The following is a 55,704-nucleotide window of genomic DNA, read 5'->3' as shown; positions in this document are numbered from 1 at the left end:
GTCCACCGGCCCGCGGACATGGTCGCGTTCGGTCACCGGGATCCGCAGCCGTGCGGTGGTGACCTGAAGGGGCGTGGTCATCCGGCACTCACCCGCCGATCCGAGTCCAGGCTCTCGAGCGCGTCGAGGATCCCGTCCACGCCCGGGTTCACCTCGGGCGGGGACAGGTGGCTCCAGGCCACCCGGCCGTCCGGGGCGACCACCACGAGTGCCCGCTCCGACTGCCCGTTCGGCGCGTACGCGCCGTACCGGCGCGACACCTCACCCTTGGGCTCGAAGTCGGCGAGCAGCGGGAACCGGATGCCCCGGCTCTCGGCGAAGGCCCGGTGCGAGTCGACGCTGTCCACCGAGATGCCCAGCAGCACCGCGTCGTACCGCTCCAGCTCGGGCAGGGCGGCCTGGTACAGGGTCATCTGCTCGCCGCAGACCGGTGACCAGTCCGCCGGGTAGAAGGCGAGCACCACGGGACGGCCCCGGAACTGCCCGGGGCCCACCTCGCGCCCGTCCGGCGCCGCCGGCAGCGTGAACCCGGGCGCGGTCTGCCCGGGTGTGATCAGCCCGTTCGGATCACTCATGCCTCCCACCATGGCCGCGACCCGGGTGAGGCGGGCTCACCCGGGCGGGGTGGTTCCGGTCAGCGCACGACGAGGTGGTTGTGCACCTCCCGGATGCCGGGGGCGTTCCACACCACCCGCTCGATCTCCTCGCGCTCGCCGGCCGAGTGGACCTGCCCGTCCAGCAGCACCGTGTCGCCGTGCACCCGCACGTCGACCTCCTCGGCCTCGGTGGCGCGGTTGCGGGCCAGCGCGTCCACGATCCGCTCGGCCAGGTCGCGGCCGTCGGCGTGCACCGCCGGGCGCACGGCGATGCCGTTGCTCACCCCGCGTACGCCGGTGAGCCGGGCGACCGAGCGTTCGGCGGCCCGCCGCTGGTACTCCCACTCGACCTCGCCGTGCAGCGTGACCCAGCCGTCGGCCACGGTCACCTGCAACGCCTCGATCGGCACGAACGCGTCCCACTCCAGCGCCCGTACGGCCGCGACGGCGATCTCCGGGTCCTCCCGCCCGGCCGCGGTGTCGATCCGGACGGCGAGGTCGTTGGCGACCGCACGGACCCGGGTGACCCGGTGCGCGGCCCGCTCGGCGGCCCACTTCTTGGCGTAGCTGTCCACCCGGCCGGTGAGCGTCACCACGCCCTCGGTGACGGTCACCCCGATCTCGTCCGGGCCGACCCGCGGCTCCCAGGTCAGCTCGTCGAGCACGGCGGTCTGGATGTCCCGGTCGGTACGCGTGACCGTGTCGGTGGCCATCCGGCTCTCCCTCCCGTCGATCGCGGCGCGGGCACGTGGTCCCGCACCCGCGATCCTGCGCGTGTCCCGGGTGAGCCGCCCTCGCCCGGTCCGGGTGAGGCAGCACGACGGCCGCTCCCGGGAGCCCCGGGAGCGGCCGTCGTCGCGTCGTACTGTGCGGGTCAGCCGTCCAGGCCGGCCGGGGAGTTCGGCCGGTCCACGTCCACGAACTCGATCTCGTCCGCGGCGCGGTCCCGGCTGCCGGCGGCGCGCGCCGCGGTCCCGGCGGCCCAGCCGATCGCCGCGCCGGCGAGCGCCGCCGCGATCAGCAGCGTCCAGGGCAGCGCGGGCCGGCGGCCGGCGAGCGCGTCGAACGCGAGACCGGCCCGGCGGCGTGCCTCCTCGGCGGCGCTGCCGACCAGGTCGGTGGCGTCGTCGGCCAGGCCGGAGGAGCTGCGGCGGGCGGTACGGGTGGCGTCGCGCACGCTGTCACCGGCGGAACCGGCGGCGGAGAGCAGGTGCTGCCACGCCTGGTCGGCGACCCGCTCGGCCTTGCCCCGGCGGTCCAGCAGGTTGGATCCGAACATCGTTCTACCTCCTCGGGTGCCGAAGGCCGGCGGCCACTTCGGACTCCGGTGTCCATCCGGCGGGTTCACTGTCTCGGGCAGTGCCCCACCGGCACGCCTGGCAAACCATGTCCGGGTCACGGGCGGCCCGGGCAGCGAACGGGACGAACCACCCGAACGCGCCGGACCGGTGCCCACGGGACGTGCGTGCGCCCGCTACCCTGGTCGGCGGATCGGCCGGGCCCGCCCGGCCGCAGGGTTGGCCGCGGCCCGCCCTGAAGGGGAAACTGGAACCCGGAGGTCCGGATTGGGTACGCCCAGGTGTGCCCAGTTCGCGAATTGCTCATCCCGGGGGGTGGCGACCGGGCCGTCGGAGGAATACGCTCGGTCGCGGCCCGCGTACTGATGAGGCGCCCGTCATGGGCGAGTGGAGGTGCTCGCGTGAGCCTGTCGATCGTGAAGTCGGTGCGGCCGGGTGGTGTCGTCCAGATCGCGCCCCGTGGGGAGATCGACGTCGACACCGCGTACGAGGTGCGGGAAGCGATCGCCGAAGTGCTCGCGAAGGGCCGCCCCTCGCGGATCGAGCTGAACATGCGGCTCGTCACGTTCATCGACTCGGTCGGCATCAGCGCCATGGTCGCGGGCTTCCAGACCTGCGAGGTCAGCGGCGTCAAGCTGGTGGTCACCGAGCCGAGCCGGTTCGTGCACCGGCAGCTCTGGGTGACCGGCCTGCTCGGCCTGTTCGGCGCGCCCGAGCCGTGGTTCGCCGACGACACCCCCGAGGTGCTGCCCGGCGCCTGAGCGCCGTTCACACCCCCTGCTGCCAGGGGACCTTCTACCCGTTGCCAGTCCGGCGTCGGTACGGGACGATCGTCGCGACGCACGACGGCGAGGGGGCCCGCTTGCAGAGCAGCGACAGCTTCAGCTACACCGTGCAGGCCCGGTGCACCCGGGCCGAGGCGGTGGCGCTACTGGGTGACCTGAGTCGCCAGGGCGAGCTGCATCCGCTGATCGTCCGGGTCCGGAAGCTGCCGGCCCGGCCGGGCGCGCTGGCCAGCTACGCGATCACCGACCGGCTGCAACTCGGCCCGCTGCACTTCCCGGTCACGTACCAGGCGGACGTGTTGATCGCCGGCGAGGACGAGGTGGTCACCGTGGCGCGGCAGCAGCCCGCGACGACGGTACGCAACCACACCCGCCTGCGCGACGAGCCCGACGGCACGGTACGCATCGACGTGGAGATCACGCTCACCGCACCGGCACCGCTGTTCGGGTACGCGTTCCGCCAGGCCCGGGCGGCTCACCTGGGCCTGGCGGCGCGTCTCGGAGCGACCCTGGAGGGCCGGCCGGCCTGATCCGGCCGCCCTCCAGGGCGCGCTCAGTACACCGACAGGTGCACGTGGTTGGTGTGGTCGCTGGACGGGTCGCCGTTGCCGCCGCTGTACGACTTCCACCCGCTGCTGGGCAGCCAGATCTGCTTGAACCAGATCACGTAGAGCACGGCGAGCGGGTCGGCGTTGCGCACGAAGTACGCGGCCAGGTTGTTGCCGTACGTCCGGTCGCCGCCGGTGGCCACGCCGCCGAAGCCGCTCTTCTGCGCGGCGAAGTCGCAGGCGCGCCCCTTCGGGTGCTCACCCGAGCCGCTGGGCCGGTGGCAGGAGACGTACCGGGTGAAGCCCGCCGCCTTGGCCTGTTGCAGCGCGTGCAGCGTGCGTGGGGTGATGCAGCCGTTCGCCGGGGTCGGGTCGTTGACGCTGCACGACTCCGACGGCCAGGAGCCGTCCGAGTTGCGCGGCGCGGGCTTCGCGTTCTTGCTGGAGGTGCCCTGGACGCTGCCACCGCCGCTGCTGCTGCGCGAGGCCCGGTCGTTCGCCACCTCGAGGGCACGCTCGGCCTGCTCCTTGCGCTTGCCCATCACCGCCACCTGCTTGCGCTGCTCGCGGATCTCGCCGTCGAGCTCGGTGCGGGTGCGGGTGGCCTCGTCACGGGTCGCGATCAGGTCGCGCAGCGTGCGGTCCTCGTGCGCGGCGACCTGCTCCAGCGCGGCGGCCCGGTCCATGAAGCCCTCCGGGCTGCTGCTGCCGAGCAGCGCCCCGGCGGTGCCGAGGCGGCCGTTGCGGTACGCCACGGCGGCGATCTCGCCGACCTTGGCGTCCCGAACGGCCAGTTCGGCGCCGACCGTCTTGAGTTGTTCGTTGAGTTGCTTCTGCCGGTTCACCGACCGGTTGAGCGCGGCCTTCGCCTCCAGCCAGCCCTTGCTGGCCGCGTCGAGCTGGGCGCGCAGTTCGGGCGTGCCGCCCTCGTCGTCGCCGGGCGCGGCGGCGAGCAGGCCGGTCGCGGGTGCCGCCGAGGCGGGGGAGGCCGGAACGGTCGCGACGCCGAGGGTCAGCGTCGCGACGAGCAGGGCCGCCAACCGGGCGGCCGTCCGTCGTACAGGTGCCACTGGGGGCATTCACACGTCCTTCCGTCAGCGCCGACCGGGTTAGCTGACGGGTTCGGGACGGAAGATCCCTACCGCTGACGCGGATGCACCCCACGTACGTGGTTCCCCGGCTCGTCCCTGCGGACGATTAGGCGACGGCCGCCCCACCGGGGCCGGTGGCGCCCGCGGGTGCGGCCGCGACCGAGACTACCGGCGCTGCCCGGGCACGGCTCCGTGGAGCAGTGCCACTAGGCGGGGCAAAACCGGCATAAGACTACATTAGCCACAGTGATTTAAGTGTGTCCTAATCACCACTCGGTCTGTCCGCACACTCCGGCCGACGCTCCGGGTTCGACCTGCAACGTGGCGTGATCGATGGAGAAGTCCTCGTGCAGGGCGGCCCGCGCGGCGGCCAGCACGCCGGCCGGGTCCACGCCCGGGTCGGTGGTCAGGTGCGCCGAGGCCACCTCCATGCCCGAGGTGAGCGTCCAGACGTGCAGGTCGTGCACCTCGGCCACGCCGGGTACGGCGGCCAGCCGGTCGTGCACGGCGGTCACCTGGAGGTGTTCCGGCGCGGCCTGCACCAGGATGCGCAGCGCGGCCCGGCCGAGCCGCCAGGTGCGCGGCAGGATGAACAGGCCGATCCCGACGGCGACCAGCGGGTCCGCCCACCACCAGTCGGTCACCGCGATGACCAGGGCGGCGGCGATCACGCCGAGCGAGCCGAGCAGGTCGCCGAGCACCTCCAGGTACGCCCCGCGCAGGTTGATGCTCTCCTTCGACCCGGCGCGCAGCAGCGCGAACGCGACGATGTTGGCGAGCAGGCCGAGCACCGCCACCACCAGCATCGGGCCGGCCAGCACCTCCGGCGGCTCGCCGAAGCGGCGTACCGCCTCGACCAGGACGTAGATGGCGACGGCGCCGAGCAGCACGGCGTTGGCGAGGGCGGCGAGCACCTCCAGCCGGTAGAGCCCGAACGTGCGCTGCGGGTCGGTGCCGGCCCGGCGGGTGGCGGTGATCGCCGCGAGGGCCATGCCGATGCCGAGGACGTCGGTGAACATGTGCCCGGCGTCGGAGAGCAGCGCCAGCGAGCCGGTGGTGAAGGCGGCCACCGCCTCGACCACCATCAGGGCGGCGAGCAGCGCGAACGCGGCCCAGAGGCGGCCCCGGTGGCGGTGTGCCGCGTTGGCCACCGCACCGCTGTGGTCATGACCTGCGCCCACGCCAACACCCTCCCTGCCGCGTACCGGCCCGGCCCAATGTATGTTCACATCGCTATGTATGCAAGTGAACTGTGGGTGGCGGCGGGGCCGGTCACCCCACCGGGTCGAGCGTGGTGAGGCGCTGGGTCGCCCGGGACAGCGCCACGTAGAGCGTGCGGACGCCCGAGCCGGGATCGGCCCGGATCTCACCCGGCGCCACCAGCACCACGCCGTCGTACTCCATGCCCTTGGCCTGAAGGCTGGTGACGACCTGGAGGCGGCCCGCGCCGAGCCCGCCCAGCCAGCCCGCCACCTCGTCCCGGCGCGGCACCGGCGTGATCACGCCGACGGTGCCCTCCACCTGCGCGAGCAGCGCCTCGGCCGCCTCGACGGTGGCCGCCGGCAGGTCGGCGGCGGGCACCGTGCGCTCGACCGGCGGCACACCCGTGGACCGGACCGCGGCGGGCAGCGGCAGGTCCGGGTAGAGGCGGCGGATCTCCGCCGCCGCCACCGCGAAGATCTCCGCCGAGTTGCGGTAGTTGGTGGTCAGCTCGTAGCGGTGCCGCTTGCGCCGGCCCAGCGCCTGGTCACGGGCCCGGTCCAGCTCCTGCGGGTCGCCGGTCCAGGCGGTCTGCGCCGGGTCGCCGACCACGGTCCAGGACGCCAGCCGCCCGCGCCGGCCGACCATCCGCCACTGCATCGGCGAGACGTCCTGCGACTCGTCCACCACCACGTGCGCGTAGTCGCGGTAGTCGTCCGGACGCTCCCGCGCCGCCGCGCGGGCGGCACGCTGCCGGTCGGCGTACGTGCTCAGCTCGCGCACGCCACCGGCGAGCTGGTACGGGTCGCGCTTGGGCCGGGCCCGCTGCACCGGCTTGCCGAGCAGCGCGTCCAACTCGTCCAGCAGCGCGATGTCGGCCACCGTCAGCCCCTCGGTCGCGAGGCTCCGGTACGCGTCGCCGAGCAACCGGATCTCCGCCGAGGACAGGATCCCCCCGGCGTAGCGGCGCAGCCGGTCCGGGCGGGCCAGCCAGTCCAGCACGTGCCGCGGGTGCAGCCGGGGCCACCACGCCTTGAGGAACTCGCGGAACTCCGGCCGCTCGATGATCTCGTCCTCGAACGCGGGCTGCTCCGGCAACCGGCCCACACGCAGCGTGCGGGCCTGCGCGTAGAGCGCGGCGAGCACCGCGTCGAACGCCGCCCGGCGCACCTCGTTGCGGCGCGCGCCCCGGGCCAGCGTCCGGTCCCGGATCGCGTCCAGCGCGGGGCGCTCCAGGCGCAGCAGCTCGCCCCGGTAGAGCAGGCGCAGCTCGGCGGGGGAGTCCGGCACCGCGTCGCGTACCGCGCGTTCCAGCACCCGGCGCATCCGCAGCGATCCCTTCACCGCCGCCACGTCCGGCGGGTCGGTCCGGGACGCGGACAGGCCGGGGAACAGCGAGCCGAGCGAGTGCAGCGTGGCGGTCTCCTCGCCCAGCGAGGGCAGCACCGAGGCGATGTACTCGACGAACACGCCGGACGGGCCGACCACCAGGATGCCGCCGCCGGCGTACCGCGCCCGGTCGGAGTAGAGCAGGTATGCGGCCCGGTGTAGTGCCACCGCCGTCTTGCCGGTGCCCGGGCCGCCGGAGACGATCGTGACGCCGTTGCCGGGGGAGCGGATCGCCTCGTCCTGCTCGCGCTGGATGGTGGCGACGATGTCCCGCATGCCCCGGCCGGTGGCCCGGGACAGCGTGGCCAGCAGCGCCCCGTCACCGACCACCGCCATGTCCGGCGGCGCGGCCTCCGGGTCCAGCAGGTCGTCCTCGATCCGGGTGACCTTCTCCGAGGCGGACTGGATCGTGCGCCGGCGCACCACGCCGCGCGGCTCGGCGGGCGTGGCCTGGTAGAACGCGGCGGCGGCGGGTGCCCGCCAGTCCACCACCAGCGTCTCCGCGTCCACGCCCCGCACACCGAGGCGGCCGACGTGCAGCACCTGCCCGGTCCGCAGGTCCAGCCGGCCGAACACCAGTCCCTCGTGCTCGGCGTCCAGCACGTGCCGGCGCTGGGCGGCGTGGAAGACCATCGCGTCCCGCTCGACCAGCGCGCCGAAGTTGCCGACCCGGGCCAGCCGGTAGCCCTCCCGCTCGGCCTCCGCCGCGGACCGGCGCAGTTCGGCCAGCCGGGCGTACACCCGGTCGAGGTGGCGCTGCTCGGCGGCGATCTCCCGGTCCAGCGTGGTCTGGTCGGTCAACGCGGATGCTCCTGTGTTCGGAGGGCACGACGGGCTGAATGAGGGTACGGGCCGCCGGCAACCGGCACGCCGGGGCATGCCGCGCACGTGGCGTACGTCGGTGCCGCCCGGAGGTGGGGAACGCTCAGAGGCGGGTCGCGGGACGGGCCGCCAGCACCCGGTCCAGCACGCCGGAGAGGGCGGCGTTCACCGCGTCGGGGCGCTCCATCATGAGCATGTGCCCGGCGCCCGGGCAGACGGTCAGCTCCGTGGTGGGCAGCGCCGCCGCGATCGACTCGGCGCAGGGCGGCGGGGTGAGCCGGTCCCGGTCCCCGACCAGCGCGGCGGCCGGCAGCCCGCCGAGCGCGGCGAGTGTCTCCAGCCGGTGCTGGGCGCCGATCGAGGCGCGGAAACCGCCGATCGAGCGCAGCGTGGCCCGGGCCACCGCCGAGGTGACCAGCCGGATGTCCGCCGGGTCGCAGCGGTCGCCGAACAGCATCCAGCGAATGCTCGGGCGCAGCGCGCGCAGCAGGGCGTGCGGGGGCCGCCAGCCGCCGCAGCGGGCCAGCACCCCGGCGCCGGTGGTCTCGGCCAGGCGGATCAGCCGGGTGATCCGGGGGGAGAGACCGTACGCGGTGTGCGTGTGCCCCTCGGCGGTGGTGGAGACGAAGACCAGTCCGGCGGTACGCGCGGCGAACCGGTCGGGGTGGCGGTGGGCGTACTCCATCACGGTCATGCCGCCCATCGAGTGCCCGACCAGGACGACCGGACCGGCCGGGACGATCTCGTCGACCACCGCCGCCAGGTCGTCGCCGAGCTGTGCGAGGGTGGCGTCGCGCAGCGCCAGGCAGCTCGACCGGCCGTGCCCGCGCGCGTCGTAGGTGACCACCCGGACCCGGCCGCCGAAGCGCTCCCGCAGCTCCGCGACCTGGCGGTGCCAGCTGCGCCCGTCCAGCGTCCAGCCGTGCAGCAGGACGGCGGTGACCTCGGCGTCGACCGGCCCGGTGACGCTGACGTGCAGGCGTACGTCGTCGGGGAGCCGCAGTTCCAGGTCCGGCATCGTCCACCTCCCGGGCCCACCGGTGTGTGTCCACCGGATGACCCGGCGGTGACACCGGCGTTACCCGCCATGAGACCACGGCAACCGGCCCGGAGAGAAGATTCCGGTCCGGCCCCACGGCGTCGGATCGGTGACCAGGCTGGGAGACATGCCGTCCACCGCCCGCACTCCCCGCGCCGCGCTGGCCGAGCTGCTCGCCGGCAACCGGCGCTTCGTCAGCGGGCAGCCGGTGCACGGGCACGACGTCACCGCCGCCGCGGCGGTGGCCTCCGGCGACCAGCAGCCGTACGCGGTGGTGCTGGGCTGCATCGACTCCCGCGTGCCGTTGGAGGCGATCTTCGACCAGACGTTCGGTTCGATCTGCGTGATCCGCACCGGCGGGCACGTGCTGGACCGGGCCGTGCGGGGCTCGATCGAGTACGTGGTGGAGCAGCTCGGCGTACGTCTGGTGATGGTGCTGGGTCACGAGCGCTGCGGCGCGGTCGGCTCGACGGTCGAGGCGCTGCGCACCGGGCGGCGCCCCGGCGGGGACCTGGCGTACGTGGTGGACCGGATCGCCCCGGCGGTCACCGACGTCGGAGTGGACGACCCGGACGCGCACCCGTTGGCGATCCGCCGCCACGTCCGGCGCACCGTGGCCGCGTTGCGCGCCGACGACCGCCTGGCCGGGCCGGTGGAGGCCGGCGAGCTGGCGGTGGAGGGCGCGCTCTACGACCTGGCCACGGGCGAGGTCACGCTGCTGCCGCGGGAGGAGACGCGAAACCGCCCGCCGGGGTGATCCCGGCGGGCGGTCGCGGTGGTGCGGGCGAGGGTGCTCAGCCCTCGAAGACGCCGGCCTCGACCAGGCGCTTCTCGGTGGCGTCCCAGCCGTGGTCCGGGTAGGACGCGGCCAGGCCGTTGATCTCGGCGCGGATCTTGGCGGCGTGGCCGGCGGCGGCCAGCACCCGGATCTCCTCGACGAAGGCGTCGGAGTCGGTGCGCAGGTGCGCGGTCTTGCCGTTGGTCAGGTTGCGCACGTAGGCGTGCTTGCCGCCGTTGAGCGGGATCAGGTACTTGAACTCGCCCAGCACGCTGAGGGCGCCACCCTGGCCAGCCTGGCCGGCCCGGACGGACGCGCGCGCGGTCTTAGAGGTGTTGCTCGCCACGGAGGTACTCCTTGCAGACGTACGGTGGGGACGGAAGGCCGTCCGGGGGCTGTGCGAGTGACGCCCGGGTGGGCGCCGGCCCGCGAAGATGTACGGCGGCACAGAGAACCGCCCAGAGAACTGTACACGACCGCGACACCTGGCTGGTCGTCGCGGCGTCAGAGGGCATAACCGGGTCCACCACCCGGGTATTTCCCGCCCCGGCGGACCGGCGAATTTTCCGATTCGCTGGCGCACCACCAGTCACACGGGTCATCATGTGTGCCAGGTACCACTCGGTACGACGAGGTCGTAGGGGAAGACGCACCTCGGCTCACCGGGAGGTCACCGTGCCAACGCGTGGCGTCGTATACGTCCACTCGACCCCGCTCGCCGTGTGCTCGCACGTCGAGTGGGCGATCGCGCGCGTCCTCGCCGCGCCGGTCAACCTGCACTGGACGGCGCAGCCCGCCGATCCGGGCGCCCGTCGCGCCGAGTGCGGCTGGACCGGCAGCCCGGGGACCGGCGCGGAGCTGGCCGCTGCCCTCCGGCAGTGGCCCATGATCCGTTTCGAGGTCACCGAGGAACCCAGTCCCGGCGTCGACGGCGAGCGCTTCATGTACGTACCGGGCCGCGGCCTGTTCCGCGCCGCGGTCGGCGCGGCCGGCGACATCCAGCTCGGCGAGGACCGGCTCCGCAGCCTGATGGCCGCCGCACGCAGCCCGGAGGCACTGGCCCACGCCCTGGACAAGGCGCTCGGCACCGCCTGGGACGCCGAGCTGGAGCCCTACCGGTACGCCGGAGACGGCGCGCCGGTGACGCTGCTCACCCGGGTCGGGTGACGGGGGCCGAGTTGCCCCGATACGGTGGGCCGCGTGTCGATTTCCCCGCGGCGCTCCGCCGTCGCGCTCGCCGCACTGACCGCGCTGCTCGTCTCCGGGTGCTCGGACGGGCCGGACCGGCCCCGGCCTGCGCCGACGAGCCCGGCGCCGCCGTCGGCCGCGCCCGCGCCGAGTGAGTCGCCGGCCGCCGATCCGGCCGCCCGGGCGGCCGCGCTCGTCGGCACGCTGAGCGACGAGGACCTGGTCGGGCAGGTGCTGATGCCGTACGCGTACGGCAGCTCGGCCACCGAGGTGTCGGCCGCGTCGGCGGCCGGGAACCGGGGGCTCGCCGGGGTCGACACCCCCGCCGAGATGGTGGCGAAGTATCGGCTCGGCGGCGTGATCCTGGTCGGCTTCAGCGCCGACGACCCCACCTCGGGCAACCAGGCCACCACGAACGTGGACAACCCGAAGCAGGTCCGTGCGCTCACCGACGGGCTGCGCGCCGCCGCCGGCAAGCTGCCCGCCGGCGCCGCGCCCTTCCTGATCGGCACCGACCAGGAGTACGGCGTGGTCACCCGGATCACCGACGGGGTGACGCTGCTGCCCAGCCCGCTCGCCGCCGGCGCCGCCGGTAACCCGGCGCTGACCGAGGCCGCCTGGCGGGCCGCCGGGGCCGAGCTGGCCGCGATGGGCATCAACCTCGACTTCGCCCCGGTCGCCGACGTGCTGGCGGCCCGCAGCACCGTGATCGGCTCCCGCTCCTTCGGCGCCGACCCGGCGACCGCGTCCCCGCAGGTGGCCGGCGCGGTACGCGGCCTTCAGGCGGAGGGTGTCGGCGCCGCGGTCAAGCACTTCCCCGGGCACGGCCTGAGTGCCGAGGACTCGCACACCGAACTGCCGGTGATCAAGCAGTCCCGCGCCGAGCTGGACCGCCTCGCGTTCCCGCCGTTCCGGGCCGGGATCGGGGCCGGGGCCATGGCGGTGATGTCGGCGCACCTGGACGTCAGGGCCGTCGACCCGGGCACCCCCGCGACGTTCTCCCGCAAGCTGCTCACCGACGTGCTGCGCGGCCAGATGGGCTTCCAGGGTGTGGTGATCACCGACGGGATGAACATGGCCCCGGCGAAGAAGTGGTCGCCGGGCGAGGCCGCGGTGCGCGCGCTCAACGCCGGCAACGACCTCATCCTGATGACCCCGAACGTCAAGCAGGCGTACGACGGGCTGCTCGCCGCGCTCAAGGACGGTTCGCTGCCCCGCGCCCGGCTGGTCGAGGCGGTCACCCGGGTGCTGACCATGAAGTTCCGGCTGGCCGGGCGGGACGCGCCCGCGCTGTCCACGCTCGACGGCGCCGCACACCGCAAGGCCGCCGACGACCTGGCCACCGCCGCCGTGACGGTGCTGCGCGGCAAGTGCGGCGGTGCGATGAGCGGGCCGGTGAGCGTCACCTCCTCCGGCGGCCGGGAGCGCACCCGCAAGCTGCTGACCGATGCGCTCACCAAGGCCGGGGTCAAGGTGGTGCCCTCCGGCGGCACAGTGGTGCACCTGGTCGGGTACGGCGACGGCGCGAAGGACCTGCGCGCCGACGCCGCCGTGACGGTGGCCATGGACACGCCGTACGTGCTGTCCGGGGCGAAGTCCCCGACGCTGATGGCGACCTACTCGTCCACCCGCGCGTCGATGACCGGGCTCGCGGCGGTGCTCGCCGGCAAGGCCCGCCCGGTCGGGCGCTCCCCGGTGCCGGTCTCCGGCCTGCCGGCCACCACCTGCCGCACCTGACGCCGTAACTCGGGTGCGGCCCGGGGCGGCGAGCTGGCAGGGTGGCGCGCATGGGAGAGGCAGCACAGGGTTTCCGCTACGTCGAGCGCGCCGACGGCACGGTGGTCGTCACGCATCACGGCCGGGTCGCCGCCACGTTGCGCGGCGGCCGGGCCGCGCAGTTCCTGGCCGAGGTCGAGGACGACCCGCAGCTGGCCATGGCCCGGTGGACCGGCAACTACCGGCGGGGCAACGAGCGGACCGCCCGGCAGCACCCCCGCAACCGCGGCTGAGACGCGCGGAAGGGCCCCTTCTCCGTTCGAGAAGGAGCCCTTCCGCGCGTCCGCTCAGGGGCGGGTGAAGACCAGCGCCACGTTGTGCCCGCCGAAGCCGAACGCGTTGTTCAGCGCCGCCGGGATCTCCATGTGACGCGCCTTGTGCGCGGCCACGTCCAGGGTCAGGCCCTCGTCCGGGTCGTCCAGGTTGATCGTCGGCGGGATCACGCCGTCCCGGATGGCCAGGATGGTGGCGATCGACTCCAGCGCGCCGGCCGCGCCGAGCAGGTGCCCGGTCATCGACTTCGTGGCGGTGAGCACCGGGTGGTCGCCGACCGCCTGACGCAGCGCGCCGATCTCCAGCATGTCCCCGACCGGGGTGGAGGTGGCGTGCGCGTTGACGTGCACGATGTCGGTACGGGCCACGTCCGCGTCGGCGACCGCCCGGGCGATGGCGCGGATGGCGCCCTCACCCTCGGCGTGCGGCTGCACGATGTCGTACGCGTCCGAGGTGATCCCCGCGCCGGCCAGGCGCGCGTACACCCGGGCGCCCCGGGCGGCGGCGTGGTCGGCGCGCTCCAGGATCACCACGCCCGCGCCCTCACCGAGCACGAAGCCGTCGCGGCCGGAGTCCCACGGCCGGGAGGCCCGCTCCGGCTCGTCGTTGCGGGTCGACATGGCCCGCATCGAGCTGAAGCCGGCGATCGGCAGCGGGTGGATGACCGCCTCGGTGCCGCCGGCCACCACCACGTCGGCCCGGCCGGCGCGGATGATGTCCAGTCCCAGCGCGATCGCCTCCGCGCCGGTCGCGCAGGCGCTGGCCACAGTGTGCACGCCGGCCTTGGCGCCCAGCTCCAGGCCGACCCAGGCGGCCGGGCCGTTCGGCATCAGCATCGGGATGGTGTGCGGGGAGACGCGCCGCGGTCCGGAGGCCTCCAGGATGTCGTCCTGGGCGAGCAGGGTGGTGGCGCCGCCGATGCCCGAGCCGACGCTGACCGCCAGCCGCTCCGGGTCCGGCCCGGCCTCGTCCAGACCGGCGTCGGCCCACGCCTGCTTGGCGGCGATGATGGCGATCGCCTCCGAGCGGTCCAGCCGGCGCAGCTTCACCCGGTCCAGCACCTCGGACGGGTCGACCGCCAGTTCGGCGGCGATCCGGACGGGCAGTTGCGCGGCCCACTCCTGGGTGAGCGCACTCACCCCGGAGCGGCCGGCGAGCATGGCGTCCCAGGTCGACGCGACGTCCCCGCCGAGCGGGGTCGTCGCGCCGAGCCCGGTGACGACGACGTCGGGACGACTCATGATCAGGACTGCGCCTCGATGTAGCTGACCGCGTCCCCGACGGTCTTGAGGTTCTGCACCTCGTTGTCCGGGATCTTGACGCCGAACTTCTCCTCGGCCGCCACCACGACCTCGACCATGGAGAGCGAGTCGACGTCGAGGTCGTCGGTGAAGGACTTCCCCTCGGCCACGTCGTCCGGGTTCACCCCGGCAACCTCTTCGAGGATCTCGGCGAGGCCGGCGGTGATCTCGTCACGGGTCATTGCGGTTGGTTCCTCTCATCGGGGGTCTTGTGTCACCGGCGTCGCCGGTCACACACCTCGGCGCGTTCGCGCCCGAGGGGGTCTCAGGGGCAGCGCACGACCTGACCGGCGTAGGTCAGGCCGCCGCCGAAGCCGAACAGCAGCACCGGGGCGCCCGAGGGCACCTCGCGCCGCTCGACCAGCTTCGACAGGGCCAGCGGGATGCTCGCCGCCGACGTGTTGCCGGACTCGACGATGTCCTTGGCGATGATCGCGTCCGGGATGTTCAGCCGCTTGGCGATGCCGTCGATGATCCGGGCGTTGGCCTGGTGCGGCACGAACGCGGCCAGCTCCGACGGGTCCACCCCGGCGCGCTCGCAGGCCTGCAGCGCGAGCGGGGCGATCGCGGTGGTGGCCCAGCGGAACACCGACTGCCCCTCCTGGGTGATGTACGGCTGCCAGCCCTCGATCCGGACCGCGTCGCTCTTCTCCGGCGCGGAACCCCAGACCACCGGCCCGATTCCGGCCGGCTCGTCGTCGGCGGTCGCGGTGACCACCGCCGCCCCGGCGCCGTCGGCGAAGATGATGCAGGTCGAGCGGTCGGTCCAGTCGGTGAAGTCGGAGAGCTTCTCCGCGCCGACGACGATCGCGTTGCGCGCCGCGCCGGCCCGGATCGCGTGGTCCACGGTGCCCAGCGCGTACGCGAAACCGGAGCAGGCGGTGTTGAGGTCGAAGGCCCCGGGCGCGTTGATGCCCAGCTTGGCCGCGACCCGGCAGGCCACGTTGGGGCTGCGGTCCACCGACGAGCAGGTGGCCACCACGACCAGGTCGATGTCGGCGGCGGTGAGGCCGGAGTTGGCGAGCGCCTTGCCGGCGGCGGCGGTGGCCATGTCGGCCACCGTCTCGTCGCCCGCGATCCGCCGGGTGACGATGCCGACCCGGTCCCGGATCCACTCGTCGTTCGTGTCGACCATCTGGGCGATCTCGTCGTTCGTGACGACGCGGGAGGGCTGGTAGTGCCCCATCGCGACGATCCGGCTGCCGGCCATTTAGTGCGTTCCTCCGATGCGGACGAGGGGCTGGCCCGGTGCGACCGGGTCGTCGTGGTGTGCGAGCCACTCGACGAGCGGCCCGTTGTCGTGCGCGGTCACCTCGACCGGCCCTCGGCCGGTGGCGACGTGGCCGAGGACCTGTCCGGCGCGTACCTCGGCGCCCTCGGCCGGTGCGGCGGACCGGTCGAGGCGGCCGGCGGCGGGGGAGACGACCACCCGGAACGACGGCGCGGCCGGGCGGGCGGCGGGGCCGCCGTGCCGGGCGATCAGGCGGCGCGCGGCGGGCAGGTCGGCCGGGGTGTTCAGGGTGACGATCTCGGGTGCGCCCTCGCCCTTGAGCTCCCGCTTGACCAGCCCGGCGAGGGTGCCGGCCGGCGGCAACTCGATCACGCCGGTGACGCCGAGGTCGGCCAGCGTCCGCATGCACAGGTCCCAGCGGACCGGCGCGGTCACCTGCCGGACCAGCCGCCGTACCGTCTCCGGGCCGTGCCCGGCCGACGTGCCGTCGAGGTTGGACAGCAGGATCCGGGCCGGGGCGGAGGCCGGGACACCGGCGGTCACCGCGGCGAGGGCGGTCTCGGCGGGCGCCATGTACGGCGTGTGGAACGCGCCCGCCACCTGGAGCCGGATGACCCGGGTCCGGGCCGGCGGCTCGGCGGCCAGCTTGTCCAGCGCGTCGACCGCGCCGGCGGCCACGATCTGACCGGCCCCGTTGCGGTTGGCCGGGTGCAGCCCGTGCGCCGTGAGCGCGGCGATCACCTCGTCCGGGTCACCGCCGAGCACGGCGGCCATCCCGGTCGGCTCCAGCGCGCAGGCGGCGGCCATCTCCCGCCCGCGTACGCCGGCGAGCGTCACGGCGGACTCGGCCGGCAGCACCCCGGCCAGCGCGGCGGCGCCCAGCTCACCGACGCTGTGCCCGGCCACCAGCCCGACGTCGTGCATGGGCAGGTGCTCGGCGGCGAGCAGCGCGGCGGCGACCAGCAGCGGCTGGGTACGGGCGGTGTCCTTGATCTCGTCCGCGTCCGCCCGGGTGCCCAGGTGGATCAGATCCACCCCGGCCAGCGCCGACCACCAGCGCAGACGCGCCTCGGCGCCGGGGAGGTCGAGCCACGGCGCGAGGAAGCCGGGCTTCTGGGAACCCTGTCCGGGAGAGAGTACGGCGAGCACGTGTACGACTCTGACGGATACCGGCGTGCCGCGCTGTAACGTACGGCACGAAACCGCACTAGAACCTTTAGAGGAAACCTACAAAGATCGTCGTCGGTCATCGCCGGTCGGAGGCCGTCGGGACCACCGGGTCGAGGCGTCCCACCGTCAGCGCGACCTGCAACGCGAACGCGTCGCGGGGGGCCAGCGGCGAGAAGCCGGTCACCTCGGCGATCCGCTTCAGCCGGTAGCGCACGGTGTTCGGGTGCACGAACAGCGCCCGCGCCGCGCTCTCCAGCGTGCCGCCGGCGGCGAAGAACGCGTCGAGCGTCTCCAGCAGCTCGCCGCCGGAGCGGGCCAGTGCCGCGTACACGTCGTGGCGCAACCGGCGGCGGGCCTCGGTGTCGCCGGCCAGCGCGCGTTCCGGGAGCAGCTCGTCGGCGGCGACCGGGCACGGCGCGGTCGGCCAGGCCGGCGCGGCCCGGAACCCGGCCAGTGCCGCCCGCGCCGACTCGGTGGCCTCGTCCAGGCTGGGCACCGCGGGGCCGACCACCACCGGTCCCTCGCCGAAGGCGGTACGCAGCTTCTCCGTGGCCGCCACCGGATCGGCCGCCCCGCCCAGCACGATGACCAGGCGGTCGCCGTGCACGCCGCCGATCACCTCGACGCCGATGCGCCGGGCCTGCCGGTAGACGGTGTGCAGCACGGCGGCCACCTCGCCACCGGGGGAGCGGCCCACCGCCACCGCCACCGGCGGCGCGTCCGTCCAGCCCAGCGCGGCGGCCCGGCTGGCCAGCACGTCCGGGGAGTCGCCCCGCAGCAGCGCGTCGACCAGCAGCGCCTGCAACCGGGCGTCCCAGGAGCCGCGGCTCTCGGCGGCCCGGGCGTAGACCCGCGCGGCGGCGAACGCGATCTCCCGGGAGAAGCGCAGCACCGCCTCGCGCAGCGACTGCTCCTCGCCCGGCACGGCCAGCTCCGACACCTGCTCCTCGACCACGTCGATGGTCACCTTGATCAGCGCCACCGTCTGCTGGAGGCTGATCGAGCGGGCCAGCGCCTGCGGCGCGGCGGCGAAGACCTCGTCCGACACCTCCTGGGTGCGGTCGGTCGCGCCGCCGCCCTGGCGCAGCCACTGCACCAGCGAGCGCACGCCGGCCTGGGCGACGAGCATGACCCAGGAGCGCTGGTCGGCGGGCAGCTCACGGAACCACGGCAGCGTCTCGTCCATCCGGGCCACGCTGGCGGTGGCCAGCCCGCCCGCCGCCCGTTCGATGCGGCGCAGCGTCGCCGACGTCTCCGTTCCGCCCGGTTCGCTCACCGCACCAGCCTGACACGGCGTGACCAGCGGATCCACTTCGAGGTGACGCGGTCGCCGCCGCGCGACGATCTCCACCGGTACGCGCTGACGATCTTGTTCGGGCGGGCCAGTACGGTGTCAGGGCACGCCGGGCCAGACTCCGGCCGGGCGGGCGAGGGCGACGCGTGAGGGGGGCCGGGATGGCGCAGGGGGAGGCCGAGCACGGTTGCGCCCAGGGTGAGGCCTGCCGGCGCGGCCACGACCAGCCGGCGACTGCCACACACCCGCGCCGGCCGTGCCTGAACCAGCAGGGCGAGCAGCCGGCCGGCCGGGTGCCGGAGCGCGCCGAGGACGAGCCGGGTGTGCCCCGGCAGCGGGCGGCGGCGGAGCCGGCGCACCCGGCCGACGAGGAACCGGTCGACCGGAGTTGCCGCAGCGGTCTGGCGGGCTGGGCGGGCGCCCACCGTCACGGCGCGGTACGCCCGCGCAACCGCACCGTCCGCCGGGAGCGCCCGCCGCGCCGCTGGTGCTGACGCGCCGCCTGACGCGGCTCAGCGGGTGCGGCGGCGGACCAGCAGCGCGATGCCGGCCAGCCCGGCGGTGATGACCAGCACGATGCCCACGTTGAGCAGCAGCAGCCGCTGGAGTTCGCCGAGCGCGGTGTCGATGTTCTGCACCGGGTCGAGCGCCTCCTCCGGAAGCACCCGCTCGCCGCCGCCGATGCCGCCGGCGAGCGTGTCGAACTGGGCCGGCATCGGCACGCCGACCGAGCGCAGCGTCTCGGGCATGTTGAGCCGCCCGAAGAACCAGCCGGCCCGGGTGCTGCTCAGGTCCGGCTGCTTGCCCGGCCGGTAGATCCGGGGACCGCCCTTGGCCAGCGGGAACAGGTCGTAGGTGCGCTGCGGACCGGCGGCGGCGAGCACCACCACCGTGTACTTCGGACCGAGATCCTTCGCGGCCGGGCCGCGCAGCTGGCCGGTCGTGCCCAGCCACCTGACCTGGTCGATCACCAGGTTGACCTCGTTGGGGCTGGTGTCGGTGCGCAGCTTCAGCGGCGCGTCCAGCCGCTCACCGCTGATGTCGACGCCGGTCGGTGCCGGCTTCGGCTTGGGCGCCGCCTGGGCCGCCGCCGTGCCGGTCAGGGCCAGCGCGCACGCCAGGGCCGCCACGCCCCCGGTCACGGCGACCAGCAGCCGTCTCACCCTTCGGATCATCGCCGCCTCCTCGCCCCGTTCGATGGCTGGCTTCCGCTGCAGGTCACACTGGACCGGTGTCCACCACAAGACTCCGCAGAACGGCGCTCGGTTGCAGCTGGTGGAAGAGTATTTGGAACTATCTGCGAGCTGAGACCGACCAATGAACGGTCGATGATCATCGGCCGGATCCTACCCGGACGGAGGGAACCATGGGGGGCAGGGTCGCCCGTGTGGCGCGTACCTGGGCGGTGGTGCTCGGGGTGGTCGCGGCGTCCGCGCTGCTGCCGGCCACGCCGGCCGCCGCGCACAACTCGCTGACCGGCAGCGATCCGCGCGACGGGGCCCGGCTGGCCGCCGCACCGGAGCGGATCGAGCTGCGGTTCCTCGCCACGCCGAAGGAGGACACCACCGAGGTCACCGTCACCGGCCCGGACAACGTGGCCGCGACCGGCGGCGCGCCGACCTTCGCCGGCAAGCGCGTGACGGTGCCGTTCCGGCCGGGCGCGGCCGGCCTCTACATCGTGACCTACCGGCTGGCCTCCGACGACGGCCATCCGGTCAAGGGGGAGATCCGGTTCACGCTGACCACCGGCACCCCGGCGGAGTCGCCGTCGGCGAGCGCACCGCCCACCAGCGCCGCCCCCGCGCCTTCCACCGCTCTGCCCACCAGCGCGGCGCCGAGCCCGACCCCGGCCGCCGTCGGGGCGGACGACGACGGGGGTACGGGCTGGCTGTGGGCGGCCGGGGCCGTGGTGGTGCTGGCCGCGCTCGGCGGCGGACTGCTGCTGCGCCGCCGGGCCGCCCGCCGCTGACCGCTCAGACCAGGCGTACGCGGGCGGCGCGCAGCCGGGTCAGCGTACGGTCGCGGCCGAGCACCTCCAGCGACTCGAACAGCGGCAGGCCGACGGTGCGCCCGGTGACCGCGACGCGTACCGGCGCCTGCGCCTTGCCCAGCTTCAGCCCGCGCTCCGCGCCGACCGCCTCCAGCGTGGCCTTGAGCGACTCGGCGTCCCAGGACTCCAGCGCCTCGAACGCGGCGATCGCGGCGTCCAGCAGGTCGGCGGCGCCCTCCTTCATCGCCTTCGCCCAGGCCGCCTCGTCGATCAGCGGGTCGGCCAGGAACAGGAAGTCGACGTTCGGCACGATCTCGCTGAGCACCGCGATCCGGGTCTGCGCCAGCGGGGCCACCGCCGCGAACGCGGCCGGGTCGAACTCGTCGGGCTGCCACGGCGGCGGGACGATGGTCCCGGTGCCGGTGAGCCACGGCCGGCACGCCTCGACGAAGTCCGCCACCGGCAGGGCCCGGATGTAGTCGCCGTTGAACGCGCGCAGCTTCCTCTCGTCGAAGAACGCCGGGGACGGGTTGACCTCGTCCAGCCGGAACTCCTCCTCGATCACCGACCAGGGCACGATCTCCCGGTCGCCCGACGGAGCCCAGCCCAGCAGCATCAGGTAGTTGCGCATCGCGTCGGCGAGGTAGCCCTCGTCCCGGTACGCCTCCAGCGCGACCTTGTCCCGCCGCTTGGACAGCTTCTGCCGCTTCTCGTTCACCACCACCGGCACGTGCGCCCAGACCGGCGGCTTGACGCCCAGTGCGTCCCACAGCAGCTGCTGCTTCGGGGTGTTCGGCAGGTGCTCCTCGGCGCGGATCACGTGGGTGATCCCCATCGACATGTCGTCGACCACGTTCGCCAGCAGGAACACCGGGGAGCCGTCACCGCGGGCGATGACGAAGTCCTCGATCAGCTTGTTCTCGAACGTCGGCTCGCCGCGCACCAGGTCGACCACCACGGTCTCGCCCTCGTCCGGCGTACGGAAGCGCAGTGCGCGGCCCTCACCCGGCTCCAGGCCGCGGTCGCGGCAGAAGCCGTCGTAGCCGCGCTGCTGCGGGCCGGTACGCGCCTGCACGTCCTCGCGGGTGCAGTCGCAGTAGTAGGCCCGGCCGCCCTCGTACAGCCGCTGCGCGGCGGCCCGGTGCTCGCCCGCGTACGAGGACTGGAAGTACGGACCCTCGTAGCTGCCCCGGGCGATGCCGATCCAGTCGAGCGCGGAGAGGATGCCCTCGGTCCACTCGGGCCGGTTACGTGCCGCGTCGGTGTCCTCGATGCGCAGCACGAACACCCCGCCCTGCTGCTTGGCGAAGATCCAGTTCTGCAGCGCCGAGCGGGCGCCGCCGACGTGGAACATACCGGTCGGGGAAGGGGCGAAGCGTACACGTACCGTCACGCCCCCCAGCCTACGGCGGACCGCGACGGGTTTCCGGCAGGGGGCCGGGTCAGGGCACCGACTTGATCTTCACGACCAGGGCGCTGCCGAGCAGGGTGACCGCCGCGGTGACCGCGTACAGCGTCGGGTAGCCGCCGAGGTGCACGACGATCGGCGCGGACAGCGCCGGCCCGAGCACCTGCGGCGCCGAGTTGGCGATGTTGATCACGCCGAGGTCCTTGGCCCGGTCGGTGGCCGCGGGCAGCACCTGGGTGATCAGCGCGGCGTCCACCGACAGGTAGACGCCGTACCCGGCGCCGAGCAGCAGCGCCGCGACGATCGCCATGGGCCAGGTCGGCGCCACCGCGAGCAGCACCGCCGCCACCGCCATGATCAGCCCGGAGGCGATCACGAAGACCTTGCGCCGGCCGGAGCGGTCGGACATCCGTCCGGCCACCACGGCGGTGAGCATCATGCCGACCGTGTAGAGCAGGATCAGCACCAGCAGGGAGCCCTCGGGGTCGGCCACCCGCACCCCGTCGGTGAGGAAGTAGAGCAGGTAGAGCGTGCCCAGCGCGTTGCCGGTCTGCACCAGGAACCGGGTGAACCATGCCCAGGCGAAGTCGGGGTGGCGGCGCGGGCTGATCCACATCGAGGCGAACAGCGAGCGCAGCCGCAGTGGGGAGCGGTGCTCCCGGGGCAGGTGGTCGTCCTGGGTCAGCAGCGCGAACGGCAGCGACAGCAGCAGCACGGCGAGCGCGATCGCGGCGTAGCCGGCGGTGTTGCCGGTGACCACGGCGGTGACCAGCACCGCGCCGAGCACCAGGCCCAGCGCCTGCGGGATGCCCACCCAGCCGGACACGCCGCCGCGCTGCGCCACCGGCACCCGGTCCGGGATGGCGGCGGTGAGGCTGGCGAGCATCGCGTTGAAGCAGACCTGCGCGGCCACCCAGGCCACCGCCACCCCGGCGATGGTGTTCTGCCGGGCCAGCAGCACCAGGGCGAGCGCGCCGACCACCGCACCGAGCGCGGTCCACACGTGCCGGCGGCCGAAGTGCCGGTTGGCCAGCCGCAGCGAGGTGCGGTCGGACAGCGCCCCGGCGAGCGGGTTCGCCAGCACCGCGGCGAGCGCGCCGATGCCGGTGACCACCGCCAGCATGGCCTCCTTGTCGGCCGGGGCGATCCGTTCCACCTGCTGCGGCAGCAGCACCTGGATCGGGGTGAAGAACGCCATCCAGACGCCCAGGTTGGCCGCGAAGATCAGCGCGATCCAGCCGCGCCGCACCGGGACGGTCGGCTCGGCGAGCGCCGCCGGCAGCGAGGCCGGCGTCGGGTTGACGGTGGTCATCGCCGGACCAGATCCCGGAACCATGTGTACGACGACTTCGGCGTGCGCCGCTGCGTGTCGAAGTCGACGTGCACCAGGCCGAACCGCTTGGTGAAGCCCTCGGCCCACTCCCAGTTGTCCAGCAGCGACCAGACGAAGTACCCGGTGACCGGCACGCCCTCGGCCATCGCCTGGTGCACCGCGCGGACGTGCCCGTCCAGGTACGCGATCCGCTCCGGGTCGTGCACCCGGCCGTCGGCGTCCGGCGCGTCGTCGTACGCGCAGCCGCTCTCGGTGACCTGGATCGGCGGCAGCGCGCCGCCGTACCGCTCGTGCAGCTGGAGCAGCAGTTCCCGCAGCCCGTCCGGGGCCACCGGCCAGTCGAACGCGGTGCGCGGGTAGCCGTCCAGCGGCACGATCTCGAACGGCAGCGGCGAGTCCGCCTCCGGCGCCCGGATGCCCGTCGGGTTGTAGTAGTTGACGCCCAGGACGTCGATCGGCGCGGCGATGACGTCCAGGTCGCCGTCGCGCACCACGCCCGGTTCGGGGCCGAGCGCGTCCGGGTAGCCGCGTCCGAGCAGCGGCTCGGTGAACAGCCGGTTGTGCAGCGCGTCGTACGCCGCGGCGGCGGCCCGGTCCGCGTCGGTTTCGCCGGCCAGGCGCACCGGGGAGTAGTTGTTGGCGATCGCCACCGGGGACGTGGTGCGGGCGCGCAGCGCGGCGACCGCGAGGCCGTGCCCGAGGAGCTGGTGGTGGGCCACCGGAAAGGCGTCGAACAGCAGCGTGCGGGCGGGCGCGTGCTCGCCCGTGCCGTGGCCGAGGCTCATGTGGATGAACGGCTCGTTGAGCGTGATCCAGAGCTTCACCCGGTCGCCGAGGCGGGCCGCGGTCAGGTCGGCGTACTCGGCGAAGCGGGCGGCGGTGTCCCGGTTCAGCCAGCCGCCGGCGTCCTCCAGCGCCTGCGGCAGGTCCCAATGGAACAGCGTGGCGACCGGGTCCACGCCGGCGTCGAGCAGGCCGTCCACCAGCCGGTCGTAGAAGTCCAGCCCGGCGGCGTTGGCCGGGCCGGTTCCGGCCGGCTGGATCCGGGGCCAGGCGATCGAGAACCGGTACGCGGACACCCCCAGCCCGGCCAGCAGCGCGGTGTCCTCGGCGTACCTGTGGTAGTGGTCGCACGCCTGGTCGCCGGTGCTGCCGTCGGCGATCCGGCCCGGGTCGTGGGCGAACGTGTCCCAGATGGACGGGCCACGGCCGTCGACTGTGGTCGCACCCTCGATCTGGTACGCGGAGGTGGAGACCCCCCAGCGGAAGCCGGCGGGGAACTCGGGCATCGGCGCGGTCGTCAAGTCACCCTCCAGAACGTGAAGCGTGCTCGCGACTCTAGGGCTCCGCGGACCGCTGCGCCATAGGCCGAGATGACTGGGTAGCGCAAGGCGGTTCGGCGTGTCTTTTCCGAACCCGTCCGCTTAAGTCCGATTTACACATAGAGTGCCGAATATCGCGGATGTGATTTAAGTGGGGGAAAGATACTCATGATCCTCGTGGAACGAAGCGCGCACGTGGCGGCGCCGGTGGATGTGGTCTGGGATGTCGTGCAGCGCGCCGAGCAGCTGCCGGCCTGGCTGGCGGGAGTCCGCGCGGCCGAGGTCCTGTCCGGGGAGGGATTCGGGCGGCGGCAACTCGTCCAGGCTGGACGCGGTGCCGCGCACGAGGCCGAGGTGATCGCCTTCCAGGAACCGACCCTGATCGGCTGGCGCGAACGCGCGAAGGGCGCCGGCGCCCGCGCCGAGGCACGCACCGAGATCTACGTCCAGCTGACCCCGGACGAGGAGGACGGCGGCACCGTCGTACGCCTGATCGTCGTGCGGTGGCCCGCCGGACCCGTCAAGGCGGCCCTGCTCCGGCTCGGCCTGCGCCGGGTCGGCGCCGACCTGGAGGACTCGCTGGCCCGGCTGACCGACCTGGCCGCCGTCGGCTGACCGAGCCCGTCCCGGCGTCGCCCGCGATGGTGACGGCCCGGCGTTCCCGCCAGGGACGCCGGGCCGTCGTCGCATCGGGGGACGAGAAGGGCCCGGCGCGCCTGGCGCCGGGCCCTTCTCGCGTGACGGGTACTAGCTGTCGCCGCCGGTCTCGCCGACCGGGGCGGCGTTGACGTCGTCCAGCGCGTACTTGCGGGCGGCGTCGGCCGGCACGTGGGCCGGCACCACGCCGCGCAGCGCGAGCTGGCGCAGCGTCGCGACCGCGACCGACTCGGCGTCCACGTGGAAGTGGCGGCGCAGCGCGTGCCGGGTGTCCGACATGCCGAAGCCGTCCGTGCCGAGCGAGGTGTAGTCGCCGGGTACCCAGCGGGCGATCAGGTCCGGTACCGCGCGCATCCAGTCGCTGACCGCGACCTTCGGCCCGTCGGCGTCGGCCAGCTTCCGCGCGATGTACGGCACCCGCGGCTCCTCGCCCGGGTTGAGCAGGTTGTGCTCCTCGCACTGGACCGCGTCGCGGCGCAGCTCCGTCCAGGACGTCACCGACCACACGTCGGCGGAGACGCCCCAGTCCTCGGCGAGCAGCTGCTGGGCCTTGAGCGCCCACTGCATGCCGGTGCCGGAGGCGAGGATGTTCGCCTTCGGCGCGTCGTCGCCGACCTGCGGCGCGGGGGAGTAGCGGTAGATGCCGTTGACGATGCCCTCGACGTCCACCCCCTCCGGCTCGGCCGGCTGGAAGATCGGCTCGTTGTAGACGGTGAGGTAGTAGAAGATGTTCTCCTGCGCCTCCCCGTACATCCGGTGCAGGCCGTTCTCCACGATGTGCGCCAGCTCGTATGCGAACGCCGCGTCGTACGCGACCACCGCCGGGTTGGTGGCGGCGAGCAGCAGCGAGTGGCCGTCCTCGTGCTGGAGGCCCTCACCGTTGAGCGTGGTCCGGCCGGCGGTCGCGCCGAGCACGAAGCCCCGCGCCATCTGGTCCGCCGCCGCCCAGAACCCGTCGCCGGTGCGCTGGAAGCCGAACATCGAGTAGAAGATGTACAGCGGGATCATCGGCTCGCCGTGGGTGGCGTACGCCGTGCCCGCCGCCGTGAACGAGGCCACCGACCCGGCCTCGTTGATCCCCTCGTGCAGGATCTGGCCGGTGGTCGACTCCTTGTAGGACAGGAACAGCTCCCGGTCCACCGAGGTGTAGCGCTGGCCGTGCGGCGAGTAGATCTTCTGGGTCGGGAAGAGCGAGTCCATACCGAAGGTGCGGGCCTCGTCCGGGATGATCGGCACCCAGCGCTTGCCGAACTCCTTGTCCTTCATGATGTCCTTGAGCAGGCGGACGAAGGCCATCGTGGTGGCGACCTTCTGCTTGCCCGACCCGCGCTTGACGTCGGAGAACCGCTCGGTGCCCGGGATGGCCAGCGTCCTGCGCGCGGTGCTGCGCGTCGGCAGGTAGCCGCCGAGCTGCTGACGCCGGTCCTTCAGGTACGTGATCTCGTCCGACTTCTCACCCGGGGTGTAGTACGGCGGGAGGTACGGGTTCTCCTCCAGCTGCTTGTCCGGAATGTCCAGGTAGAGGCGGTCGCGGAAGAGCTTCAGGTCCTCCAGCGTCAGCTTCTTCATCTGGTGCGTGGCGTTGCGGCCCTCGAAGTGCGAGCCGAGCGTCCAGCCCTTGATCGTCTTGGCGAGGATCACCGTGGGCTGGCCGGTGTGCTCCGTGGCCGCCTTGTAGGCCGCGTAGAGCTTGCGGTAGTCGTGGCCACCCCGCTTGAGGTTCCAGATCTCGTCGTCGGTCAGACCCTCGACCATCTTGCGGGTCCGCGGGTCGCGGCCGAAGAAGTGCTCCCGCACGTACGCCCCGGACTCCGCCTTGTAGGTCTGGTAGTCACCGTCGGGCGTGGTGTTCATCAGGTTGACCAGCGCGCCGTCGGTGTCCGCGGCGAGCAGCGGGTCCCACTCGCGGCCCCAGACCACCTTGATGACGTTCCAGCCGGCGCCCCGGAAGAACGCCTCCAGCTCCTGCATGACCTTGCCGTTGCCGCGGACCGGCCCGTCCAGGCGCTGGAGGTTGCAGTTGATCACGAAGGTGAGGTTGTCCAGCTCCTCGCGGGCGGCCACGCCGATCGCGCCGAGCGACTCGACCTCGTCCATCTCACCGTCGCCCAGGAACGCCCAGACGTGCTGCTGGGAGGTGTCCTTGATGCCCCGGTGGTGCAGGTAGCGGTTGAACCGCGCCTGGTAGATGGCGTTCAGCGGCCCGAGACCCATGGAGACCGTGGGGAACTCCCAGAAGTCCGGCATGAGCCGCGGGTGCGGGTACGACGGCAGCCCGCCGCCGGGGTGCGACAGCTCCTGCCGGAAGCCGTCGAGCTGGCTCTCGCTGAGCCGGCCCTCCAGGAACGCCCGCGCGTACATGCCGGGGGAGGCGTGACCCTGGTAGAAGATCTGGTCGCCGCCGCCCGGGTGGTTCTTGCCCCGGAAGAAGTGGTTGAAGCCCACCTCGTAGAGGGATGCCGAGCTGGCGAACGTGGAGATGTGCCCACCGACGCCGATCTCCGGGCGCTGCGCCCGGTGCACCAGCATCGCGGCGTTCCACCTGATGTACGCCCGCAGCCGCCGCTCGACGTGCTCGTCACCCGGGAACCACGGTTCGCGCTCCGGCGGGATCGTGTTGATGTAGTCGGTGGTGGTCAGGGACGGCACCCCGACCTGCCGCTCGCGGGCCCGCTCCAGCAGGCGCAGCATGACGTACCGGGCTCGCTTTGTCCCGCGCTCGTCGATGACACCGTCGAGCGACTCGACCCATTCGCTGGTCTCTTCAGGGTCGATGTCCGGAAGCTGGCTCGGCAGACCAGCGGTGATCACCGGGCGCTTGCGTTCCGTAGCCACAGGCGTTCCCTCGGTTTCGTGTGGGATAGGTCTCTAGCGCCATCCTGCCCCCTGGTGGCGCGTGTCGTCACCTCTCCCACCCCCAGACGCGACGCTGAACACAGGTACCCATCAGTAACTTTGCGCGATCACCGGATGCGCTATCGGCGGACGCGGCGGCGAACCGGGCACTGCGGCAGAATGCGCCGTATGCGCAGTGAGGTGATCACCGTCCGGACCGGCTCCCGGCCGACCGTCCGGGACATCACGAGCGAGGCCGAGCGGTTCGTGTCCGGGGCCGGCGACGGCCTGCTGCACGTCTTCGTCCCGCACGCCACCGCCGGGCTGGCGATCATCGAGACCGGCGCCGGCTCCGACGACGACCTGCTGCGGGCGCTCGACGACCTGCTCCCCACCGACGACAGGTGGCGGCACCGGCACGGCTCACCCGGGCACGGCCGCGACCACGTGCTGCCGGCGTTCGTGCCGCCGTACGCCACGCTGCCGGTGCTCGGCGGGCGGCTCCAGCTCGGCACCTGGCAGTCGATCTGCCTGGTCGACACCAACGGCGACAACCCCGACCGTCAGGTGCGCTTCTCGTTCCTGGCCGGCTGACCGGCCGGACCGGGCGCCCCGCGCCCGGCCCGGCCGCGCCGTCACGGGCGGGCCGTCTCCGCCTCCACCGTCTGCCGGCCCTGGTCGACACCGGGGGCGGCGGTGCGCGCCGCGGCCGGCGGCCGGTCGTGGGTCAGGTTCAGCCCGGGTACGCGGTCCTCGATCACGAACGTGGCCCGGGTGTACGCGGGCGCGTCCGGCCGGCTCACGTACGGCAGCACGTCGAAGTCGGCGGTCAGCTCGGTCGGGGTGATCGTGGTGCGGACGTACCCCCGAAGGTTGTTCTGGAAGCGCAGGTGCGGGTTGAACGCCAGCCACGGGTGCGAGCCGGTCGGCGAGTCGGCGCCGTCCCCGGTCGAGGTGATCGACGAGCAGACCAGCTCGCTGCCGACGGTGCGCGAGGTCGGGTCGGCGTAGTCCAGCTTCAGGTCGCTGGCCCAGTGCGCGTGCACGTCGCCGGTGAGCACCACCGGGTTGCGCACCCCGGCGGCCGTCCAGCCCCGGGTGATCCGGTCCCGGGAGGCGACGTACCCGTCCCAGGCGTCCATGCTCGTCACCGTCAACGGGCCGGAGTTGTTGTCCCGCTGGGCGAAGAACACCTGCTGGCCGAGCAGGTCCCAGCGGGCCTCGGAGCGGCGGAAGCCGTCCAGCAGCCACGCCTCCTGCGCGGCGCCGGTGATCGAGCGGGCCGGGTCGGACGCCTCCGCGCAGCTCTTGTAGCCGTCGCCGCACGCCTGGTCGTCCCGGTACTGCCGGGTGTCGAGCATGTGGAAGGTGGCCAGCCGGCCCCAGCGCACCCGGCGGTAGAGCTGCATGTCGATGCCGCGCGGGATCGAGGTGCGGCGCAGCGGCATGTTCTCGTAGTACGCCTGGAACGCCGCCGCCCGCCGGGCGGGGAAGTCCGGATCGGGCACCTCGGGCACCTCGTCGGCCCAGTTGTTCTCCACCTCGTGGTCGTCGAAGACCACCACCCAGGGCGCGACCGCGTGCGCCGCCTGGAGGTCGGTGTCGGTCTTGTACTGGGCGTGCCGCTGCCGGTAGTTCGCCAGCGTGCGGGTCTCCGGGCCCTCGTGGTCACGCGGGTTGCCGCCGGGCACGGTGTAGGTGTCCTTGGCGTACTCGTACTGGTAGTCGCCGAGGTGCAGGATCAGCTCCGGCTCGGTCTCGGCCAGCCGCCGGTACGCGGTGAAGTAGCCGTGCTCGTACTGCGAGCAGGAGGCGAAGGCCATCGCGAGGGCGGACGGCATCAGCCACGGCGCCGGTGCGGTCCGGGTGCGCCCGGCCGGGGACAGCCAGCGCTGCGCCCGGAACCGGTAGAAGTACTCGCGGCCGGGCAGCAGGCCGCCCAGCTCGACGTGCACGCTGTGCGCCGACTCCGGCCGGGCCAGGGCCACGCCGCGGCGCACCACGTGCCGGAAGCGCTCGTCGGCGGCCACCTCCCAGTTGACCGGCACGACCCGCGACGGCATGCCGCCCAGGCCGTCCTCGGCCAGCGGCTCCGGCGCCAGCCGGGTCCAGAGCACGAAGCCCTCGTGGTCGGGGTCGCCGGAGGCCACGCCGAGCGTGAACGGGTCGCGGCGCAGCGGGCCGGGCGACGCGGCGGCCGCGACCGGCAGGCCGGCTGCCGCGCCGGCGGCGCCGAGCGCCGCGCCGCTGAGCAGGATGGTACGTCGGGACAGAGCCACGGTTTTCCTCCCCGGAGTCCGGTTCGTCGACTCCGGGAAGCCTCACGGACGTCGATGGACGGAAGGTGACGCGCGGACGACCGGCCGGGAATTTTCGCCGAACAGCGCTTCATGATCGGCAATCGGTTGCGGGAGGTGCCTGACCGTTCGGCTGATCGAAGATCGACTCGTCCATACGATGATCGGATGGCGCAAACCACCGTTCCCACCGTCCACAACCGGGCGGAGCTGGCCGGGGAGACCGTGCGCCGGATCCTGCACGTCGCCGCCGCGATGCGGCACCACCAGGACGAGGGGATCGCGGCGCTGGGCCTCACCCCCGCGGTCGCCCGGGCGCTGCACCAGCTCGACCCGGACCGCCCGCTCCCGGCCCGTGACCTCGCCGAACAGCTCGGCTGCGACAGGTCCAACGTCACCGGCCTGGCCGACAAGCTGGAGCAGGCCGGGCTGGTGGAACGGCGTACCGACCCGGCCGACCGGCGGCAGAAGGCGCTCGTGGTCACCGGGCGGGGGCGGCAGGTACGCGAACGGCTCCGCCAGGTGATGTCGGACTCCCGACTGCTCGACGGGCTGAGCACCGACGAACTGGCCACACTGCGGGACCTGGTGCTGAAGGTCTCCGACGGAGGCTGCCCGCAGGAGTGTGGGCAGGTCTGAGCCACGCCGGGCGGAACGTGTCCGAGTGGGCGAGGCGGGCCCGAGTCGGTAATGCTGTCCGCGTGACCACCCCGCACGATCTCGACGACCGGCTCCGAGCCGAACTGGCCGCGCTCGGGGCGCCCGACCAGCGGCGCGACCTGGGCGAACCGCTGCCCGACGGCGGCCCGTTGACCGGGGCGCAGGCGCTGGCCCTGTTCGACGCGCAGGTGACCAGCCGGCTGCTCGACCTGGCCGGGCGGTGGCTGTCCGGCTTCGGCGAGGGGTACTTCACTGTCGAGTCGGCCGGTCACGAGGGCGACGCCGCGGTGGCCGCCGCGCTGCGGCCGACCGACCCCGCGCTGCTGCACGCCCGCTCCGGCGCGTTCTACTGCCTGCGCGCCGCCCAGGCCGCCGGCGCCTTCCCCGCCACCTCCCCGCAACCGGAACCGGAACCGAAACCGAAACCGGGAAACTCTTGGAGCGAAAGCGCCCCTCCGGGGGCCGTTTCCCACCAAGATCTCGACGTTGACCCGGGGGAGACGGAGGCGGCCAGCCTCCCCGTGGGCGCCGGGATCGTCGTGGACGCGGACGGGGACGCGACTGTCGTCGTACCCGATCTGCCGCAGCCCGCGCCCGACGACGCGTTCGCGGCGGCGGCGCGCGACGTGCTGCGCGGCATCGTCGCCTCCGCCGAGGAGCCCGCGGCCGGCGGGCGGGCGAAGGTCTTCGGCCGCGCCGACCTGGCGGTCGTGCCGACCACCTCGACCGCCGGTTCGCACCTGCCGCGCGCCGTCGGCCTGGGGCTGGCGCTGGAGCGGCTGCGCCGCGGGGCGCGGCCCACCGACGGCGAGGCCGACGCGGCGCCCTGGCCCGCCGACGCCGTGGTGGTCTGCTCCTTCGACGACGCCGCGGCCGATCACGCCACGGCCACCGCCGCGCTGAACACGACCGGCTGGTACGACCACACCGGCCTGCGCATCCCGGTGCTGTTCCTCTGCGCGGACAGCGGCGCCTCCGCCGAGGGCTGGGTGGCCGCCACGCTGCGGTCCCGGCCCGGCATCCGGTACTTCGCCGCCGACGGCACGGACGTGGCCGCGACCTACCGGATCGCGGCGGAGGCGGCCGACTGGGTACGCCGGCAGCGCCGGCCCGCCGTGCTGCACCTGAGCACGGTCCGCCTGATGGAGCACGGTGACGGCGACGCGGCCCGCGACCCGCTGCTGGCCACCGCGCGGCTGCTGGTGACCTCCGGGTACGCCGGGGGCGAGGAACTGCTCGCCCGCTACGACGAGCGGGGCTGGCAACTGCGCCGCGCCGCCGAGGAGGTGCTGGACGAGCCGAAGCTCGCCTCCCCGGTCGAGATCGTGCGGGAACTGGCGCCGCGCCGGCCGGTCCGGGTGTCCCGCGCGGTCGCCCAGGCGGCGGCGCACGCGGCCGGGCCGGGCGCCGGAGCGCGGGCGGAGGCGTTCGGCGGCAAGCCGCCGGAGCTGACCGGCCCGCTGACGCTGGCGCAGAGCATCAACGCCGCGCTCGCCGACGGCATGCTCGACCATCCCGGTACGGCGGTGTTCGGCCACGAGGTGGCCGCCCGGGGCGGGGTGTACGGGGTGACCGAAGGGCTGCGGGACCGGTTCGGGGCGGCGCGCGTGTTCGACACGCTGCCGGACGAGACGTCGATCCTCGGGCTCGGTCTGGGCGCCGGGCTGGCCGGCCTGCTGCCGGTGCCCGAGATCCGCCACCTGACGCTGCTGCACGGCGCCGAGGACCAGCTCCGCGGCGAGGCGGCCACCATGCGGTTCCTGTCCCGGGGCGCGTTCCGCAACCCGATGGTGGTGCGGGTGCCCGGCCTGGCGAGCCCGGACGGACTCGGCGGGCACGACCGCAACGACGACTCGCTGGGGGCGCTGCGGGACGTACCGGGGCTGGTGGTGGCCGTGCCGGCCCGGCCGGACGACGCCGCGCCGATGCTGCGTACCTGCCTGGCAGCGGCCCGGGTGGACGGCAGCGTCTGCGTCTTCGTGGAGCCGATCGCGCTCTACCACGTCCGTGACCTGTACACCGACGGTGACGACGAGTGGACCGCCGAGTACGCCGAACCGGGCACCTGGGCGGACCGGCACGTGCCGATCGGGCGGGCCCGCGTCTACGGGATCGGCTCCGCCGAGGACCTCACCATCATCACGTTCGGTAACGGGGTGCGGATGTCGCTGCGCGCCGCGGCCACGCTGGCCGGGGAGGGCGTGGGCAGCCGGGTGGTGGACCTGCGCTGGCTGGCCCCGCTGCCGGTGGCCGACATCATCCGGGAGGCCTCGGCGACCGGCCGGGTGCTGGTGGTGGACGAGACACGGCGAACCGGCGGGGTGGGCGAGGGCGTGCTGTCCGCGCTCGTCGACACCGGATACGTGGGCGCCGCGCGCCGCGTAGCCGCACTTGACTCGTTTGTACCATTAGGTCCGGCTGCCCGTCAGGTACTGGTCTCCGCCGAAGCCATCACCCAGGGTGCCCGTACGCTGCTGGCACGGTAAATTCCGTTCCACCCGGTGCGCCACTTGCGCGGCGAGCCGCAACTGTGTGGACTGAGCCCGACGGTGTCACCCGACGCCACGAGCAGGGATAGATGAGGAGGCACTCGACAGTGAGCGCGACCGCTGGCCAGGCCGACGGGGTACGCAGCCTGGCGGACCGGTTCGGTATCGAGCCGGGCATGGTCGTCATGGAGATGGGCTACGACGACGACGTCGACACCGATCTCCGGGACGCCCTGACCGACCGCTGTGGGGAACTCGTCGACGAGGACACCGACGAGGTGGTCGACGCGGTTCTGGTCTGGCACCGAGACGGCGACGGTGACCTGTTCGAGCTCCTCGTCGACGCCCTCGGGCCGCTCGCGGACAACGGCGTGGTCTGGCTCCTGACCCCGAAGGCCGGCCGCGACGGCCACGTCGAGCCGAGCGAGGTCGCGGAGAGCGCGCAGACCGCCGGGCTCCAGCAGACCTCCACCATCAACGCCGGCCGTGACTGGAGCGGAGCCCGTCTCGTCATGCGGCGCGGTTCCAAGAGCAAGAAGTAGGGGCGGCGTCCGACACCCGGCGGCCGCGGTCGCCGGGTGTGGCAGGCTGATCATCTCCAGACCCGATCGCCGAGGGAGCACGCATGCCCATCGAGGTTGGCGCCGAGGCGCCCGACTTCCTGCTCAAGGACCAGAACAACCAGGAGGTCCGGCTCTCCGACCTCCGCGGTCGCAAGACCGTGCTGCTGGTCTTCTACCCGCTCGCCTTCACCGGCATCTGCCAGGGCGAGCTGTGCGAGGTGCGGGACAACCTCAACGAGTACGTCAACGACGACGTCCAGGTGCTGACCGTCAGCGTCGACTCCGTGTACGCCCACAAGATCTGGGCCGACCGGGAGGGCTACCAGTTCCCGCTGCTGTCCGACTTCTGGCCGCACGGCGCGGTGGCGCAGGCGTACGGCGTCTTCAACGACGTAGCGGGCATCGCCAACCGGGGCACCTTCGTCATCGACAAGGCCGGCGTGGTCCGGTTCGCCGAGATGAACATGCCCGGCGAGGCGCGCGACCAGCAGGGCTGGCGCAAGGCGCTGGCCGAGGCCGTCGCCGCCTGAGTCCCACACCCCAGGCACGTCGTTGCGCGGGGCCGGAGGCGGGCAGGTAAGCTGGCCGCTCCGGCCCGCCGTACGGGCGTTCCGGGCGCGTAGCTCAGTGGGAGAGCACTCGCCTTACAAGCGAGGGGTCGCAGGTTCGAAACCTGCCGCGCCCACCCTTCATCATCAGCAGAAACCGCCCCGAGAAGATCGTTCCTCGCGGCGGTGACAGCAACAGGGTCTATGGCAGCCGTCCATCAAGGCGGCCCTGAACGGGCCGCGCGCGCCGCCGCCTGGGCGCGCGTCCGTCGCTTCGCTGGCGCTCCGACTCCGGCCACGCAACACGCCCGGCGGCTGGCGCGGAGGGCGGGTAGCCCGGTGGGCCGCCGGATGATGACAGACCGTTGTCCGGTGAGGTGGTGGGCCGGCAGCTGGCCGGGCCGCGCGGCCAGCAGTCCGCGCGGCATGGGGGAGTGCACGCCGGGTCGTCGGCGGCTGCCGGGTCGGTAGCGGGGTTGCGGTTACTGCGCCTCCGGCGGGGGCGCTCCGGCTCCAGGATGGCCGGGGCTACGTCGGCGCGTCGCGGTCCGTGGGTCGTTGCGGTGGGGAGCCATCCCGCCCGCCGTCGACCCGGGCGAGCCGAGCAGACCACCGCCCGACCCGCCAGCGTCCGTACGTGCGTCAAGTCCGTCTTGACGTGGCGGGCCGGGCGGCGGCCTGCTCTCCAGGAGGGCGGGTCGATGGCAGACGGGATGGCAGGAAGTTGTGTCTTGTCTCAATGCCCGTTGAAACTAGCGCTTCTAGGCGAAATATCTAAACCGGGAATCCATAGACGCTCGCCACTTGAGGGTCTGCGGTCGGGTCGACTACGGCGATTACATCCCGTCCCTGAAATTCTCTCGGGTGATACATCCGGTAACCAGCGTCATCGCGGAAGCTCCAACCAACATCACCGAGTTTCGGGTGGCCGTGAGGAAAGGGGTTTATCGAGGTGGCTTCGCCGATATCGATCATATCGTTTGCGTCGAGAAATGACCCCATACAGGCGGGCGTAGCTGAAAAGCGTAGGTAGAGATCGTGCCCACCCCACATCCCGACGAGGGCATAGCGCAAGTCCTGCACTGGACAATCGGGCATTGCGAGTCCGTAGAGTTGCAGTCCTTCGTCTAGAGACATGGAGCCAGTATCGATCGAGTACGCTCGCTCATCAGCCGCCTTGCAGCCTGCGGTAACGCAGAGAAGGAGCGCCAGTAGTGCGACCGCCACGGTTCTGCATCGTTGGCCCGCTGTCATCGCGCTAGGCATGGCCGTGACTCTATGGGACGCAAGAGAAGCGAAGCCGCGCGGGTGACTAACCGTGACGACGGGTACGAGCGGCGTGAGCCCAGGAGCGAGCGTGACCAGCGTGTCGACCAGCCCACCGCAGGTCAGCCGAGAGGCCGTCTAGGTTCCGCTTCAACGTCTGACTCTTGTGTTGGGTGACCAACTGGGTGACGACCGGGGCGGCCGACGCCGGACGTCCACGGAAGGTGGTGGACTGTTCCGGCAGCTCACCCCGGCTACTCGCCCAGCTCATCGACGGCTGATCATTCGTTCGGGACGAAGAGGTCATCGCAGCTCGAACGTAAACCGCTCCTCGTGGCCAGCCTCTCGGTCCTCGGCTTCCACGGCTCGCAGTAGGCCACAGATCCTTTCGAATCGCTCCGCCCCGAGATTCCTCTCGCTGACCTGCCAGTCAGTCCAGACCACGGCGACCGGGCGGGGAACATCCCTGCTCAGTCGGTCCCACAGAGCATCCAGATTCGCACCGTAGTACGGCCCGAAGTCGAGAGCACGGGCCAGGAGCAGGTGAAGGTCGGCTTCGGTTCGCACCTCGCGGCCGTCGATCTCCAAGTGCACGTGTCCTCACCCGTCCCTGCTGGCAGCTACGCCACCGACGCGTGTCTCGTCTGGGCGAGGCCCGTGCCCGATCCGTGCCCGACACAGCGGTCAACACGGGGCGCCAGGGACACGTGAGTTGCCCGAGGATCAACGTTCGGTAGCAATCTCCCTGATGCTGCAACTACCCACCGTGTAGATCAACCCGATTCCCAAGCTGAGGGTCGGTTCGTCTGCGTGCCAGTGGTGTGCAGGCTGAGCAAGGATGTCTGCGTGGCGGAAGTTATGACCTTGTTCATGCGGTCCGGCGAGCCAGTGGCGCAGCGCCTCCTGGACGAGCTGGTCGCGGAGATTCGAAGGCGGTACCCGGTGGTGGCTGCTACGCCGGCTGGGGATGGTGTCGGTTGGGCATCGTACGAGCTGTCCAGCGACCGCGACGTTGTTGCGGAAGTCCGCGACCGATATCCGACGGCCGTGGCCGCCGGCGAGCAAACGTCTCCAATTGTCCTGCGTGTGGTTACCCGACCCGATGCCGTCAAGAGCGCCATCGATCACGGGCTTGACCAAGGGGGCCCCGTTGACCTGACCTTCTGTGACACGCTCGCGGAGGTCGCTACGTCTGGCTACCTGCTGGACTGGGCGATCGTGCGAGCCATTCACAGGCTCACCTTCGACCGGTGGGCTGCGATCCTCTACACCGAGCAAGCGGGCTTCGACACTATGACTCCCGAGTCGGAGGCATAGCGGCCAGCGACAGCAACGGGATGGCACGGGGACGGCCGCCGGCTGCCAAGCGCGGACAGTCGCCAGAGGTCGCGTACGCGGATGGACGCCACCGGACGAAGCGCCCAGAACTTATAAGCGAGGGGTCGCAGGTTCGAAACCTGCCGCGCCCACCACCCATCAGCAGTGAGACGACGGTGTGCCGCAGGTCGTGCAGCCGGACCTCGGAGCAGCCGGCTTTCTCTCCATGGCCGGCGAAGTGTCGGTTGAGGTTGCGTCTCGACGTGGCGGCCCTGACGGCAGCTCTGCTGGTGCAAGGGCGGGCCGACGGCGCCCGATGATCGTCCGCTCTTGCGATGAGGCTGTGCAGCGTCTCTCGGTCAGGGGCCGAGCGCCGGTAGGAAGACTGGCGCGATGAACGCTGCGACCGACACCAGCCCGGCGGCGACGGCGAGGGTGATCATGGCCCACCTCGGCGTTCTTACGACCTGACTGTCGGTGCTGCCGGCGCTGGTCACGTCGCGCAGCATCGCCACGATTCGCTCGACGGTGCGCGCCTGGGTCCGCCCGTTGGTTCGGTACCTGCTGTCGCCGGCGTCCAGTATGGGTGAGTCGACCCGGAACTGTACGTGATCGCCGTTGGTCAGGTCGAGGCGGATCTTTACGCCGCGCTGGGAGAAGCCGCCGAGCATGTGCCGGGGTACCGATGTGCGGCGCAGCGCCGTGTCGATGTGGAGATATTCCGGTGTGACGACGAACCGGGCGGCCGGCCCGGCCAGGTAGCAGCCGGCACCGCCGCTCGCGGCGAGCGCCAGTTCAAGCAGGCTGCCCGCGCGGGGCTGCTCACCCCAGTACACCAGAGCGGCGCCGGCGAGCCCGCCAACGGTGACCGCCATGTACAGGTAGGCAATTCCGCTGCGACGTCGTAGCGAACGCCGCTGCCTCCCGACGTGGCGTGCCACCCCCAGTTCGTGGGGAACCTTCGGCAGGGTCGAGTCTGCGTACCTGAGGGCGTTGGCCGAGGTGATTCGTCCAGCCACCGCCACCAGAAGCGCGACGGCACCGAATATCGCCGGGACCATGAATCTGCCGCCTCCATCGGCGACCTCGGCCGGGGCGCGGACCACCCAGAGGACCGCCGCAACGGCCAACAGCAGCAGCCCGACGCCCGACACGATCAGCGTCAGCCCCCAGGTCCAGATGAGGGCGCCGTTGTCGTGCCACTCGACACGTGATCGCTTGCCCACGCCACACCCCCGGCCGATGCCCGCCGGCTACGCGACCGGCGGCCGATCATGTTAAGAGCACCGCCAAGTCATGTGAAGAGCACCGGTCCGATCGGTCTCCTGCACTGATCGGCGTTCAGCGGACGCGTCGCCCAGCAACCGCTGAACCACAGCCGCGCCAGGTCCGCTGCGGCAAGCGAGGGGTCGCAGGTTCGACACCTGCCGCTCCCACCATCAAGGGAAGGGTGCCACCACGCGAAGCGAATCCCGGCCACACCTCAACTCTTCCGCCCCGCATATCGGAGCGCGAGTCGTCGGATGATGGCCTCCGCGTCGGTAGCTGGTAGCCAGCTTGCTTCCTCGTGTGATTCGCTCTCTTCCCACTCAGGGATATCCGAAGGGTCTTCGCCTCCGATGCCCAGCGATACATCGCTGTGACGGGCACGGAAGTAGAACCGCTCGCCGCTCGGCAAGTGACCTTCCATCTGCACCGGAGCTGCCTCACACGTCATCTGCGCCTCCCAGCCTTCGCTTCGCAAGGTGGTGACGAGGCGGAGCCAGGAGGCCATGTGCTGCTGCATCCACCCCTGTGGCGCAGTCTCCTGGTCCATGCGGTCATGGTTCCACATCACGTGGGGACCTTGGCCGCACGAGACACCTCTGGTGGACGATGGACGAGCGTCGAATGCTGCTGGAGCCGTAGGGTGCCGGACATGCCTGAGGAAGCGGAAGTGGTTCTTCGTCTCGACCGACCGTCAGCGACGGCGCTTGCCGACCTGATCTACAACGTCGGGGAGCACCAGGCCGCCGGCATGGCCATCGCTGAGCTGTCGACGGACGACAGCGAGCGGCTCGGACAGGTGCTCCGTGACCTCTGGCGAGCCTTGGGCGTCCCGCTTCCGTACGCTGGTGTCAGCGGCAAAGAACCTCCTCGCCGGGCCTGATCCCCGGCGCTGGGAGTCGCTGACAGCACGGGCGGGCGTAAGAAGGGCTCAGTCGACGACCAAGTGCTGGTGGCATCGGTCGCCGGCGGTGTCCGGCAGCAGGACACACCCGCACACCTGGCACGTTCCCCAGCGGCCGTACCACGATCCCGTACGTCGGAATCGGGCGAGGGCGGCCCGCCAGGCATCCATGTCGGCCTCGTCAGTCTCGCCGTCGACCCCCGCAGGGTATCGCGGCTCGCTGCCGGCCAGGAAACCCGCGGCGAAGTAGCGGGCCTCGTCCGACATCGCCCTCATCTCGGCGCGCGAGACGTTGTAACCCACGTTCTCGTGGGGACACCACGCTGCCATTCGCCCGGCGAACGTGTGGCCGTTACCGACCAGGACGTCACGCCCGCAGGGAGCCTCAAACCACAGCCGCTCATCGATCACCGGCTCATCGAGCGGAGCCCGCTCCCAACGCAGCGGGAGGCTCACCTTCGCCACTACGCAGGAGGGGACCGCCTCGTCGGACGGCGGGCACGAAGCCACGAGACTGGCACCCCGTTCGTGGGCGAAGGCGATTGCCTCGTCCCGGGCCATCCGCTTCAGCTCTGTCCCGTTGTCGAGGTACACCTCGGCAGCCTCGATAGCCTCGTCGAAGCGGAAATCGGCCAGCGACCACATTCTGTCGGGCATGGACGACGATCCTAGAGCTGCAGAGAAACGATCAGTTCAAGCATCAGCCGGGAATCGTCAGCACCTGCTCCTCGGCCAGCGGCATGCGCCGAGAACGGTGCCCCGCCTGCTGGGTCGACGGGTCGACTTCAAGGCACGGAGCCGGTTCGAACTCGGGTCAGGCCCGGGCAGCGGGGAACACCTCACCAGAATCCTCGATGCTCCTATTTGACCCAGGCTGTGGGGCTACCGCGTCGGCATGCCACCGTGAGGGCTGTTGACGATCAAGCTGACCGATGTCGGGGCTAGGTAGGGGTGATCCGGGAAGTAGTCGATGTGCAGGTGGCCGCCGCCCTGGTCGGCCGCCATTGCCTCGACGTTCGACGCGAGGAGGGCCAGCGGGGCGGAGGCGCCGGAAATCTGGAGAACACCGCGTGCGTCGTCTATCGAGATGAGGACCATGCGGTGGGCTGAGGTCGAGACCTGGAGGCCGGAGAGTGCGGTGCCGCCGAAGTCGTCCGTGGCGTCAGGCTCCGCAGCATGGCCTCCGCTTCCGGCCACGATCAGCGCGGCCAAGGCGTGGTATTCACCGGCGGTTCCGGAGATGTCGACTTCACCGGACGGTGGATAGAAAAGGATCTTCATGCGGAATCTCCATCGCTCCGGGCTCACCCTCATGCCTGTTTCCCGCCGAGGCGCGCAGAGCCGGCAGGAAGGCATCGGCGGCCATCCGATTCGTGCGTGGCCCGCGCTAGTGATCGTCGATCATCGGCTCGGCCCACGCGGCGTGGTCGAACTCCCAGGTCCAGGTGATGCCTTCGGACCTGCCCGTGGCCGAGTCGACGGCAGCGGCGATCAGATGCTGCCCTGCGGGCACGATGGCGACGCGTCGCCGGACTCGCTTCGTGTGACGAATCCGGTACTTCAGGCCCTCGATGGCCACTACTCCGCAGTCGTTGCCCGGCTGGTCGACGGAGGACGACTCCACTGTCACACGCCAGCCTTCCTTGTGGGTCTTGTAGAGCCAGACCTCCAAGGCCCGTTGCTTGCCCTGGTTCTCTGATACCCGGGCGATGATTTCGATCGGGTCGGTACGGTTGTCCATCTCGTCCTCTGCCGTGGGCTGAGAATGCACCTTGTGGTTCGGGGTTGCGGTCTTTTGAGCGAACATGGATGACAGTCGCTGATGCCAGTCACCCGGCCGGCGTGTGTCGACGCCGGCGGGCGGCTCGGTTCTAACCTGGCGCGGAGACGGTCTTGACGATCATCGTTGCCAGGGACGTGGCCTTCTCCTGAGCGGTTGCGGTGACGTCGGTGGCGGTGCTCAGTTTGGGCGGCCAGAAGGCGAGCGCCTCGACACTGATGAGCAGCGAGCCGTGCGCGAAGATCAGCCGCGCGTCGCCGGGCAGGAACGGCATTCCTTCCGCGTTTTCCGGGTTCACCCGGCTCACCGTCGCCGTGGTCAGCCGCGCGCTCGTCGATCCGATGGTCATCGTGCGTGCGTCCCACCGGGCGGTGGCCATCCCGATGTTGAGTCGGAAATCCTTACTGGGGCAACGTGCGGTGCGCGCCCTACGCGCGGCCGCAGCGGCCGCCGAGGCATCGCGCAGACCGATCACCGTGACGTTCAGAAGGGTTCTCGGGGGCTGGACGTCGACGAAGATCCCTACGGGATTGACCTCCAGGCCCGCGCCCCACACCTGATCGAACTCCAATCCGCCCCCGTTCGACCGGTCGGGGTCGGCAATGAGCAGGTCGCAGGGTTCATAGGGCTCGCCGACCTCGATCGTGCGCTCCCGGATGTCGTCGCCGACGTCGGCCCGCTCGACCAGCTGGCGAATCGTCGCCATCAGCGCCTCCTGCTCGGTGGGCGATGCCGAGGGCGCGGGATCCACTGAGGGCGCCGGAGGCGGTGGCGGGTCGGCTCGTGTGACGCAGCCGGCAAGGCCCAGCACCACCAGTACGCCGGCGACAGATGATCCGCCGCGAACCCGATCAACGATCCTCACGCATCCCCGCTTCCGCTCGGGGTGCAGCATATGGCTCATCACGTCTGGCGTTTGCCCGTGCGCGGTCGCTGCGGTAGACGAGACATGCGGGAGCCGCTCAGGCTGGATGGTCGCGTAGGAACGACAGGGCCGCCACCTTAGCGGCCGCGATCGCCTCCTCCGTCTGGTCGAAGGCCGGGCCCCATCCGGCGTACAGCTCCAGGAAGCGATCGGCCACGGGTCGCAGCTCCGGCAACTGGGAATAGGCCGCGTGCCAGTAGATCTCGTACGCCAGGTCCTCGGCGTCACCGTCTCCCGCAACGATGTCCGCCGCTGCCTGACGCATGAGGTGCAGCCGGGCGCCGCGCTCGTCCGGCACCGGCGAGCCGAGTTCGTCCATCGCCTGCCGGAACAGATCGACTGCCTCCCGCGACTGGCCCTTCGACAGGCCGGCAAGCTCACGCAGGCCCGGCGAGTCGACGCCTCGGGTCAGAGCGTGAGCAGCCGCCATCGGCAGGTCGTCGCCGACCGGTTCGTCCATGGCCAACCGGACGGCGAGGTCGCGCAGGTGCTCCACGCCCGAGAGGCTAGGCGATGTACGGGGGCAGCGTCGGCCGTCGCGGTGCGGTGTGGTGACGGGTCAGCGGATGCCCGCGGCGTGGAGGCGCCGGGTGGCGTCCGGGTCGATGCTGGTCCGCACGAGCGAACCGGGCGCATCCGCGGAACCGGTACTGAACGCGGTCACCACCAGCACGACGGACAGGACCGGCATGAACAGCGTCCGGACCAGCATGGCCCAGCATGCCTTGACGCCGATCCGGCTGCCGTCCTTGACCCGCACGAGCTGCGTGCCGGTGAGGACGGCACCGAGCGCCCGGCCGTTGCCGTAGCAGAGGCCGTAGAGCACCGGCACCAGTACGAACAACGCGAGCACCGCCCCGGCGAGGGCACCGCCGGAGAGGGTCACCGCGCGGTCCACCACGGACAGGGCGACGACACCTACCGCGACAGCGAACAGGCACACCACGAAGTCGATGAGCCAGGACATGACCTGCGCCAGCGTGCCCGCCTTGACGTACAGCGTGCCGTTGCCGAACGTCGCGATCCGCTTGGCCTTCCGGGCACCGAGCACGTGCTCCGCCTGCGCCTGGGCGGCTTCCAGTCGGGTCAACGGCCGGCCCGTGGCGCGGACTGTCACAGCGTTCTCCTGTTGTATCGCGGGCACGACGTGCGGCTTCGCTGGAACTGGGCACCGTGCCGTGCCGTGTTCCGATGCAGAGTAGTCGACGCCGGCACCGCTCCTGTCCGACGTCGAGGCGATGGCGCGGCGCCTGCTACGTGGCTGGCGTGTTGTACCGGTCCAGCGTCGCCTTGGAGGTCGACGCGTCGCGGAAGACGAGCTCCCACGGGCCGGTGTTCACGTCCATGTCCTTGCCGAATCCGACCCACTTCCCGGCCATCCGTCGGCCCGTCGGCTCGGCCAGGAGCTGGATCGCCCCGTGATAGCGGGCGCCGATCTGCCCTGTCATTCGCGGCATCGTTTCCGATCAACCGTGGTCACTGGCCGCAGGGGAGTGACGAGTGATCGGCGGGCGCGGCTCACTCCGTACCCCTGCTGGCAGGTGGAATGGGCGACCAGCCGGCAGGCGCGGGCGGTCACCGCGCGGTTCCTGGAGGGTGCGCGGTGACCACCCACGGCACGGTCATGCCGGTCTGGAGCTGCGGCGGCTGCGACCTGCCCTGGCCGTGCCCCACCCGGAGGCGGGAGCTGCGCGCGGAGTACGCGGACGCTCCGGTGTCGCTGGCCCTGTACCTCGGCGCCTACCTCGTGCAGGCCACCGAGGACATGCCCTGGGCGCCGGCCGGCGCACTGCACCGCCGCTTCGTCGGATGGACCCGGGAAGCAGGACCGCATGAGCGTTATGACTGAGAGGCATGAATATGCCTCTCAGTCATAACGCTCGAAGCCATCAATCTTCCGGCAGGCATGACGCTGTGTGACCGGACGGCCCGGCGTCGCCGGCGGTGAGCGGCAGCGTGGGCCAGGCCGCCAGGTCGTGGAGCATCTGCCGGTCGTGGGTCGCGACGACCACCGCGGCCCTGGTCGTCAGCAGGGCCGCGGTGAGGTCGTCGACCAGTGGCGCGGACAGATGGTTCGTGGGTTCGTCGAGGATCAGCAGGTCGGGACGTTCGGCCAGGCGCAGCGCCAGGTTCAGCCGCCGTTGCTGTCCCAGCGACATCCGGCCGACCGGGGTACGCCGGGCCTCGGCGTCGAGCAGGTTCGTCGCGCCCAGCGGCAGGGGCGTGCCGGAGCCGAGGCGCCCGGTGGAGCGCAACCGGCCCACGTGCTGCTCGTACAGGTCGTGGGCGAGCATCCCGGACGGCCAGTCGGGCACCTCCTGACCGAGGTACGCCACGCGCGCGCCGGACGGGTGACGGACCTCGCCGGTCGACGGCGCGAGGTCGCCGGCCAGCACGGAGAGCAACGTCGACTTGCCCGCGCCGTTGGGCCCGGTCACCAGCAGGCGGTCCCCGCCGTCGAGCGTGAGCGTGACAGGGGTACGCAGGCGCCCGGTCACCGTCACGTCGTGGCACCGCAGGATCGGCAGTCCGGCCCGGGTGTCCAGCGGCGGCCAGCGCAGCGGCTGCGGTGGCTCCGGGACGGTGATCCGGTGCGCGTCGAGCGCCTCCTGCCGGCGTCGCAGCGCCTGGACCAGCCCCGGGGCGCGGGACTGGCGCTGGTGCTTGCCGTGGCCCTTCTCCGGACGCCAGCCGGTGCTGAGCCGGCCCTGCGCCTCCCGTACCGCGTCGGCCAGGCGCTGCTGCTCGGCCTGCTGCGCCTCGTGGTCGCGTACCCAGTGGGCGAAGTCCCGGCTGCGCCCGTCCTGCCAGGCGGCGTAGTCCCCGGCGTAGCGGCGCGGGCGGCCGTCGGCGCTGGGGTCGAGGTCGAGGAACTCCGTGGCCACGTCCCGCAGCAGCGCGCGGTCGTGGGTCACCAGCACCACGCCGCCCGGATGCTCGCGCAGCCGCGCGGTGAGGAAGGCCAGGCTGTCCGCGTCGAGGTGGTTCGTGGGCTCGTCCAGCATCAGCAGGTCGACCCGGGCCCCGAGCAGGCACGCCAGCCGCACCCGGTAGCGCTGGCCGACCGACAGCGTCGCCAGCGGGCGGTCCCGGTCCGGGCAGGCGTCGAGACCGGCCAGTGCCACGTCGACGCGACGCTGCGCGTCCCAGGCGTCGAGCCGGGTCGCCGCGTCGAGTGCTGTGGCGTACGCGTCGTCCGCGCCCGCCCGGCCCTCGGCCAGCGCGTCGGCGGCGGCGTCCAGCGCCCGCAGCGCGCGTTCGGACTCCCGGACCGCTTCGTGGATCAGCGTGCCCACCGTCTCGCCGTTGCGCGCCTCCAGGTGCTGCCGGGCGACGCCGATCGTGCCCAGCCGTTCCACGGTGCCCTGGTCGGGCGCGATGATGCCGGCCAACACGTGGAGCAGGGTGGTCTTGCCGCGGCCGTTCTCGCCGACGACCGCCAGGCGGGATCCGGCAGAGACGGTCACGCCGACGTCGGACAGCACGACCCGGCCGCCGCGTACGACGCCGACGCCGTCGGCCCGGACGTGCGCCCGGTGCCCGGCGGGCAGCAGGCCGCCCGAGGTGAATGGGGATGAAGGGATGTTGTCGAGGTTGTTCACAGTCCGCTCTTCGGCTCGTCGTGGAGCCGGGCAGCGCGAGGACACCGCCCGGCGGGAACGCCGGGACGGCGGAGCAGAGCTGGTACGTCAGAAGAAGCCGGTCACCCTGCCGCCGTCAGCGGAGGGACCAGGGCTTCATGACGGCGGCGTGGAACCTCATGCGGCCAACCCTACCCGGAGCCGGACGGGAGATCACCGGAGTTACCGGCGGAGGCGGGCGTGGGCCTCGGCGTCGAGCAGGTCGTTGACCGCCAGCGCCGAGTTGATCAGGGCGAGGTGGCTGAACGCCTGCGGGTAGTTGCCGATCTGCTCACCGGTGGAGGCGATCTCCTCGGCGTAGAGGCCGAGGTGGTTGCTGAAGGTGAACATCTTCTCCAGGGTGAGCCGGGCGTCGTCCAGCCGGCCGGAGCGGGCCAGCGCCTCCACGTACCAGAACGTGCACATGTTGAACGTGCCCTCGTGGCCGGGCAGCCCGTCGGGGGAGTGCAGCGGATCGTACCGGTGGACCAGGCTGTCCGAGACCAGGTCGCGCTCGATCGACTCCAGCGTGGACAGCCAGAGCGGGTCGCTGGGCGTGACGAACCCGACCGCCGGCATGTAGAGCAGGGCGGCGTCGAGCACGTTCTCGTCGTACGCCTGCACGAAGCTGCCGCGTTCCCGGTGGAAACCGCGGGCCATGACCTGGTTGTAGATCCGGTTGCGCTGCTCGGTCCAGCAGCTCATGTCCCCGGGTCGGCCGGTGCGGGTGGCCAGCCGGATGGCCCGGTCCAGCGCCACCCAGGACATCACCCGGCCGAACGTGTAGTTGCGGGGGTGGTGCCGGCTCTCCCAGATCCCGGCGTCGCGCTTGTCCCAGTTGTGGCAGAGCCAGTCGACCAGGCGCACGGTGCTCTTCCACACCTGGTGCGACACGCGGATGCCCTGCTCGTCGGCGAGGTGCATGGCGTACAGCGCCTCGCCGTGGATGTCGAGCTGGAGCTGGTCGGCGGCACCGTTGCCGATTCGTACCGGGCGGGAGCCCCGATATCCCTCCAGGTGGTCGAGCACCTCCTCGTGCAGGTCGGAGGAGCCGTCCACCCGGTACATGATCTTCAGCGGGTCCTGGTGGTCGCCGGCCTCGCGGATGCGCTCGTCGAGCCAGTCCATGTACCGGCTGACCTCCTCGGTGAACCCGAGGCCGAGCAGCGCGTGCACGGAGAACGAGGTGTCGCGTACCCAGGTGTAGCGGTAGTCCCAGTTGCGGGAGCCGCCGACCAGCTCGGGCAGCGCGGCGGTCGGCGCGGCGATCATCGCGCCGGTCGGCGCGTACGTCATGAGTTTGAGCGTGATGGCGGAGCGCTCGACCATCTCCCGCCAGCGGCCGGTGTAGCGGGAGCGTTCGACCCAGCGCCGCCAGTAGTCCCGGGTCCACTCGAACATGCCCTGGACCTCTTCCGGCGGGATGATCCGGGGTTCCTCACTGCCGGTCTCCAGGATCACCCCGCCGGTGTCGCCCTCCTTGAGGGTGCCGTACGCGATGAGGTCGCCGCCCTCCATGCGGATCTCGCCGGTCTGGGCCCAGAGCTGCCGCACGGGGTCGATCGGGTTGAAGGTGAGCGTCGCCGACGGGCTGCGGAACAGGTAGCCGTTGCGGTGCCGCTCCAGCTCGTGGCTCTGGCGTGCGTAGTCGAACCGGGGCCGGCACTCCACCCGGAACCGCATGCTGCCGCGCACCATGTTGACCATGCGCACGATGCGGTGCGAGTCGGTGACCCGTTCGCCGGTGACCGGCATGAAGTCGATCACCTCGGCGACGCCGTCCGCGCTGATGAACCGGGTGATCAGGATCGGTGTGCCGGGCAGGTAGAGCTGCTTGGTGACGTACCGGACCTCGTGCGGGGCGATCTGGAAGAAGCCGCCCTTGTCCTTGTCCAGCAGCGCGGCGAAGATGCTCGGCGAGTCGAAGCGCGGCGCGCAGAACCAGTCGATCGTCCCGTCACACGTCACCAGCGCGGCGGTCTGGAGGTCGCCGATGAGACCGTGATCCTCGATCGCCGGATAGCCCTCCACGTCGCCCCCCAGGTTCCGACTGCCCTCTCCGACTCAACCTAGGGGAAGAATTGTCAGGTTAGGGACGATTCGTGGTCACCCACCCTCCCGCGCGCCACGCCGAGCCTCGACCGCCCGGCGGGTCTCCTCCTGCACCAGGTCCGCGTTGATCATCGCCGCGGTCCGGGCACCCGCCGCCGCGGCGGCCCCGACCTGCGCCGACAGGTCGGTCACGTTGCCCGCGACCCACACCCCGGGCACATCGGTACGCCCCGCCTCACCGGCCGGCAGGTACTCGCCCATCCCGCTGGGGTGCGGCTGCGGGTGCAGGCCCAGTCCGGCCAGGAACCCGGTCCGCGCCACCATCCGGGGCGCGACGGTCAGCACCTCGCGGTCGACCGTGCGGCCGTCGCGCAGGCGTACCCCGGTCAGCCGGTCCCCGTCCGTCTCGACGGCCGCGACCTCACCCTCGATCACCGGCACGCCGCGCGCGGCGAGCTGCTCGGCCTGCTCGTCGGTGAGCGGCGGCGCGGTGTGCCGCAGGTAGACCACGTCGTCGCTCCACTGCCGGAACAGCAGCGTCTGGTGCACCGACATCGGGCCGGTGCCGAGCACCCCGATCGGCCGCTCGCGCACCTCCCAGCCGTGGCAGTACGGGCAGTGCACCACGTCCCGCCCCCAGCGCTCGCGCAGGCCGGGCACCTCGGGCAGCTCGTCGACCAGGCCGGTGGCGACCAGCACGTGGCCGGCACGTACCCGGCGGCCGTCGGCGAGCGCCACCGCGAACCCGGCGCCGTCGCGGTCCACCGTCTCGACCCGGCCCTCGGTCAGGTGCCCGCCGTAGCGGCGCACCTCGTCCCGGCCGCGCGCCAGCAGCTCGGCCGGCGGCACGCCGTCGTGCCCCAGCAGGCCGTGCACGCCGTCGGCGGGAGCGTTGCGGGGCTCGCCCCCGTCGACCACCAGCACCGACCGGCGTGCCCGGGCCAGCATGAGCGCGCCGCTGAGCCCGGCCGCGCCGCCGCCGATCACCAGTACCTCGTAGTTCTCGGTCATCGTGACCACCTCCGCGACCAGATTGCGGCGAGGCCCGGCAGAACTGCAAACTCTGTTGCTGATGTGGCAAACTGGCAGGCATGGACGACGACCTCGACCAGGCCCTCGACGCGGTCGGCCCCCGGCTGCGCGCGCTGCGCCGCGAGCGGGAGACCACCCTCACCGACCTCTCCGCCGCCACCGGCATCTCGGTGAGCACGCTGTCCCGGCTGGAGTCCGGCGGCCGCAAGCCGACGCTGGAACTGCTGCTCCCGCTGGCCCGCGCGCACGGCGTCACGCTCGACGAGCTGGTCGGCGCCCCGCCCACCGGCGATCCGCGCGTCCACCTGCGGCCGGTCGCCGCGTTCGGGATGACCATGCTGCCGCTCACCCGCCGCGCCGGCGGCATCCAGGCGTACAAGCTGATCATCCCGGCCGGCGGGCGGTCCGAGCCCGAGCCGAAGACCCACGAGGGGTACGAGTGGGTCTACGTGCTCAACGGACGGCTGCGGCTCGTGCTCGGCGAGCACGACCTGGTGCTCGAACCCGGTGAGGCGGCCGAGTTCGACACCCGCGTGCCGCACTGGTTCGGCCGCGCCGACAGCGAGGGGGTGGAGTTCCTCAGCCTCTTCGGCAGCCAGGGCGAACGCGCCCACCTGCGCGCCCGCCCTCGCACGGCCCGCTGAGACCGGCGCGCCGGTAACGCGCCCGCCGCGGCGCCGAGGGCGCGACGATCGGCGGGTGACCTATGCGGGCGTCGGCGGGCTGCGGATCTGGTACGAGGAGCACGGCACCGGCAAGCCGCTGGTCCTGCTGCACGGCGGATACGGGTCGACGGAGACGTTCGCGCCGGTCCGGCAGGCGCTGGCCGCGCGCCGCCGGCTGATCGCCGCCGACCTGCGGGGCCACGGCCGCACCGGCGGTCTGGACCGGCCGCTGCGGTACGAGTCGATGGCCGACGACGTCGCCGGGCTGCTGCGTCACCTCGGACTGCCGCACGCCGACGTGCTCGGCTACTCGCTCGGGGGCGCGGTGGCCCTGCGTACCGCGATCCAGCACCCCGATCTGGTCCGCCGCCTGGTGCTCGTCTCCACGCCGTTCCGGCGGGGCGGCTGGTACCCGGAGACGCTGGCCGCGATGTCCGCCCACGACGAGCGGGCCGCCGAGCGCATGCGCGGCACCCCGCCGTACGAGCGGTACGCGCGGGTCGCGCCCCGCCCGCAGGACTGGCCCCTGCTCTGGGCCCGCAGCGGGGAACTGCTGCGGCGGGACTACGACTGGTCCGCCGAGGTGGCCGCGCTGCCGATGCCGGTGCTGCTGGTCTTCGCCGACGCGGACGAGATCCCGGTGAGCCACGCGGCGGAGTTCTTCGGCCTGCTCGGCGGCGGCCACCGGGACGCGGGCGGCGACGGCGACCGTCCCGCGTCCCGGCTCGCGGTGCTGCCCGGGCTGACCCACTACGACGTGGTGGCCTCACCGGCGCTGCCGGCGGCGGTGCTGCCGTTCCTCACCCGTCCGGCCCGCGCCCCCGGCTGACTCACCCCACGAGCGCCGGGGCGTCGGCGCGCTCCGCCGTGCGGGGGCGCAGCAGCGCGTACGCGAGCACGACGGCGACCACCACGAGCCCCGCGCCGACCGCGAACGCCAGGTGGAAGCCGCTTGTCAGCGCGGCGGCCCGGTCGTCGCCGAGCGCGACCCGGTCCGCCGTCCGGGCGGCGGCCAGCGTGGACAGCACCGCGACGCCGAACGCCATGCCGAGCTGCTGGGTGGTGTTGAACAGCCCGGAGGCGAGACCGGCGTCCTCGGCGCGGGCGGCGGACATGGCGAGCGCGGTGAGCGCCGGCAGCACCAGCCCGAACCCGCCGGCGAGCAGCATCACCGGGAGCACGTCGCGCAGGTAGCGGCCGTCCACCGGCACCCGGGCCAGCAGCGCGAACATGGCGGCGAGCAGCACGAGCCCGGCGATCAGCACGACCCGCTCGCCGAAGCGGGCGTTGAGCCGGGCCGAGACGCCGAGCGACACCGCGCCGATGACGACGGCGGCCGGGAGCAGTGCCAGCCCGGTGCGCGTGGCGTCGTAGCCGAGCACCTGCTGGAGGTAGAGCGTCACGAGCACCTGGAACGCGAACGTCGCGGCCACGGTGAGGATCTGGACGACGTTCGCCACGGCGACGCCGCGCGAGCGCAGGAGCCGCAACGGCATGAGCGGGCGGCGCGCGGTGGCCTGCCGGACCACGAAACCGGCGACGAGAGCGGCGGCGAGCGCGCCCAGGCCGAGCGTGTGCGCCGACGTCGCCCCGTACCGCTCGATCGTGACCACCGTGTAGATGCCCAGCATGAGCCCGCCGGTGATCAGCAGCGCCCCCGCCACGTCGGCTCCGGCGGCGAGGCCCAGGCCCCGGTCCCCGGGCAGCGTACGGACCGCGAGCGCGATCGTCGCCAGTCCGATCGGCAGGTTGATCAGGAAGATCCAGTGCCAGCCCAGCGCGTCGGTGAGCAGGCCGCCGGCGACCTGGCCGATGGCCGCCCCGGCCGCGCCGGTGAAGGCGAACACGGCGAACGCCCGCGCCCGCTCGGCGGCGTCGGGGAAGAGCGTGACCAGGATGCCGAGGCTCACCGCTGTGGCCGCCGCGCTGCCGACGCCCTGGAGGAAGCGGGCCGCGACGAGCGTGGCGCTGTTCTCCGCGAGCCCGGCCAGCACCGACGCGGCGGTGAACAGCGCGGTGCCGCCGAGGAACATCGCCCGGCGCCCGATCAGGTCGCCGAGCCGGCCGGCGAGCAGGAGCAGGCTGCCGAACGCGATCAGGTACGCGTTGACCACCCAGCTCAGGCCGGCCGGGGAGAAGCGCAGGTCGCGCTGGATGGCGGGCATCGCCACGGTGACGATGCTGCCGTCGAGGATGGTCATCAGGGCGCCGGTGGCGAGCACGCCGAGGGCGAGCCGGCGGGAGCGGGGAGCGGACATGGAGTCCTCCTGTCGAGAGGTGCGACAGGAGAGACTGTAACGGATAGTCCCGTTACAGACAATCTATTTGGAGACTATTGGCGGGCGCGGCGTGCCGGCTTCGGACTCTGCACCGGCGTGGCCAGGTGGCCGCCGGCCAGGCGCCGCAGCGCGCGCAGGAACACCTCCCGCTCGTCGTCCGGCAGGCTCGCCAGCGCCTCGGCGTGCACCCGGTCGACGATCTCCTGGCTGCGCGCGGCGACCCGGGCACCCTCCTCGGTCACCGCGATGATCCGAGCCCGCCGGTCCGTACGCGCCGGACGCCGTTCGGCCAGCCCGGCCCGCTCCAGCGCGTCCACCGTGACGACCATCGTCGTCTTGTCCATGTCGCCCATCTCGGCGAGCTGGATCTGCGTACGCTCCTCGGGCAGCGCGTGCGCGAGCACGCAGTGCATCCGGGCGGTCAGCCCGATCTCGGCGAGCGCCGCCGCCACCCGGGTACGCAACACGTGGCTGGTGTGGTCGAGTAGGTACGACAGGTCCGGGGTGCTCATCCGCCCAGCGTACCGATGATTCCGTGGCGGACGATCCGGCTCGGACCCGGTCCGGGCCCGGATACGATCTTGTGAGATGTCGTCGGTGAGAGAGGTTGGGTGCGGTGAGCGACGAGCACGGCAGGCAAGTGGTGGTGGGTTACGACGGGTCTCCGGCCGCCAGCGCCGCCATCGAGGCGGGCGCGTTGCTGTTCCCCGGCGCGCACGCGTGGATCGGGCATCTGTGGACGCCTCCGTTCGCCAGCGAGGAACTCCGCAAGCGGCTCTGGACCGGCACCCGCGACATCAACGTGTTCGTCGAGGCGATCGAGCGCGAGGGCGGCCGGGAGGCCGACCGGATGACGTCCGTCGGCGTGATGCTGGGCCGCGCCGCCGGCTGGGACGCCGAGCCGCTCGTGTGCCGCAGCTACGGCGGCGAAGGGCTCCGGCTCGCCGAGCTGGCCGACGAGAAGCAGGCCGACGTGCTGCTGCTCGGCTCCCGGGGCCTCGGCGGCGCCCGCGCGGTGCTCGGCAGCGTCTCCGACATGGCCGTGCACTACAGCCCGCGTCCCGTGCTCGTCGTGCCGCACCCGCTGCTGACCGACGAGTACGACGCGCTCGCCGCCGGCCCGGTGGTGGTCGGCTGGGACGCCTCCGCCGGGTCCGAGGCCGCACTCGCCGCCGCCCGCCGCCTCTTCCCCGAGCGGGAGATCGTCCTGGTCGCCGTCGACGGCGACGAGGGGGACGCGCCGGAGACGGTCGACGGGGTGACCACGGTGCGCGTACGCGCCGGCGGCGGCGCGCCCGGCCGCGCGGTGGCCGACGCGCTCTCCGCCGTCGCCACCGAGCGCAAGGCGAGCCTGGTCGTGGTCGGCTCGCGCGGCCGGACGGCGGTTCGCAAGATCCTGCTCGGCAGCGTCGCCATGGCCACGCTGCACCGCGCCCACCGGCCGGTCATGGTGGTCCCGCAGAGCCCGGTCCGCGAAGCCGAGTAGCCCTCCGCGCCGACCGCGCGGGTGTCTCCCCGGCCGGGGAGACACCCGCGTCATCGCCGCCCGCGGCGCAGCCACCGGTACGCCGCCAGGCCGCCGAGCGCCAGCGCCACGAGGCCCGCCCCCCACCACGCCCGGCCGCCGGGGCCCGACGGCGGATCGGCCTCGCGGACCCGGCCGGCGTGCACCACCGAGTCCGCCACGTCGACGGCGAGCACCTGGTCCGGCGCGGTGAGCAGCGTGACCGGAGCGGCGGCACCGGGTGTCAGGCCCAGCACCCGGATCGACCGCACGTTGCCGTACGCGGTCCGCTGGTCCATCTCCAGCCCGTCGGCGTACCGGCTCGGCGCGCTCGGCTCGGGCCGGTACGCGACCACCCATGCGGTCCCGTCCGGCAGCCAGCCGAGCAGCCGGATCGCCGTCACGCCCGAGACGGCGGCCAGCGGGGGCGCGGGCAGCTCCCGGCCGTCGGTGTCGACCCGGCGCAGCCGCCACCGGTCGCCGGCCGACTCGTGTGCGACCAGCGCCAGCGAGCCGTCCGGCAGCCAGGCCCCTTTGCCTGCGAGCGCGGTGTCGGCCGGCAGCGGGAACGAGAAGAGCTGCCGTCCGTCCGGGCTGCTCACGAGCACCTTCGTGCCGACCTGGAAGGCCAGCCGCGACCCGTCGGCGGCGAACGCCACCGGCGAGCCGAATCCCGGCACCTGCGTGGTCTCCAGCAGCCGGACCGCCCGGCCGGTGTCCAGCCGCACCAGGCTGAGCGTGTTGACGTACGAGTTGCGCTCCGGATTCGCCGGCGTCGTGTCCACGACCGCCAGCGCCGACCCGTCCGGCGCCCAGCCGGCCGGACCCGTCCACACACTGCCCGGCCGAGGGCTGGGCAACCGCCGCACCGTGCCGCCCGCCAGGTCGATCACGTCCACGCCGGGGCTGGTGGGCGACCCGTCGGGCACCGCGAGGAACCGCCCGTCCGGGGACAGCAGCACTCCCTCCCCGGCCGGCGCCTCGAAGCCCACCGTCCACGTCCGGTACCGGTCCGCGTCCGCCCCGACGATGCCGACAGTGCCGTTCTCGTCGAACAGGCCGGTCAGCCTTCGCGCCTGCCCGCTGAACACCACCGACGCCGGGCCGAGCGCGGGCCGGTCGGTGGCCCGCAACGCGCCGAACGGCGGCAGCCCGAGCCGGTCCGGCAGCGCCGCCCCGTCCGAGCCCGCCGGTGCGGTCCGGCCGTCCCCGCGTACCGTGAGCGGCACGGCCGCCACCAGCGCCAGCACCGCCGCGACCGCCGCGGCGGCCCGCCACCGCGTGCGCCGCGCGGTCCGCACCGCCCGGTCGTGCACCGGGTACGCGGGCACCTCGGCCGCCGCCTCCCGCAACGCCTCCCGCAGCCGTACGCTCACCGCTCGCTCCTCTCCGGCGTCCGCTCCAGCAGGTCGGGGACCAGGTCCCGCAGGCGGCGTACGGCGTCGTGCCCGTGCCGCTTCACGGTGCCCACCGAGCAGCCGAGCACCTCGGCCACCTGCGCCTCGGTCAGGTCCTCGTAGTACCGCAGCACCACCACGGCCCGCTGCCGCGCGGTGAGCCGCCGCAGTGCCGCCACCACGCTCAGCCGCAGCGCCGTGTCGTCGGTGTGGTCGCCGCCGCCGCGCTCGGCCGGCGTCGCGTCCAGCCGTTCGGTCACCCGCCGACGGCGCCACCAGGAGACCTGCTGGTGGTACATGACCCGGCGCACGTACGCCTCCGGATCCCCCTCCCGGATCCGCCGCCAGTGGCGGTAGGTGCGGGCCAGCGCGCTCTGCAACAGATCCTCGGCGAGCTGGTGATCGCCGGTCAGCAGGTACGCGGTCCGCGACAACGCCGGTGACCGCTGCACCACGAACTCCCGGAACGACTCCGACATGCCCACCCCCTCACCGCAATGAACGCCGGTCGGGCCCTCGATGGTTGAGGCGGCCGTCCCCACGGCGGGCGCTGGCCCCCGTCGATGTGCGGGAACTATCCTCGGGCCAAAAGCCAGTCGCCATCCGACGGAGTGGTCGATGCTGAAAGGTCTGGCAGTGGACCGGCACGTGCAGGGGGACAGCCGCCGGCTCAACCTCGGCGCGCTACTGCGGCGCGTCCACCTGACCGGCCCGGTCACGCGCGTCGAGCTGGCCGAGTGGATGGGCGTCAACCGCAGCACGGTCATGGCACTCACTGCGGAACTCGCGGCGGCCGGCCTGGTCCGGGAGGTCACGGCGGGCGGCAGCGGACGCGCCGGGCGTCCCTCCCGTGTGGTGCGTCCCGCGTCGGACGCCGTCTACGTCATCGCCTTCGACATCGCCGTGGACCGGCTCGTGGCCGCCCGCGTCGGGCTCGGCGGTGTGGTGTCGGCGCGGCTGGAGGCGGAACGGCCACGGGCCGGGGCCGACCTCGACTCCGTGGTCTCGGTGCTCGCCGACTTCGGGCGGGCGCTGCGCCACGCCGCGCCACCCGGATCGGTGTGCGTCGGCGTGGGCGCCTCCTACTGCGGGATGATCCGCCCCGGCGACGGGATGGTCCGGTTCGGGCCGGACATGGGGTGGGTGGACCAGGCGTTCGGCGCCGAGCTGGCCCGGCGGCTGGACCTGGGCCTGCCCGTCCTGGTCGGCAACGAGGCGCACCTCGGGGCGCTGGCCGAGCATCAGCGCGGCGCCGGAGTCGGCGTGCAGAACCTGGTCTACCTGCACGGCGACGTCGGTGTGGGCGGCGGGATCATCGTGGGCGGGGAACTGCTCGACGGCGACGGCGGGTACGCCTCCGAGGTCGGGCACATGCTCGTGAACCCGTACCAGGGGAGGCCCTGCGGCTGCGGCTCGCGCGGGTGCCTGGAGGCCGAGGTCGGCGAGCGGGCGCTGCTCGACGTCGCGGGCCGACCCGCGCAGGAGAAGGGGCGCGAGGCGGTACGCGCCGTGGTCGCCGCCGCCGTGCGCGGAGAACCGGCCGCGCAGGACGCGCTGCGGCACATCGGTGACTGGCTGGGCATCGGCGTGGCGAACGTGATCAACCTGTTCAACCCCGGCGTGGTGATCTTCGGAGGCACGCTCACCGAGGTCTTCCCGGTCTGCGCCAGCCACGTCCGCAGCCGGATCGCGGCCAACGTGCTGCCCATCTCCCGCGACAAGGCCCGGCTGCGCGTGTCCGCGCTCGGCTACGACGCGACCTTGATCGGCGCCGCCGAACTGGGCTTCTCACCCCTCTTCGCCGACCCCCTGGGCG

At 72.8% G+C, this 55,704-nt stretch carries 57 protein-coding genes, 1 tRNA gene, 2 pseudogenes and 1 riboswitch (1 of these 61 only partly in view); of the genes and pseudogenes, 22 read left to right on the top strand and 38 right to left on the bottom strand.

Annotated features, from left to right (window positions below; translation table 11 throughout):
* The 4 genes from EAD96_RS30510 to EAD96_RS30495 all read right to left on the bottom strand — a co-directional run.
* Positions 1-81: the beginning of a thioredoxin domain-containing protein gene (locus tag EAD96_RS30510; protein ID WP_121686662.1), read on the bottom strand. The gene continues 474 nt to the left of window position 1, outside the view; the window shows 81 of its 555 coding nt (coding positions 1-81); it begins with the start codon at positions 79-81; its stop codon lies off the left edge, out of view.
* Positions 78-575: a redoxin domain-containing protein gene (locus tag EAD96_RS30505; protein ID WP_121686661.1), complete on the bottom strand. Its 498-nt coding sequence runs from the start codon at positions 573-575 to the stop codon at positions 78-80. Before EAD96_RS30505 ends, EAD96_RS30510 begins: the two co-directional genes overlap by 4 nt.
* Positions 576-634: 59 nt before the next feature.
* Positions 635-1,309 (bottom strand): BON domain-containing protein, encoded by a 675-nt coding sequence (locus EAD96_RS30500; RefSeq protein WP_121686660.1) that lies wholly within the window; start codon positions 1,307-1,309, stop codon positions 635-637.
* A gap of 161 nt (positions 1,310-1,470) precedes the next feature.
* Positions 1,471-1,875, bottom strand: coding sequence for a hypothetical protein (locus tag EAD96_RS30495; RefSeq protein WP_091421399.1), 405 nt, complete (start codon positions 1,873-1,875; stop codon positions 1,471-1,473).
* A 420-nt stretch (positions 1,876-2,295) separates the two neighbouring features.
* Here EAD96_RS30495 and EAD96_RS30490 point away from each other — a divergent pair, with 420 nt between their 5' ends.
* On the top strand, positions 2,296-2,655 hold the full coding sequence (locus tag EAD96_RS30490; RefSeq protein WP_013287849.1) for an STAS domain-containing protein: 360 nt from the start codon (positions 2,296-2,298) through the stop codon (positions 2,653-2,655).
* 101 nt (positions 2,656-2,756) lie between these two features.
* A complete protein-coding gene (locus EAD96_RS30485; protein ID WP_013287848.1) occupies positions 2,757-3,209 on the top strand; it encodes an SRPBCC family protein in 453 nt (150 codons plus the stop codon).
* A gap of 23 nt (positions 3,210-3,232) precedes the next feature.
* Here the strand turns inward: EAD96_RS30485 and EAD96_RS30480 are convergent, their stop codons facing one another.
* The 4 genes from EAD96_RS30480 to EAD96_RS30465 all read right to left on the bottom strand — a co-directional run bounded on the left by EAD96_RS30480 (position 3,233) and on the right by EAD96_RS30465 (position 8,747).
* Entirely contained in the window at positions 3,233-4,306 is a 1,074-nt protein-coding gene (locus EAD96_RS30480; protein WP_121686659.1) for a hypothetical protein, read from the bottom strand.
* 4 nt (positions 4,307-4,310) lie between these two features.
* Positions 4,311-4,441, bottom strand: a riboswitch (cyclic di-AMP (ydaO/yuaA leader).
* Between the two features lie 143 nt (positions 4,442-4,584).
* The gene (locus EAD96_RS30475; protein ID WP_120568613.1) at positions 4,585-5,499 is read right to left on the bottom strand and encodes a cation diffusion facilitator family transporter; all 915 of its coding nucleotides are present in this window, start codon (positions 5,497-5,499) and stop codon (positions 4,585-4,587) included.
* Positions 5,500-5,590: 91 nt separating this feature from the next.
* Entirely contained in the window at positions 5,591-7,708 is a 2,118-nt protein-coding gene (locus EAD96_RS30470) for an AAA family ATPase (RefSeq protein WP_121686658.1), read from the bottom strand.
* Between the two features lie 124 nt (positions 7,709-7,832).
* A complete protein-coding gene (locus tag EAD96_RS30465; protein ID WP_121686657.1) occupies positions 7,833-8,747 on the bottom strand; it encodes an alpha/beta fold hydrolase in 915 nt (304 codons plus the stop codon).
* A gap of 148 nt (positions 8,748-8,895) precedes the next feature.
* Between EAD96_RS30465 and EAD96_RS30460 the strand changes: the two genes are divergently transcribed.
* Complete coding sequence (locus tag EAD96_RS30460) at positions 8,896-9,525, top strand: carbonic anhydrase (RefSeq protein WP_120568616.1); 630 nt, start codon at positions 8,896-8,898, stop codon at positions 9,523-9,525.
* A 37-nt stretch (positions 9,526-9,562) separates the two neighbouring features.
* Here the strand turns inward: EAD96_RS30460 and EAD96_RS30455 are convergent, their stop codons facing one another.
* Positions 9,563-9,892: a hypothetical protein gene (locus EAD96_RS30455; RefSeq protein WP_013287842.1), complete on the bottom strand. Its 330-nt coding sequence runs from the start codon at positions 9,890-9,892 to the stop codon at positions 9,563-9,565.
* Between the two features lie 329 nt (positions 9,893-10,221).
* Between EAD96_RS30455 and EAD96_RS30450 the strand changes: the two genes are divergently transcribed.
* From EAD96_RS30450 to EAD96_RS30440, 3 genes are read left to right on the top strand one after another with little or no spacing between them, the layout of a single operon-like run.
* On the top strand, positions 10,222-10,713 hold the full coding sequence (locus EAD96_RS30450) for a DUF3145 domain-containing protein (RefSeq protein WP_013287841.1): 492 nt from the start codon (positions 10,222-10,224) through the stop codon (positions 10,711-10,713).
* A 33-nt stretch (positions 10,714-10,746) separates the two neighbouring features.
* Positions 10,747-12,471 (top strand): glycoside hydrolase family 3 protein, encoded by a 1,725-nt coding sequence (locus EAD96_RS30445; protein WP_121686668.1) that lies wholly within the window; start codon positions 10,747-10,749, stop codon positions 12,469-12,471.
* A 50-nt stretch (positions 12,472-12,521) separates the two neighbouring features.
* Entirely contained in the window at positions 12,522-12,743 is a 222-nt protein-coding gene (locus EAD96_RS30440) for a hypothetical protein (protein WP_120568618.1), read from the top strand.
* 54 nt (positions 12,744-12,797) lie between these two features.
* On the opposite strand, the gene fabF is transcribed toward EAD96_RS30440, so the two are convergent.
* The 5 genes from fabF to EAD96_RS30415 form a co-directional block, all read right to left on the bottom strand.
* Positions 12,798-14,024, bottom strand: a complete 1,227-nt coding sequence (gene fabF / locus EAD96_RS30435) for a beta-ketoacyl-ACP synthase II (RefSeq protein WP_121686656.1) — start codon at positions 14,022-14,024, stop codon at positions 12,798-12,800.
* 2 nt (positions 14,025-14,026) lie between these two features.
* Positions 14,027-14,266: an acyl carrier protein gene (locus EAD96_RS30430; RefSeq protein WP_007072348.1), complete on the bottom strand. Its 240-nt coding sequence runs from the start codon at positions 14,264-14,266 to the stop codon at positions 14,027-14,029.
* Between the two features lie 83 nt (positions 14,267-14,349).
* Positions 14,350-15,294 (bottom strand): beta-ketoacyl-ACP synthase III, encoded by a 945-nt coding sequence (locus EAD96_RS30425; protein ID WP_120568620.1) that lies wholly within the window; start codon positions 15,292-15,294, stop codon positions 14,350-14,352.
* Positions 15,295-16,464, bottom strand: coding sequence for an acyltransferase domain-containing protein (locus EAD96_RS30420; RefSeq protein WP_121686655.1), 1,170 nt, complete (start codon positions 16,462-16,464; stop codon positions 15,295-15,297).
* Between the two features lie 97 nt (positions 16,465-16,561).
* Entirely contained in the window at positions 16,562-17,836 is a 1,275-nt protein-coding gene (locus EAD96_RS30415) for a CdaR family transcriptional regulator (protein WP_305034171.1), read from the bottom strand.
* Positions 17,837-17,940: 104 nt separating this feature from the next.
* On the opposite strand from EAD96_RS30415, the gene EAD96_RS30410 reads away from it, so the two are divergent.
* Positions 17,941-18,273, top strand: coding sequence for a hypothetical protein (locus EAD96_RS30410; RefSeq protein ID WP_121686654.1), 333 nt, complete (start codon positions 17,941-17,943; stop codon positions 18,271-18,273).
* Between the two features lie 18 nt (positions 18,274-18,291).
* Here the strand turns inward: EAD96_RS30410 and EAD96_RS30405 are convergent, their stop codons facing one another.
* Positions 18,292-18,954: a hypothetical protein gene (locus tag EAD96_RS30405; RefSeq protein ID WP_120568623.1), complete on the bottom strand. Its 663-nt coding sequence runs from the start codon at positions 18,952-18,954 to the stop codon at positions 18,292-18,294.
* A 191-nt stretch (positions 18,955-19,145) separates the two neighbouring features.
* On the opposite strand from EAD96_RS30405, the gene EAD96_RS30400 reads away from it, so the two are divergent.
* Positions 19,146-19,748: a copper resistance CopC family protein gene (locus EAD96_RS30400; protein WP_121686653.1), complete on the top strand. Its 603-nt coding sequence runs from the start codon at positions 19,146-19,148 to the stop codon at positions 19,746-19,748.
* Between the two features lie 4 nt (positions 19,749-19,752).
* On the opposite strand, the gene gltX is transcribed toward EAD96_RS30400, so the two are convergent.
* The 3 genes from gltX to EAD96_RS30385 are packed head-to-tail and all read right to left on the bottom strand — an operon-like array spanning position 19,753 to position 23,799.
* Entirely contained in the window at positions 19,753-21,162 is a 1,410-nt protein-coding gene (gltX, locus tag EAD96_RS30395) for a glutamate--tRNA ligase (protein ID WP_121686652.1), read from the bottom strand.
* A gap of 49 nt (positions 21,163-21,211) precedes the next feature.
* Complete coding sequence (locus EAD96_RS30390) at positions 21,212-22,489, bottom strand: MFS transporter (RefSeq protein ID WP_121686651.1); 1,278 nt, start codon at positions 22,487-22,489, stop codon at positions 21,212-21,214.
* Positions 22,486-23,799 (bottom strand): GH1 family beta-glucosidase, encoded by a 1,314-nt coding sequence (locus tag EAD96_RS30385; RefSeq protein ID WP_121686650.1) that lies wholly within the window; start codon positions 23,797-23,799, stop codon positions 22,486-22,488. Before EAD96_RS30385 ends, EAD96_RS30390 begins: the two co-directional genes overlap by 4 nt.
* Before the next feature lie 201 nt (positions 23,800-24,000).
* On the opposite strand from EAD96_RS30385, the gene EAD96_RS30380 reads away from it, so the two are divergent.
* Positions 24,001-24,447: an SRPBCC domain-containing protein gene (locus EAD96_RS30380; RefSeq protein ID WP_120568628.1), complete on the top strand. Its 447-nt coding sequence runs from the start codon at positions 24,001-24,003 to the stop codon at positions 24,445-24,447.
* Positions 24,448-24,579: 132 nt separating this feature from the next.
* Here the strand turns inward: EAD96_RS30380 and aceE are convergent, their stop codons facing one another.
* Positions 24,580-27,324 carry a pyruvate dehydrogenase (acetyl-transferring), homodimeric type gene (gene aceE, locus EAD96_RS30375; protein WP_121686649.1) on the bottom strand — a complete coding sequence of 915 codons (2,745 nt, stop codon included), beginning with the start codon at positions 27,322-27,324 and terminating at the stop codon, positions 24,580-24,582.
* Positions 27,325-27,513: 189 nt separating this feature from the next.
* Here aceE and EAD96_RS30370 point away from each other — a divergent pair, with 189 nt between their 5' ends.
* On the top strand, positions 27,514-27,918 hold the full coding sequence (locus EAD96_RS30370; RefSeq protein ID WP_030271630.1) for a secondary thiamine-phosphate synthase enzyme YjbQ: 405 nt from the start codon (positions 27,514-27,516) through the stop codon (positions 27,916-27,918).
* Positions 27,919-27,959: 41 nt separating this feature from the next.
* On the opposite strand, the gene EAD96_RS30365 is transcribed toward EAD96_RS30370, so the two are convergent.
* On the bottom strand, positions 27,960-29,603 hold the full coding sequence (locus tag EAD96_RS30365; RefSeq protein ID WP_121686648.1) for an alkaline phosphatase: 1,644 nt from the start codon (positions 29,601-29,603) through the stop codon (positions 27,960-27,962).
* Between the two features lie 186 nt (positions 29,604-29,789).
* Here EAD96_RS30365 and EAD96_RS30360 point away from each other — a divergent pair, with 186 nt between their 5' ends.
* The 5 genes from EAD96_RS30360 to EAD96_RS30340 all read left to right on the top strand — a co-directional run bounded on the left by EAD96_RS30360 (position 29,790) and on the right by EAD96_RS30340 (position 34,018).
* Positions 29,790-30,260, top strand: coding sequence for a MarR family winged helix-turn-helix transcriptional regulator (locus EAD96_RS30360; RefSeq protein ID WP_121686647.1), 471 nt, complete (start codon positions 29,790-29,792; stop codon positions 30,258-30,260).
* A 62-nt stretch (positions 30,261-30,322) separates the two neighbouring features.
* Positions 30,323-32,767 (top strand): transketolase C-terminal domain-containing protein, encoded by a 2,445-nt coding sequence (locus EAD96_RS30355; protein ID WP_233586241.1) that lies wholly within the window; start codon positions 30,323-30,325, stop codon positions 32,765-32,767.
* Between the two features lie 110 nt (positions 32,768-32,877).
* Positions 32,878-33,312, top strand: coding sequence for a DUF3052 domain-containing protein (locus EAD96_RS30350; protein WP_013287823.1), 435 nt, complete (start codon positions 32,878-32,880; stop codon positions 33,310-33,312).
* An 83-nt stretch (positions 33,313-33,395) separates the two neighbouring features.
* Positions 33,396-33,863, top strand: a complete 468-nt coding sequence (locus EAD96_RS30345) for a peroxiredoxin (protein WP_120568631.1) — start codon at positions 33,396-33,398, stop codon at positions 33,861-33,863.
* A gap of 83 nt (positions 33,864-33,946) precedes the next feature.
* Positions 33,947-34,018, top strand: a tRNA-Val gene (locus tag EAD96_RS30340).
* A gap of 637 nt (positions 34,019-34,655) precedes the next feature.
* Here the strand turns inward: EAD96_RS30340 and EAD96_RS30945 are convergent.
* Both EAD96_RS30945 and EAD96_RS30335 read right to left on the bottom strand, forming a co-directional pair.
* Complete coding sequence (locus EAD96_RS30945; RefSeq protein ID WP_147457963.1) at positions 34,656-35,018, bottom strand: hypothetical protein; 363 nt, start codon at positions 35,016-35,018, stop codon at positions 34,656-34,658.
* A 432-nt stretch (positions 35,019-35,450) separates the two neighbouring features.
* Positions 35,451-35,741, bottom strand: coding sequence for a barstar family protein (locus EAD96_RS30335; protein WP_121686645.1), 291 nt, complete (start codon positions 35,739-35,741; stop codon positions 35,451-35,453).
* A 252-nt stretch (positions 35,742-35,993) separates the two neighbouring features.
* Between EAD96_RS30335 and EAD96_RS30330 the strand changes: the two genes are divergently transcribed.
* On the top strand, positions 35,994-36,464 hold the full coding sequence (locus tag EAD96_RS30330) for a hypothetical protein (protein ID WP_121686644.1): 471 nt from the start codon (positions 35,994-35,996) through the stop codon (positions 36,462-36,464).
* Positions 36,465-36,823: 359 nt separating this feature from the next.
* On the opposite strand, the gene EAD96_RS30325 is transcribed toward EAD96_RS30330, so the two are convergent.
* The gene (locus tag EAD96_RS30325) at positions 36,824-37,690 is read right to left on the bottom strand and encodes a hypothetical protein (protein ID WP_121686643.1); all 867 of its coding nucleotides are present in this window, start codon (positions 37,688-37,690) and stop codon (positions 36,824-36,826) included.
* Positions 37,691-37,947: 257 nt separating this feature from the next.
* A complete protein-coding gene (locus EAD96_RS30320) occupies positions 37,948-38,280 on the bottom strand; it encodes a hypothetical protein (protein WP_233586240.1) in 333 nt (110 codons plus the stop codon).
* Positions 38,281-38,382: 102 nt separating this feature from the next.
* On the opposite strand from EAD96_RS30320, the gene EAD96_RS30315 reads away from it, so the two are divergent.
* On the top strand, positions 38,383-38,613 hold the full coding sequence (locus EAD96_RS30315; RefSeq protein ID WP_233586239.1) for a hypothetical protein: 231 nt from the start codon (positions 38,383-38,385) through the stop codon (positions 38,611-38,613).
* Between the two features lie 48 nt (positions 38,614-38,661).
* Here the strand turns inward: EAD96_RS30315 and EAD96_RS30310 are convergent, their stop codons facing one another.
* The 7 genes and pseudogenes from EAD96_RS30310 to EAD96_RS30280 form a co-directional block, all read right to left on the bottom strand.
* Entirely contained in the window at positions 38,662-39,291 is a 630-nt protein-coding gene (locus EAD96_RS30310) for a hypothetical protein (protein WP_121686641.1), read from the bottom strand.
* 225 nt (positions 39,292-39,516) lie between these two features.
* The gene (locus EAD96_RS30305; RefSeq protein WP_121686640.1) at positions 39,517-39,915 is read right to left on the bottom strand and encodes a hypothetical protein; all 399 of its coding nucleotides are present in this window, start codon (positions 39,913-39,915) and stop codon (positions 39,517-39,519) included.
* Between the two features lie 106 nt (positions 39,916-40,021).
* A complete protein-coding gene (locus EAD96_RS30300) occupies positions 40,022-40,375 on the bottom strand; it encodes a hypothetical protein (RefSeq protein ID WP_233586238.1) in 354 nt (117 codons plus the stop codon).
* Positions 40,376-40,505: 130 nt separating this feature from the next.
* Positions 40,506-41,120 (bottom strand): hypothetical protein, encoded by a 615-nt coding sequence (locus tag EAD96_RS30295; protein ID WP_121686666.1) that lies wholly within the window; start codon positions 41,118-41,120, stop codon positions 40,506-40,508.
* Positions 41,121-41,376: 256 nt separating this feature from the next.
* The gene (locus tag EAD96_RS30290) at positions 41,377-41,835 is read right to left on the bottom strand and encodes a hypothetical protein (RefSeq protein WP_121686638.1); all 459 of its coding nucleotides are present in this window, start codon (positions 41,833-41,835) and stop codon (positions 41,377-41,379) included.
* A gap of 63 nt (positions 41,836-41,898) precedes the next feature.
* On the bottom strand, positions 41,899-42,429 hold the full coding sequence (locus EAD96_RS30285) for a hypothetical protein (protein ID WP_233586237.1): 531 nt from the start codon (positions 42,427-42,429) through the stop codon (positions 41,899-41,901).
* A 163-nt stretch (positions 42,430-42,592) separates the two neighbouring features.
* A pseudogene (locus tag EAD96_RS30280) lies at positions 42,593-42,772 on the bottom strand (DNA-binding protein); the annotation flags it as partial.
* 170 nt (positions 42,773-42,942) lie between these two features.
* Here EAD96_RS30280 and EAD96_RS30275 point away from each other — a divergent pair.
* A pseudogene (locus EAD96_RS30275) lies at positions 42,943-43,161 on the top strand (hypothetical protein); the annotation flags it as partial.
* Positions 43,162-43,228: 67 nt separating this feature from the next.
* Here the strand turns inward: EAD96_RS30275 and EAD96_RS30270 are convergent.
* The 3 genes from EAD96_RS30270 to EAD96_RS30260 form a co-directional block, all read right to left on the bottom strand.
* Positions 43,229-44,941 carry an ABC-F family ATP-binding cassette domain-containing protein gene (locus EAD96_RS30270; RefSeq protein ID WP_233586236.1) on the bottom strand — a complete coding sequence of 571 codons (1,713 nt, stop codon included), beginning with the start codon at positions 44,939-44,941 and terminating at the stop codon, positions 43,229-43,231.
* A gap of 201 nt (positions 44,942-45,142) precedes the next feature.
* Positions 45,143-46,990 carry a glycoside hydrolase family 15 protein gene (locus tag EAD96_RS30265; RefSeq protein WP_121686635.1) on the bottom strand — a complete coding sequence of 616 codons (1,848 nt, stop codon included), beginning with the start codon at positions 46,988-46,990 and terminating at the stop codon, positions 45,143-45,145.
* Positions 46,991-47,065: 75 nt separating this feature from the next.
* A complete protein-coding gene (locus EAD96_RS30260; RefSeq protein ID WP_121686664.1) occupies positions 47,066-48,022 on the bottom strand; it encodes an NAD(P)/FAD-dependent oxidoreductase in 957 nt (318 codons plus the stop codon).
* A gap of 80 nt (positions 48,023-48,102) precedes the next feature.
* Here EAD96_RS30260 and EAD96_RS30255 point away from each other — a divergent pair, with 80 nt between their 5' ends.
* Positions 48,103-48,687 carry a helix-turn-helix domain-containing protein gene (locus tag EAD96_RS30255; protein WP_121686634.1) on the top strand — a complete coding sequence of 195 codons (585 nt, stop codon included), beginning with the start codon at positions 48,103-48,105 and terminating at the stop codon, positions 48,685-48,687.
* Positions 48,688-48,742: 55 nt separating this feature from the next.
* Entirely contained in the window at positions 48,743-49,537 is a 795-nt protein-coding gene (locus tag EAD96_RS30250) for an alpha/beta fold hydrolase (protein WP_121686633.1), read from the top strand.
* A gap of 1 nt (position 49,538) precedes the next feature.
* On the opposite strand, the gene EAD96_RS30245 is transcribed toward EAD96_RS30250, so the two are convergent.
* Together EAD96_RS30245 and EAD96_RS30240 are read right to left on the bottom strand one after the other, a co-directional pair.
* Positions 49,539-50,966 (bottom strand): MFS transporter, encoded by a 1,428-nt coding sequence (locus EAD96_RS30245; protein ID WP_121686632.1) that lies wholly within the window; start codon positions 50,964-50,966, stop codon positions 49,539-49,541.
* Positions 50,967-51,040: 74 nt separating this feature from the next.
* A complete protein-coding gene (locus tag EAD96_RS30240) occupies positions 51,041-51,499 on the bottom strand; it encodes a MarR family winged helix-turn-helix transcriptional regulator (RefSeq protein WP_120568655.1) in 459 nt (152 codons plus the stop codon).
* A 104-nt stretch (positions 51,500-51,603) separates the two neighbouring features.
* On the opposite strand from EAD96_RS30240, the gene EAD96_RS30235 reads away from it, so the two are divergent.
* Complete coding sequence (locus EAD96_RS30235; protein ID WP_120568656.1) at positions 51,604-52,473, top strand: universal stress protein; 870 nt, start codon at positions 51,604-51,606, stop codon at positions 52,471-52,473.
* 50 nt (positions 52,474-52,523) lie between these two features.
* Here EAD96_RS30235 and EAD96_RS30230 read toward each other — a convergent pair whose 3' ends face one another.
* On the bottom strand, positions 52,524-53,867 hold the full coding sequence (locus tag EAD96_RS30230) for a hypothetical protein (RefSeq protein ID WP_121686631.1): 1,344 nt from the start codon (positions 53,865-53,867) through the stop codon (positions 52,524-52,526).
* Complete coding sequence (locus tag EAD96_RS30225; RefSeq protein WP_121686663.1) at positions 53,864-54,367, bottom strand: SigE family RNA polymerase sigma factor; 504 nt, start codon at positions 54,365-54,367, stop codon at positions 53,864-53,866. Before EAD96_RS30225 ends, EAD96_RS30230 begins: the two co-directional genes overlap by 4 nt.
* Positions 54,368-54,506: 139 nt before the next feature.
* Here EAD96_RS30225 and EAD96_RS30220 point away from each other — a divergent pair.
* Positions 54,507-55,704: ROK family transcriptional regulator (locus EAD96_RS30220; RefSeq protein ID WP_147457962.1), on the top strand; the 1,198-nt coding region annotated here is incomplete at its 3' end.

It is taken from the genome of Micromonospora sp. BL1, from assembly GCF_003667485.1.
Classification (GTDB): Bacteria; Actinomycetota; Actinomycetes; order Mycobacteriales; family Micromonosporaceae; genus Micromonospora; species Micromonospora tulbaghiae.
This window is presented reverse-complemented; position numbering and strand designations above follow the sequence as displayed.

Excerpts from the sequence above, each read along its gene's own strand:
- EAD96_RS30505 (WP_121686661.1), bottom strand. The coding sequence starts at position 575 with ATGAGTGATCCGAACGGGCTGATCACACCCGGGCAGACCGCGCCCGGG.
- EAD96_RS30500 (WP_121686660.1), bottom strand. The coding sequence starts at position 1,309 with ATGGCCACCGACACGGTCACGCGTACCGACCGGGACATCCAGACCGCC.
- EAD96_RS30495 (WP_091421399.1), bottom strand. The coding sequence starts at position 1,875 with ATGTTCGGATCCAACCTGCTGGACCGCCGGGGCAAGGCCGAGCGGGTC.
- EAD96_RS30480 (WP_121686659.1), bottom strand. The coding sequence starts at position 4,306 with ATGCCCCCAGTGGCACCTGTACGACGGACGGCCGCCCGGTTGGCGGCC.
- EAD96_RS30465 (WP_121686657.1), bottom strand. The coding sequence starts at position 8,747 with ATGCCGGACCTGGAACTGCGGCTCCCCGACGACGTACGCCTGCACGTC.
- EAD96_RS30460 (WP_120568616.1), top strand. The coding sequence starts at position 8,896 with ATGCCGTCCACCGCCCGCACTCCCCGCGCCGCGCTGGCCGAGCTGCTC.
- EAD96_RS30440 (WP_120568618.1), top strand. The coding sequence starts at position 12,522 with ATGGGAGAGGCAGCACAGGGTTTCCGCTACGTCGAGCGCGCCGACGGC.
- fabF (WP_121686656.1), bottom strand. The coding sequence starts at position 14,024 with ATGAGTCGTCCCGACGTCGTCGTCACCGGGCTCGGCGCGACGACCCCG.
- EAD96_RS30430 (WP_007072348.1), bottom strand. The coding sequence starts at position 14,266 with ATGACCCGTGACGAGATCACCGCCGGCCTCGCCGAGATCCTCGAAGAG.
- EAD96_RS30425 (WP_120568620.1), bottom strand. The coding sequence starts at position 15,294 with ATGGCCGGCAGCCGGATCGTCGCGATGGGGCACTACCAGCCCTCCCGC.
- EAD96_RS30410 (WP_121686654.1), top strand. The coding sequence starts at position 17,941 with ATGGCGCAGGGGGAGGCCGAGCACGGTTGCGCCCAGGGTGAGGCCTGC.
- EAD96_RS30405 (WP_120568623.1), bottom strand. The coding sequence starts at position 18,954 with ATGATCCGAAGGGTGAGACGGCTGCTGGTCGCCGTGACCGGGGGCGTG.
- EAD96_RS30400 (WP_121686653.1), top strand. The coding sequence starts at position 19,146 with ATGGGGGGCAGGGTCGCCCGTGTGGCGCGTACCTGGGCGGTGGTGCTC.
- EAD96_RS30390 (WP_121686651.1), bottom strand. The coding sequence starts at position 22,489 with ATGACCACCGTCAACCCGACGCCGGCCTCGCTGCCGGCGGCGCTCGCC.
- EAD96_RS30385 (WP_121686650.1), bottom strand. The coding sequence starts at position 23,799 with ATGCCCGAGTTCCCCGCCGGCTTCCGCTGGGGGGTCTCCACCTCCGCG.
- EAD96_RS30380 (WP_120568628.1), top strand. The coding sequence starts at position 24,001 with ATGATCCTCGTGGAACGAAGCGCGCACGTGGCGGCGCCGGTGGATGTG.
- EAD96_RS30370 (WP_030271630.1), top strand. The coding sequence starts at position 27,514 with ATGCGCAGTGAGGTGATCACCGTCCGGACCGGCTCCCGGCCGACCGTC.
- EAD96_RS30360 (WP_121686647.1), top strand. The coding sequence starts at position 29,790 with ATGGCGCAAACCACCGTTCCCACCGTCCACAACCGGGCGGAGCTGGCC.
- EAD96_RS30345 (WP_120568631.1), top strand. The coding sequence starts at position 33,396 with ATGCCCATCGAGGTTGGCGCCGAGGCGCCCGACTTCCTGCTCAAGGAC.
- EAD96_RS30945 (WP_147457963.1), bottom strand. The coding sequence starts at position 35,018 with ATGTCTCTAGACGAAGGACTGCAACTCTACGGACTCGCAATGCCCGAT.
- EAD96_RS30320 (WP_233586240.1), bottom strand. The coding sequence starts at position 38,280 with ATGGACCAGGAGACTGCGCCACAGGGGTGGATGCAGCAGCACATGGCC.
- EAD96_RS30315 (WP_233586239.1), top strand. The coding sequence starts at position 38,383 with ATGCCTGAGGAAGCGGAAGTGGTTCTTCGTCTCGACCGACCGTCAGCG.
- EAD96_RS30310 (WP_121686641.1), bottom strand. The coding sequence starts at position 39,291 with ATGCCCGACAGAATGTGGTCGCTGGCCGATTTCCGCTTCGACGAGGCT.
- EAD96_RS30305 (WP_121686640.1), bottom strand. The coding sequence starts at position 39,915 with ATGAAGATCCTTTTCTATCCACCGTCCGGTGAAGTCGACATCTCCGGA.
- EAD96_RS30300 (WP_233586238.1), bottom strand. The coding sequence starts at position 40,375 with ATGGACAACCGTACCGACCCGATCGAAATCATCGCCCGGGTATCAGAG.
- EAD96_RS30295 (WP_121686666.1), bottom strand. The coding sequence starts at position 41,120 with ATGGCGACGATTCGCCAGCTGGTCGAGCGGGCCGACGTCGGCGACGAC.
- EAD96_RS30260 (WP_121686664.1), bottom strand. The coding sequence starts at position 48,022 with ATGACCGAGAACTACGAGGTACTGGTGATCGGCGGCGGCGCGGCCGGG.
- EAD96_RS30255 (WP_121686634.1), top strand. The coding sequence starts at position 48,103 with ATGGACGACGACCTCGACCAGGCCCTCGACGCGGTCGGCCCCCGGCTG.
- EAD96_RS30245 (WP_121686632.1), bottom strand. The coding sequence starts at position 50,966 with ATGTCCGCTCCCCGCTCCCGCCGGCTCGCCCTCGGCGTGCTCGCCACC.
- EAD96_RS30240 (WP_120568655.1), bottom strand. The coding sequence starts at position 51,499 with ATGAGCACCCCGGACCTGTCGTACCTACTCGACCACACCAGCCACGTG.
- EAD96_RS30225 (WP_121686663.1), bottom strand. The coding sequence starts at position 54,367 with ATGTCGGAGTCGTTCCGGGAGTTCGTGGTGCAGCGGTCACCGGCGTTG.